At 48.1% G+C, this 46,750-nt stretch carries 44 protein-coding genes and 1 tRNA gene (1 of these 45 running past the window's edge); 35 read left to right on the top strand and 10 right to left on the bottom strand.

Going from position 1 to position 46,750, the window contains the following annotated elements; all coding sequences use genetic code 11:
* Nucleotides 1–220: 220 nt before the first annotated feature.
* From rpmH to GWK77_04570, 4 genes are read left to right on the top strand one after another with little or no spacing between them, the layout of a single operon-like run.
* On the top strand, nt 221–358 hold the full coding sequence (gene rpmH, locus GWK77_04585; protein QHU93405.1) for a 50S ribosomal protein L34: 138 nt from the start codon (nt 221–223) through the stop codon (nt 356–358).
* A 51-nt stretch (nt 359–409) separates the two neighbouring features.
* The gene (gene rnpA / locus GWK77_04580) at nt 410–757 is read left to right on the top strand and encodes a ribonuclease P protein component (GenBank protein ID QHU93404.1); all 348 of its coding nucleotides are present in this window, start codon (nt 410–412) and stop codon (nt 755–757) included.
* Between the two features lie 24 nt (nt 758–781).
* Nucleotides 782–1,732 (top strand): membrane protein insertase YidC, encoded by a 951-nt coding sequence (gene yidC, locus GWK77_04575; GenBank protein QHU93403.1) that lies wholly within the window; start codon nt 782–784, stop codon nt 1,730–1,732.
* A 9-nt stretch (nt 1,733–1,741) separates the two neighbouring features.
* Nucleotides 1,742–2,203, top strand: coding sequence for a KH domain-containing protein (locus GWK77_04570; GenBank protein QHU93402.1), 462 nt, complete (start codon nt 1,742–1,744; stop codon nt 2,201–2,203).
* On the opposite strand, the gene GWK77_04565 is transcribed toward GWK77_04570, so the two are convergent.
* The 3 genes from GWK77_04565 to GWK77_04555 all read right to left on the bottom strand — a co-directional run bounded on the left by GWK77_04565 (nt 2,200) and on the right by GWK77_04555 (nt 4,960).
* Nucleotides 2,200–2,568: a GtrA family protein gene (locus GWK77_04565; GenBank protein QHU93438.1), complete on the bottom strand. Its 369-nt coding sequence runs from the start codon at nt 2,566–2,568 to the stop codon at nt 2,200–2,202. The genes GWK77_04570 and GWK77_04565 overlap by 4 nt on opposite strands.
* Before the next feature lie 81 nt (nt 2,569–2,649).
* The gene (locus tag GWK77_04560) at nt 2,650–3,807 is read right to left on the bottom strand and encodes a glycosyltransferase (GenBank protein QHU93401.1); all 1,158 of its coding nucleotides are present in this window, start codon (nt 3,805–3,807) and stop codon (nt 2,650–2,652) included.
* 7 nt (nt 3,808–3,814) lie between these two features.
* Entirely contained in the window at nt 3,815–4,960 is a 1,146-nt protein-coding gene (locus GWK77_04555; protein ID QHU93400.1) for a glycosyltransferase, read from the bottom strand.
* Between the two features lie 45 nt (nt 4,961–5,005).
* Here GWK77_04555 and GWK77_04550 point away from each other — a divergent pair, with 45 nt between their 5' ends.
* A complete protein-coding gene (locus GWK77_04550; GenBank protein QHU93399.1) occupies nt 5,006–5,815 on the top strand; it encodes an ABC transporter permease in 810 nt (269 codons plus the stop codon).
* Nucleotides 5,816–6,997, top strand: coding sequence for an ATP-binding cassette domain-containing protein (locus tag GWK77_04545; protein ID QHU93398.1), 1,182 nt, complete (start codon nt 5,816–5,818; stop codon nt 6,995–6,997).
* Nucleotides 6,998–7,055: 58 nt separating this feature from the next.
* Here the strand turns inward: GWK77_04545 and GWK77_04540 are convergent, their stop codons facing one another.
* Nucleotides 7,056–8,060 carry a glycosyltransferase gene (locus GWK77_04540; GenBank protein QHU93397.1) on the bottom strand — a complete coding sequence of 335 codons (1,005 nt, stop codon included), beginning with the start codon at nt 8,058–8,060 and terminating at the stop codon, nt 7,056–7,058.
* 96 nt (nt 8,061–8,156) lie between these two features.
* On the opposite strand from GWK77_04540, the gene GWK77_04535 reads away from it, so the two are divergent.
* Entirely contained in the window at nt 8,157–8,750 is a 594-nt protein-coding gene (locus tag GWK77_04535; protein QHU93396.1) for a hypothetical protein, read from the top strand.
* Complete coding sequence (locus GWK77_04530; GenBank protein ID QHU93395.1) at nt 8,747–11,410, top strand: hypothetical protein; 2,664 nt, start codon at nt 8,747–8,749, stop codon at nt 11,408–11,410. The genes GWK77_04535 and GWK77_04530 overlap by 4 nt, the downstream gene beginning before the upstream one ends.
* A gap of 9 nt (nt 11,411–11,419) precedes the next feature.
* Here the strand turns inward: GWK77_04530 and GWK77_04525 are convergent, their stop codons facing one another.
* On the bottom strand, nt 11,420–13,558 hold the full coding sequence (locus GWK77_04525; GenBank protein ID QHU93394.1) for a glycosyltransferase: 2,139 nt from the start codon (nt 13,556–13,558) through the stop codon (nt 11,420–11,422).
* 67 nt (nt 13,559–13,625) lie between these two features.
* On the opposite strand from GWK77_04525, the gene GWK77_04520 reads away from it, so the two are divergent.
* The 5 genes from GWK77_04520 (at nt 13,626) to GWK77_04500 (ending at nt 19,234) form a co-directional block, all read left to right on the top strand.
* A complete protein-coding gene (locus GWK77_04520; GenBank protein QHU93393.1) occupies nt 13,626–14,978 on the top strand; it encodes a hypothetical protein in 1,353 nt (450 codons plus the stop codon).
* On the top strand, nt 14,971–16,086 hold the full coding sequence (locus GWK77_04515) for an FAD-dependent oxidoreductase (GenBank protein ID QHU93392.1): 1,116 nt from the start codon (nt 14,971–14,973) through the stop codon (nt 16,084–16,086). Before GWK77_04520 ends, GWK77_04515 begins: the two co-directional genes overlap by 8 nt.
* Nucleotides 16,073–17,077, top strand: coding sequence for a hypothetical protein (locus GWK77_04510; GenBank protein ID QHU93391.1), 1,005 nt, complete (start codon nt 16,073–16,075; stop codon nt 17,075–17,077). The genes GWK77_04515 and GWK77_04510 overlap by 14 nt, the downstream gene beginning before the upstream one ends.
* Nucleotides 17,074–17,907, top strand: a complete 834-nt coding sequence (locus tag GWK77_04505) for a glycosyltransferase (protein ID QHU93390.1) — start codon at nt 17,074–17,076, stop codon at nt 17,905–17,907. Before GWK77_04510 ends, GWK77_04505 begins: the two co-directional genes overlap by 4 nt.
* Nucleotides 17,908–17,989: 82 nt before the next feature.
* A complete protein-coding gene (locus tag GWK77_04500) occupies nt 17,990–19,234 on the top strand; it encodes a hypothetical protein (protein QHU93389.1) in 1,245 nt (414 codons plus the stop codon).
* A gap of 632 nt (nt 19,235–19,866) precedes the next feature.
* Here GWK77_04500 and GWK77_04495 read toward each other — a convergent pair.
* Nucleotides 19,867–21,351, bottom strand: a complete 1,485-nt coding sequence (locus GWK77_04495; protein ID QHU93388.1) for a hypothetical protein — start codon at nt 21,349–21,351, stop codon at nt 19,867–19,869.
* A gap of 103 nt (nt 21,352–21,454) precedes the next feature.
* Between GWK77_04495 and GWK77_04490 the strand changes: the two genes are divergently transcribed.
* From GWK77_04490 to GWK77_04470, 5 genes are all read left to right on the top strand, one after another.
* Entirely contained in the window at nt 21,455–22,216 is a 762-nt protein-coding gene (locus GWK77_04490) for an NAD-dependent epimerase/dehydratase family protein (GenBank protein ID QHU93387.1), read from the top strand.
* An 18-nt stretch (nt 22,217–22,234) separates the two neighbouring features.
* The gene (locus tag GWK77_04485; GenBank protein QHU93386.1) at nt 22,235–23,134 is read left to right on the top strand and encodes a TIM barrel protein; all 900 of its coding nucleotides are present in this window, start codon (nt 22,235–22,237) and stop codon (nt 23,132–23,134) included.
* Nucleotides 23,135–23,165: 31 nt separating this feature from the next.
* Nucleotides 23,166–23,984, top strand: a complete 819-nt coding sequence (locus tag GWK77_04480) for a TIM barrel protein (GenBank protein QHU93385.1) — start codon at nt 23,166–23,168, stop codon at nt 23,982–23,984.
* Between the two features lie 50 nt (nt 23,985–24,034).
* A complete protein-coding gene (locus tag GWK77_04475; protein ID QHU93384.1) occupies nt 24,035–25,003 on the top strand; it encodes a hypothetical protein in 969 nt (322 codons plus the stop codon).
* Nucleotides 25,004–25,080: 77 nt separating this feature from the next.
* Nucleotides 25,081–26,124 carry an NTP transferase domain-containing protein gene (locus GWK77_04470; GenBank protein QHU93383.1) on the top strand — a complete coding sequence of 348 codons (1,044 nt, stop codon included), beginning with the start codon at nt 25,081–25,083 and terminating at the stop codon, nt 26,122–26,124.
* A gap of 76 nt (nt 26,125–26,200) precedes the next feature.
* Here the strand turns inward: GWK77_04470 and GWK77_04465 are convergent, their stop codons facing one another.
* From GWK77_04465 to GWK77_04450, 4 genes are read right to left on the bottom strand one after another with little or no spacing between them, the layout of a single operon-like run.
* On the bottom strand, nt 26,201–27,307 hold the full coding sequence (locus GWK77_04465; protein ID QHU93382.1) for a glycosyltransferase: 1,107 nt from the start codon (nt 27,305–27,307) through the stop codon (nt 26,201–26,203).
* Nucleotides 27,291–28,436: a glycosyltransferase gene (locus GWK77_04460; GenBank protein QHU93381.1), complete on the bottom strand. Its 1,146-nt coding sequence runs from the start codon at nt 28,434–28,436 to the stop codon at nt 27,291–27,293. Before GWK77_04460 ends, GWK77_04465 begins: the two co-directional genes overlap by 17 nt.
* On the bottom strand, nt 28,436–29,860 hold the full coding sequence (locus tag GWK77_04455; protein ID QHU93380.1) for an exopolysaccharide biosynthesis polyprenyl glycosylphosphotransferase: 1,425 nt from the start codon (nt 29,858–29,860) through the stop codon (nt 28,436–28,438). Before GWK77_04455 ends, GWK77_04460 begins: the two co-directional genes overlap by 1 nt.
* Entirely contained in the window at nt 29,844–31,343 is a 1,500-nt protein-coding gene (locus GWK77_04450) for a hypothetical protein (protein ID QHU93379.1), read from the bottom strand. The genes GWK77_04455 and GWK77_04450 overlap by 17 nt, the downstream gene beginning before the upstream one ends.
* 45 nt (nt 31,344–31,388) lie before the next feature.
* Between GWK77_04450 and GWK77_04445 the strand changes: the two genes are divergently transcribed.
* The 17 genes from GWK77_04445 to GWK77_04365 form a co-directional block, all read left to right on the top strand.
* Nucleotides 31,389–31,721, top strand: a complete 333-nt coding sequence (locus GWK77_04445; protein ID QHU93378.1) for a hypothetical protein — start codon at nt 31,389–31,391, stop codon at nt 31,719–31,721.
* Between the two features lie 41 nt (nt 31,722–31,762).
* Nucleotides 31,763–31,837, top strand: a tRNA-Asn gene (locus GWK77_04440).
* Between the two features lie 139 nt (nt 31,838–31,976).
* Nucleotides 31,977–32,249 (top strand): hypothetical protein, encoded by a 273-nt coding sequence (locus GWK77_04435; GenBank protein QHU93377.1) that lies wholly within the window; start codon nt 31,977–31,979, stop codon nt 32,247–32,249.
* A 146-nt stretch (nt 32,250–32,395) separates the two neighbouring features.
* Nucleotides 32,396–32,770 carry an ASCH domain-containing protein gene (locus tag GWK77_04430; protein QHU93376.1) on the top strand — a complete coding sequence of 125 codons (375 nt, stop codon included), beginning with the start codon at nt 32,396–32,398 and terminating at the stop codon, nt 32,768–32,770.
* A 63-nt stretch (nt 32,771–32,833) separates the two neighbouring features.
* Nucleotides 32,834–33,739, top strand: a complete 906-nt coding sequence (locus tag GWK77_04425) for an ATP-binding cassette domain-containing protein (protein QHU93375.1) — start codon at nt 32,834–32,836, stop codon at nt 33,737–33,739.
* Nucleotides 33,736–34,515, top strand: a complete 780-nt coding sequence (locus GWK77_04420) for an ABC transporter permease subunit (protein ID QHU93374.1) — start codon at nt 33,736–33,738, stop codon at nt 34,513–34,515. Before GWK77_04425 ends, GWK77_04420 begins: the two co-directional genes overlap by 4 nt.
* 91 nt (nt 34,516–34,606) lie before the next feature.
* Nucleotides 34,607–35,617 carry a hypothetical protein gene (locus tag GWK77_04415; GenBank protein ID QHU93373.1) on the top strand — a complete coding sequence of 337 codons (1,011 nt, stop codon included), beginning with the start codon at nt 34,607–34,609 and terminating at the stop codon, nt 35,615–35,617.
* On the top strand, nt 35,617–36,153 hold the full coding sequence (locus GWK77_04410; protein QHU93437.1) for an AAA family ATPase: 537 nt from the start codon (nt 35,617–35,619) through the stop codon (nt 36,151–36,153). Before GWK77_04415 ends, GWK77_04410 begins: the two co-directional genes overlap by 1 nt.
* 158 nt (nt 36,154–36,311) lie before the next feature.
* Nucleotides 36,312–38,447, top strand: coding sequence for a ribonucleoside triphosphate reductase (locus tag GWK77_04405; protein QHU93372.1), 2,136 nt, complete (start codon nt 36,312–36,314; stop codon nt 38,445–38,447).
* Nucleotides 38,395–39,138 (top strand): anaerobic ribonucleoside-triphosphate reductase activating protein, encoded by a 744-nt coding sequence (locus GWK77_04400; protein QHU93371.1) that lies wholly within the window; start codon nt 38,395–38,397, stop codon nt 39,136–39,138. The genes GWK77_04405 and GWK77_04400 overlap by 53 nt, the downstream gene beginning before the upstream one ends.
* Complete coding sequence (locus GWK77_04395) at nt 39,123–39,785, top strand: hypothetical protein (GenBank protein ID QHU93370.1); 663 nt, start codon at nt 39,123–39,125, stop codon at nt 39,783–39,785. The genes GWK77_04400 and GWK77_04395 overlap by 16 nt, the downstream gene beginning before the upstream one ends.
* Nucleotides 39,782–42,436, top strand: a complete 2,655-nt coding sequence (locus GWK77_04390; protein QHU93369.1) for a hypothetical protein — start codon at nt 39,782–39,784, stop codon at nt 42,434–42,436. Before GWK77_04395 ends, GWK77_04390 begins: the two co-directional genes overlap by 4 nt.
* 98 nt (nt 42,437–42,534) lie before the next feature.
* A complete protein-coding gene (gene radC / locus GWK77_04385) occupies nt 42,535–43,188 on the top strand; it encodes a DNA repair protein RadC (GenBank protein ID QHU93368.1) in 654 nt (217 codons plus the stop codon).
* 30 nt (nt 43,189–43,218) lie between these two features.
* Nucleotides 43,219–44,706, top strand: a complete 1,488-nt coding sequence (locus GWK77_04380) for an N-6 DNA methylase (GenBank protein QHU93367.1) — start codon at nt 43,219–43,221, stop codon at nt 44,704–44,706.
* Nucleotides 44,706–45,725 (top strand): cell filamentation protein Fic, encoded by a 1,020-nt coding sequence (locus GWK77_04375; protein QHU93436.1) that lies wholly within the window; start codon nt 44,706–44,708, stop codon nt 45,723–45,725. Before GWK77_04380 ends, GWK77_04375 begins: the two co-directional genes overlap by 1 nt.
* Nucleotides 45,722–46,447: a hypothetical protein gene (locus GWK77_04370; GenBank protein ID QHU93366.1), complete on the top strand. Its 726-nt coding sequence runs from the start codon at nt 45,722–45,724 to the stop codon at nt 46,445–46,447. Before GWK77_04375 ends, GWK77_04370 begins: the two co-directional genes overlap by 4 nt.
* Nucleotides 46,444–46,750, top strand: partial view of a hypothetical protein gene (locus GWK77_04365; GenBank protein QHU93365.1) — the beginning only. The gene runs 905 nt beyond the window's last position; only the first 307 of its 1,212 coding nucleotides appear in the window; its start codon is at nt 46,444–46,446; the stop codon falls past the right edge of the window. Before GWK77_04370 ends, GWK77_04365 begins: the two co-directional genes overlap by 4 nt.

The raw sequence follows: 46,750 nt of genomic DNA, 5'->3' as shown, positions 1-46,750 counted from the left end.
AATACCTTCCCCCTCGGAACTAGCTTAATGACTTTACTATAGCAAAAAATCAGACTTTTCCACAAGCACAGGCGCCATCATAAAATCCAGGGCCTCTCGAGGTGACTTTTCCACAGCGATGAGCCACCTCTGATAAATATGTGGAAAAAGCAGCAGAAACGGTGGAAAATTTATCCATGGCTTGCAAAAAATGTCAAAAAAGGCTACACTAAATGACGATATGCCAAAGCGAACATTTCAACCACACAAGCGACATCGCGCCAAGACGCACGGTTTTCGAGCTCGTGTTTCGACCAAGGCTGGTCGCGCTGTTCTGAAGCGCCGTCGCCTCAAGGGTCGCGCCAAAATCGCTATCTAAATGTAAACTCCCGCCTCGCCTAACAGGGCGGGATTTTGCTATACTGGACCTATGTTACGTCACGTCAACCGATTTCATGGTCATGGTAGCCTGCGCTACGTCTATGCGCGCGGGCAGGCAATTCGCTCGTCGCAGCTCACCATGAAATATATTGCCAATCCACGCCGCCGCCATGGTCGGTTTTCGGTAGTGATTAGTAAAAAGGTGCTTAAATCCGCCGTCAAACGCAATCGTGTCCGCCGCCGAATTTACGAAATTATCCGACTAGAATTGCCACATATTCGGGGCGGGTTTGATGTTGTCATTATGGTGTTTTCGCCGGAGGTGCTACTGATGCCGCATGACGATTTAAGAACGGCAGTAAAACAACTCTTTTCGCAAGCCGGGCTGTATAAATAGCGCCACCTCTGGTATAATGAGGACATGAATATGTTTGATGTGGTTATTGTGCAGCCAATTTTTAACTTGCTGATGGCGATTTACGCGCTGATCCCGGGCGGCGATTTTGGAGTTAGCGTTGTACTATTTACAATAATTGTGCGGTTACTCTTGTGGCCACTAGTTAAGAAGCAACTCCACCAGGCTAAAGCGATGCGCAAGATACAGCCCGAGCTTGCCAAGCTGAACAAAAAATATAAGAGCAATCCACATATGCGGGCGATGGCGATGATGGATGTGTATAAAAAGCATAACATCAAGCCGATGAGCTCTATCCTAGTACTCCTTATCCAGCTGCCAGTACTGATCGCGATCTACCGCGTGGTGCAGATATTCGTACTGCAGCGCTCAGAGCTCGCTAAGTACACATACGATGTAATGGAGCAGTGGGAGCCGGTCAAGCACTTGATCGCTCATCCGGATCATTTCAACCAGAATTTCCTGGGATTGATGGACCTGACAAAGCAGGCGCTGTCATCAAATGGTGCATCAATTGGACTGCTCGTCCTCGCCTTAGTGGCGGCTGTCTTGCAATATTTATTATCAAAGCAGATGTCGCCAAGCTCTGACAGCAAGAAGCGACTACGTGATGTGCTGATGGAGGCCGGTGAAGGCAAAAATGCTGACCAAACTGAGGTTAATGCCATTGTCACGCGCAAAATGATGAAGGTTATGCCAGTGTTTATGTTCCTTATTATGATCAGTTTGCCAGGGGCGCTGGCGCTCTATATGGCAACCTCAAACATTGCCGCCTACATTCAAAACGCTATTATTCTCAAGCAAGATGGGACAGAAATGCAGCAAATTGCCGGCGAAAAGCGTTCGCCAAAATCTACGAGCAAGTCTGCCGCATCAGCAAAAAAGTCAAAAGCCGCTTCGCAACGAGCGGCCACAGCGACTGAGGCGAACATTACGCGGATAAAGGCGAAGGATTAAGGAGGATATATGGATCAAATCGCGACCATTGAATTTGTCAAGAAATACCTAGAGGACTTTTTGGCGTTCTTTGATCTCAATCTGGATGTCGATGTTAGTGTTGAAGACGATGTTATCAAGGCTGTTGTGCCGTCGAGTGAACGTAATAGTTTGCTGATTGGGCGGAATGCTGAGACGTTACGGAGTCTACAGACGGTGGTGTCAGCGATTTTGCGCAACCGTCAGGCGGCGCTGGTGCGAGTGAATGTTGATATCGCTGATTATAAGAAGCAGCATGCCGAAAAGATTGCTGACAAGGCGCGCGGCTGGATCGAAGAAGTGCGGCGGACGGGCGAGACGAAAATTATTGAACTAAATTCGGCCGATCGCTGGGTGGTGCATCACGTGGCGAGCGACTATAGCGATATTGAGACCCACTCTGAGGGCGAGGGCCGTGCACGGCACTTAGTAATCTCGCAGAAGAGCTCTTAATCTTTGAAGACAACGTTGGTATAGAGCAGGTAGTTCCAGATGAGGCTGGCGACGGTGGCGATGAGCTTGCTAATAAACAGTGCTACTGGCTGACTGAAATTAAAGCTAATGAAAATTGGCGCGAGTAGCGCAATAATGATAGTCTGAATTACCCAGAGACCAAACAGGGTGACGAGGGTAAAGAGGAGTAGCTGGCGACGAACATTGCCGGTGCGTGAGCGAAAGGTGAATGATCGATTGGCGACAAAGCTGAAACTAAAGGCGATGGTTGTCGAGATAATATTGGCTAATTCTTTCGGCGTGCTGATAAACCAAGTCAGCATAAACAACACACCAAAATCAATGGCGGTGTTGATGGTACCGATGAGGACGAAGCGAAGTTTGGTGGCATGGTTGGTGATGTAGTGTTTGAAACGAGCCATAATGATAAGTATAACCCATAAACCCTAGTTGGTGCGATGTTTTTTAGCGGCAATGGCCTCCTTGAAAGCAGCGATGAGGCGATCGGTATTATTCTGCCAGGAAATAGTATTGAGATGAGCTTGAACCGCAGTTTTCATATCAAGGCGTGCTTTTTGCGGGTCAGCGATGATAGAGAGCATTTTTTTCATGAAGTCGTCGGGATTTTTAGGCTGAGCGTAAAGAACCGCATTTCCACCAGCCTCGCGGAGTACAGGAATATCGGAGGCAACAACCGGCGTACCGCTAGTCAGCGCCTCAACAATCGGCATGCCGAATCCTTCGTAAATGGAGCTCATGCAAAAAAGGTCTGCTTGCTGATAAAATGCAGGTACGTCTTCTTGGGGGATGTAGCCTGGACGAATGACGTGTTCACCCGCGGCCTGGGCTTTAGCAATGGCACGCTCAGTAGCTTCAGTCTTCCAGCCCTTACCGCCAGCTAAAACTAATGAATACTGCTTGCGGACCTTTTCCGGCAGGGCACGAAAGGCGGCGATCATCGTCGGCAAATCTTTACGCGGTTCGAGATTGCCGATTGAAAAGATATACCGCTTGGTTGGTAAGTTATATTTGGCGGCAACGTCGATTGTACCCGGTTGAGAATAAATTGGGTCAGCTGGTATTGGCGTGACGATAATTTTCGAAGCTGGCACGTCGTATTCAGTTATAATTTCCGCCTTGACTGACTCTGAGACGGTAATGATAAGGTCTGCTGTTCGGGCTGCATGAGCAACGCGGCGGCGTAAATGGGCTAGGTTACGCTGTTCGATCGTCTCAGGAAAATAGAGATAGCCGAGGTCATGAATAACGACGGCAGTGATAGTTGCTTTACTGGTTGTCCAGCGATCAAAATTTGGAAAAATAGCAACGTCGACAGGCGATGACAAGAGGTCGTATGGTAGCGGTAGACCGTAACTCTGGAGCTTGGCGAATAGTCGCTGAGGTATGAGCGTGTGTTTTTCATGCTTGATTGAGTTGTTTAGAATAGGATCCCGATGCTTGCTCAAAAAATTAAAATAAAACGCTGAAACTTCAGTTCCTGGCGGTGAATAAAGGGCTAAACTATTGGTTAACATACGGGTGTAATGACCAACCCCGGATATATTGGGAGCGGTGAGGGCAGCGGTTTCAATACGAATCTTCATAGGTATATTATAACCCGTTTTCATACAAAGGAATAAACTGTGTTTTAACGATGATGTGAAAAACAAATGAGGCAAGATATTGACGGCGAGCGGCGGCGGCTAGACGTACGCGAAGCTTGGGGTTAGAATATAGCTGCTCCATGGCGCGATGCAGTGCTGTCGAATCTTTTGCGGGGACGAGGAGGCCAGTCTTGTTATGATGAATAATTTCTGGATTGCCGCCAACGTCAGTGGCGATAATTGGTAGCTGGAGCATACTGGCCTCAACGAGTGAAACACTAAACCCCTCGTGGTATGTTGGATGAAGATATACGTCAGCGGTGACAACTTCAGGGAGGGGGTCTGTTTGGTGGCCACGAAAGGTGACCGGTAACCCTTTGGCTTGTTTCTCAAACCGTGAACGATCTGGTCCGTCACCGATCAGAATGAGGCGCGTGTCGTGATGTGTAGCGTGAAGTCGTTTGAATGCAGCGATCGCTTCGCTAACTCCCTTATCAACAACCAGGCGGCCGGCGATACAGAACGTGAACGGGCGGCTTTTGATGGGTGTGTGTGTTGGTTTCTGGTCGTTGACACCATTATAGATAACGGTTAATTTACGATGAATTGGTGAGGTTGACGGCAGATTATCAGAAACGAGACGGCATTCACTCTGGCTAACGAGGGTAATTGCGTCGGCAGAGCGTGCCGCCCAAGCAACCAGCTTACCAGTCGGGTTTTTATACCATACGCCGAGCTGCTTCCAGACATGTTTGAGGTCGGCGTGATCAGTCCAGATAACATGGGCACCGATAAGCTTACCAGCAATTGACCCAGCAATAAAATCATCCTTACTCTGCAGGTGAACAACGTCAGCTTTGTAGCGATGAAATTGGATAATATAATACAAAGTGAGTAGCAGCTGCCAGAGTATATATAGTGGTGTTAATACAACTCGCCAGCCGCTCCAGTTTTGTTGAGACCACCACCAAGAGCGGTGATAAGTCAACCGTTCGTGCTTAGCGTAGTCACAGAGTGTCATGTGGTGACTAAAAATAACCGGCAAATGGCCCAGCTCTCGTAGCTCCTGAGCTAAGAACACTGGAAATCGCTCGCCACCACCAAAATCATGAGGTGCGGCATTTCGTACGATAACAACTCGTAACCGATTCATTTTACAAGTATATATCTTTTTGGTGTAATTTGGTATAATCAGGGAGTGAAACATCTCTTTGGTAATGAAAAAAATCGGGCAATTTTGCGCGCAATGGTTAGCACAGACTTTAAGGTTCGCTACCAAAATTCTGCCCTCGGATACGTATGGTCGCTTCTGAAGCCGCTGTTCATATTCGGCATCTTGTATGTATTGTTTACCTATGCATTCCCACAGGGTAGTAAAGGGATTGAATATTTTGGCGTCTGGTTATTAATTGGCGTCGTGCTATGGAACTTTTTCTCTGAGGCAACGATGGTAGGTACTCGTTCGGTAGTGGAAAATGGGCAACTAATTCGTAAAGTAGCAATTCCAAGACACCTCTTAGTAGTTGCCAGCTCTGTATCGGCGCTGATTAACCTTGGCTTGGGGATGATTGTGGTGATAATTTTTGCGCTACTAAGTGGTCTAATGCCAACTTTGTTGTGGTTGCTACTAATTCCGATAATTGCCCAGTTATTTTTGCTATCAATTGGCCTATCTCTCCTGCTCTCAGCGCTTTATGTGACATTTCGTGACATCGCATATATTTGGGAAATTTTATTGCAGGCTGGGTTTTATGCCAGCGGTATTATTTTTGCTATTATTTATATGCCTGCGGTCATCCAGAAAGTCGCGTTTTTGAACCCTGTTACGCAAATTATTCAAGACGCCAGGCATACACTGATGCCTAGTAACCCCGCCTCTCAGACAATTTGGCAAACATTTCACAATCCGTTATTATGGTTTGTTCCAATTATAATAACTGTTGGGTTGTTTGGATTGGGCTGGTGGCACTTCCAGCGTAAGCAATGTTCATTTGCGGAGGATATTTAGATGACGAAGCCGGCTATTATAGTTAAAGACGTGCGTAAGGAGTTTATTCTCCCGCAGTCAAAAAATTCTAGCATCAAGCATGCCTTTGTTAATATTATTAAACGAAATAAAAAGACCGTCCAAAAGGTGTTGGATGGGGTTAGTTTTACTATTGATCAGGGTGACTTTTTCGGGATTGTTGGTCGGAACGGCTCAGGAAAAAGTACCATGCTTAAAATTCTCGCCGGTGTATATCAACCGACGAGCGGTAGTATTCAGCTACATGGTAAACTGACACCATTTATTGAACTGGGTGTTGGCTTCAACCCGGAGCTGTCTGGCCGAGATAATGTTTTTTTGAACGGAGCACTACTTGGGTTCACCCGCAAAGAGATGGAGGCGATGTATGATGAGATCGTTGCCTTTGCTGAACTTGAACCGTTTATGGACCAGAAGTTAAAAAATTATTCGTCGGGTATGCAGGTACGATTGGCGTTTTCAGTAGCAATTAAGGCGCGTAACGATATTATGATTTTCGATGAAGTGTTGGCTGTCGGTGATGAGGCATTCCAGCGCAAGTGTATCGACATATTTGAGCAGTATAAAGCCAGCGGGCAGACAGTTGTCCTGGTGACACACGATATGGAAACGGTCAAGAAGTTTTGTAATCGTGCTGTACTAATCCAAGACGGCACAATTATCAAAGAGGGAGACCCGGTACAGGTGGCTGACGAGTATAGTCGGCTCAATCAAGCAGTGATTGATGCAAGTATTGACAGGAATCGGCAATACACCGGTGAAAATGTTGATATTACGATCCGCGATGCGACGGGTAAAAAGCAGCGTAGCTTTAAGGTTGGTGAGACTATCTCGTTTGATATCGCTTGGCATCACGATAAGACGCGAGCAATCATGGTTGATTTGTATCGCAAGGATAGTGATTTGGTATCAAATTTTATTACTAATCGTGAGGGTTTCGCTGAGCTACCGAAAGACAAAAAACTGACACTTGATATCGAGGCAAACTTGGGCCCGGGGTCGTATTATGTTGATGTTAACCTCCTCAATCACGATGGGTCAGTAAAGTATGACGTTGCTTATCGTGCCGAGGAATTTACTATCACGAAAGACTTTTCAGTGGTTGGGCAGTCGTTTGGGGGATTAACATTGATTCCGCGGCAGTGGCGCCACAATCACAGATAGAAAAGGATAGCCGTCCAATAGTTTGGTGATAAATCGGCTGTCTTCTGTCTTCGTACTACTAAGCTGCTGTTTTTGTTTTTCGACGTGATGGTCGAAGCTTAATCTTAATGATATCAAGTCCCCACTTAACAACGATCTTGGCGGCAGTGCGCCCGGTTGATGCCACGTTCCAAAGCTGACGGAGCCCCTTACCAACCTGTCCCTTTTGAAGCATATGATAACCAATGCGCATTAGTACAAACGTGTAGGCGTGCTTGTGGCTAATTCCAAAATCATGGTTAATTGGATTTTTGAGATAATAAGCGAAGGCGCGTTTAATGTCGGCACGGCTAGTAACCGTCGGTTGAACAACATCCCAGTTGCGAAGTGAAAACTTTTTAGCGAGACGATTTTGCTCATCGCGGCGTTTAGCCGAGATACTGCCGTCACTAATGCGATAGCGAAAAACGGGGTAAGGTACGTTAGCAAGTTCACCGTGTTCGGCAAATTTACTAAACAGGTCATAATCCTCAGCCGGACAGGTGTCAGGGTAAAGGCCAGCGTCAAGTGCTACTTGGCGGCGATAAACCACTGACGAATGACAAAATTGATTAAAAATGCAAAGACCGAGTCGAATATCCTCATTACGGGCAACGTTAAAAATAAAACCAGTTGGTACGCTGTCTTGGTTCATAATCTCTGCGCCACCACCAACCAGAACCAGGTTTTTGTTTTTCTCTAACATAGTGACTTGAGTCCTGAGCTTGTGTGGTAGCCACTCATCGTCGCCATCAATGCGAGCAATGTAGGTGCCACGCGCTTCGGTAATGCCGCGGTTGAGTGAAGCCACGAGGCCACTGTTTTTTTGATTAATGAGGCGAATGCGGCTATCTTCCTTTTGGAGGCGCTGAACAATTTTTTTTGTATTATCGGTTGAGCCATCATTAATAATGAGGTACTCAAAATCGGTAAAATCTTGCGATAATACGGAGCGAATTGACGATTCAATATATGTTTCATCGTTATAGGTAGCGGTAATAATTGACACCAACGGCGTTTTGATTTGGGATTTCTGTGCACTCATACGGGATATTATAGCATCTTTATTGGCAAAATATTGAAAACCCAACGATTAACTGTTATGCTTAAGCTGATAGGATAAAACAGGGGAAACAACACTATGCGAGTTAAACAAACATCGCCAAAGAGGACCAAGATTGTAATAATTAGTTTAGTAAGTGCGGTCATCGTGATTGCCATTGCGGCGGTTGTTTATGCGATAACGCGGCCACAACAAACAGAGCGGGCCAAGGATGATGCTAATTCGTCCCGAGCAAAGGAAAATAACAGCAACAAAGACGGTAATAAGAAAGTTGACGACAGTAAGACGAAGCCAGAAGAACGTGATGGCCGCAGCTCCGATAAGCCAGCTGGTCCTGGTGAGCAACGCGGCTCAAAACGAGCAGTGACGCCAATCGTAAGTGGTTACGGTCTGAGTGGTGATCGCCAGCATCTACAGATTGATGGCGGCGTTAACGCTATTGTCGAAAATGGTGGCAGCTGTACCTTCACGGTCTACTGGTCTGGTGGTCAAGTTTCGCGCCAAACTGGCGCATACGCTGGTCCGAGCTCGACGAATTGTCGGATGGCCGAGATTCCACTGTCAGAATTACCATCGGGCACTGACATGTCAATTAAAGTTACTTACTCATCGAGTGCATATGTTGGAGAATCTACAAATGGGCCGTCGTTCCGCAAGGAGGGGTTACGATGATTCAGTTACAGAATATGAAACCGTCCTGGCTAAAGCGTGTCGGGTATACACTGATCGTCGTTGGTGTTGTTGGTCTAGGGGTTGTCTTCTGGCCAAAAACAGGAGCATTGTCACCATGGAGTCCCGGGCGAATTATTGATGACAATGTTTTTTATGACACCAATACATTTTCAAGTGTTCAAGATATCCAAAACTTTATTAACAGTCATACTCCAGCTTGCGATACGTGGGGAACTGGGCCCTCCGAGTATGGCGGAGGTACGCGAGCGCAATATGCAGCTAAACGCGGTTGGCACGGCCCACCGTATGCCTGCCTGCGTGATTATCATGAAAATCCAAGTACGAAAGAGACCTCGTTTGAAAGGGGTGGCGGCTGGTTTGCTGGCGGTCTGTCGGTGGCCAATATTATCTGGAATGTATCAAAAGAATTTGGTATTAATCCGCAAGTAATGCTGGTGACGCTAAAGAAAGAACAGGGGTCGTTGTTTACTGATGTCTGGCCACTCAAGAGTCAGTACAAGTATGCTATGGGGTTTGCTTGTCCGGACAGCGGCCCGGGTAATACAGCAAACTGCTCAAGTGAATATGCCGGCATGTACAACCAGTTGCGGATGGCGGCGCGGCAATTCCGGCTTTATACTAATCGGCCGGGCGAATATCGCTATAAGGCTGGCCGATCAAACTACATCCAGTATAACACAAACGCAGCCTGCGGCGGCTCATGGGTGTATATCGAGAATCAAGCAACAGCTAATTTGTATAACTACACCCCATATCAACCAAATCAAGGTGCGCTCAACGCCTATCCAGGAACAGCTCACTGCGGCGCGTATGGCAATCGTAATTTTTGGCGCTTCTTTAATGAATGGTTTGGTTCGCCGCTGAAATCTGTGCGAATTGAATCGCCGCTGTCGGTGAGGACGGAGGGGACCGGGTCAAAACTATTTACGGACATGACAATAACCGCATCGTTTACTATCCGTAACGCCACAAATCAGCGTCGCGATCTAGGTACTATGGCGATAGCCGCCCGGGATAGCAAGTGGAATAACTATGACTTTGGTAGCCAACGGGTTATTCTTGAGCCATGGCAGACATATACCTACCGAGTGACAACTAAGTTAACGAAAGAGGAGAATTATAAGTTCTGGATCACAAATTACCGTGAGGGCAACGGTTGGAGTAATAACTATCCAGAATCAGCTCCGGGCCATAGCCGCGAAGTGTCGACGTTTGTGCAAACGGCGCCAACAGTAACTTCCCCAGTAACTATTCAGAACCAACGAACTCACGTTGGGCAATCAACACGGATTCGCTTCACAGTTAAAAACAATAGTCCGAAGCCAGTTGACCTTGGTTACTTTGGTGCGGCAATTACTAGTCCGAGTGGACGAAATGCTGATGCCAGTTTTGATACAGTCAACAGCCTTGCGCCGGGTGCAACCTACACCTACGATCGGGAGTTTATTCCGCGGGAAAGTGGTATATACAAGGTGCGAATTAGCGGCACTCTCGACAAGGGGACAACCTGGACCGAGGCGCAGTATCCGGTGCCAACGCCGGCTAGTGCTGGTAACCGGGCGCAATTCACCATCCTCCCCAACCCCACACTCACCCAGGGCATCACTTTCTCTAACCCCTCTCCACGTGCCGGCGAGCCAGTCACTACCACCTTTAAGATCAAGAACTTTGCGAGCCAACCAATCACCACCACTAATCGCACTTGTCTCATTATGCGTAACCAACATGGAGCAAACTACGACCTCGGCTGTCTCCAGCCAGCCACCATCCAACCTGGGCAAGAACAAGAGTTCAAGACCACTCGCTCCTTCCCAGTTGGTGTCTACCGCGCCTACTTCTCCACCTTTGACGGCCGTACGTGGCACGAATATGCCGCTCCACCGCTTGAGACTGGTAACGAGGCGGTGAAGGGGGAGATGAGAGTGCTGCAGGATGTCGTCATGTCACAGGGATTATCAATCGCGCCGGCGCGAGCACGTGCTGGTGACAAGCTGACCGGCTCATTCACTCTGCGCAATCTTAGTTCGGCGGTGTCGCAAACTGATCAGCACCTGTGCTACATTATTCGGGGTCCACGTGGCGAGAACCATGACCTCGGCTGTCAATCAACAAAGGGAATTGCTCCAAATGGTAGTGTGCAGTTTTCGCTAAGTCGTCCTTTTGACAAACCAGGCACGTATAGAGCCTTCTTTGCGCTATACGATGGTAATCGCTGGCACGAAGGGGTGGCGCTACCGGGGTTGACTGGTAAGGAGGTAACCAGCTTATCATTCACCATCCTCCCCAACCCCACACTCACCCAGGGCATCACTTTCTCTAACCCCTCTCCACGTGCCGGCGAGCCAGTCACTACCACCTTTAAGATCAAGAACTTTGCGAGCCAACCAATCACCACCACTAATCGCACTTGTCTCATTATGCGTAACCAACATGGAGCAAACTACGACCTCGGCTGTCTCCAGCCAGCCACCATCCAACCTGGGCAAGAACAAGAGTTCAAGACCACTCGCTCCTTCCCAGTTGGTGTCTACCGCGCCTACTTCTCCACCTTTGACGGCCGTACGTGGCACGAATATGCCGCTCCACCGCTTGAGACTGGTAACGAGGCGGTGAAGGGGGAGATGAGAGTGCGCGAGTAGGACGGACAATTATCGCTTAAGCATACGCCTAACTTCTGTCAAAAACCTTTTTTGTGAAAAATCACGTAGCGCCTGCTTTCGTAGAGATTGGGCGTTGGCAAACGCTGTCTTGGGATTGTCCAGAACAACAGTTAACGCATCAGCGTAGGCTTTTGGATTGGTGATATCATCAACAATCTGTCCATATGTACCAACAAAGTCTGCTACTCCACCAACTCGCGCTGCTACCAGGGGCAAGCCGCACAGGGCTATCTCAATTGGCGTATTTGGCATGCCGTCAAAGAGCGATGTGTAGAGAAAGGCGTCATAGTTGTCAACAGGCAGTGACGGTACACCATTAAAGCCGCCGCGGTAATGAACCCGTGGATGTGACGGTAGTTTATGGGTGGGAAACTCGCTCGATGCGTCACCGTACATATCAATGTGGACATCATCAGGTAATAGATCAGCGATAGCTGCAACTAGTTGAGGTAATTTCTCTGGTGATAGGCGGGACGCCCAAAGAACCCGCCTTTGACCGGCCAACTCTGTTATCGGTGTGTACGCACCGCTATCAAGTGGCTGATGGTGAACGGTAATTGCATCCGCGTCATAAGCATATTCGTTAACCCACATTGACTTGACGGCTTCATTGTCGGTGGTTATCTCGGCTAGCAAGTGATAGACCTGCGGTAGGTGACTGTGCGAAAAACCAAACACTCGTCCAGTTTCATCGATGCTTTGGCTATAGGACGTAGCAATAACTTTTTTACCGGTGGCCTTGATATACACTGCGTGATCTCGCACAAAATCATAGGCTAGCTCTGAGTTGAGAATATGGAGCACAGGCGCATGAATATTCTCGATCAATTGTTCTAGCAGTCTATATTTTTGTTCTATCGGGAAGAATCGGGTAATTGTCCCAAACGGCACGAAATCTACGTCGATGTTAAGTCGTGGTCGCCACTCTGAGTAATTAGCGTCAACTTCATTTGTGGCAATAACCAAAACTTTCTTGCCGAGTGACGCAGCGGTGTTGGCGTAGTTAAGGGCAAATAGATCAGCACCACCACGCTTGAGCCACGGTACGAACAACACATAATCATACCTATCGTTTCGTAAATCACGACACATTTGCCAGTACGCCAAGCCAACACGATAATGATCATCGGTAATTGTGTGGTATACTGTCGGCAATGGATGTGGTGGAAAAATTAGTTTCTCAATATGATGTAATGCTCGCCATTCAGCATCAAGCCACGCTGGCAGCACCTCGGTCGCCGGTGTCGACTTCTTTTTTTTGAGCACATTGCGTCCGCGTCGGATGATTGCGAGCGGCCGCTTGACTAACCCTAGTGGAATGCGAGAACGAATCAGCAGTTCTTTGATGGTATTTTTTGTTTGGCGCCGCTGCTCTGAGGCAGGCGTGGCAACCGAGTCAAGCTTGATGGTACGAAAGTGCGATGGACTAAAGAGGGGGTGGGCGTGGAGCACTGAGCGGCTAGTTTTTTGGCGTGCCCATTCCGAGCCAGCGGCCTTACGGCGAACAAAGATAGCGGTTTCCGGAATGAGGACATTTTTGACACCATGCTGGATGAACTGACAGCTCATAAACCAATCTTCATAGCCATATCCTGGGCTGTTTGGTGTGTATGGAAACTGGCGGAGTAAAGTACTTGGTGCAATAATGACCGAGTTCCATCGTCCCGAGAGTACGCTCAATAGAGTGTCGCGGTCTTTATTGGTGTAGCCAACTTTTTCAACGATGGCGTTTGCCCCCTCAAACTCAATAGTGTATGCACTATGAGCAACGTACTTACCATAGGAATGGGCTGTTAAAAATTGTACACCATCGCGCAACCAGTTAGCGCTCATTAAATCATCCGCGTCAATAAATGCGATAAAACGACCATGTGCCCTAGTGATTGCACTATTGCGAGACTGTGCGAGGTCGCCATGATCCCATTGGTGTATAGCGATCGGCAGAGCGGTATAATTACTGAAGTAGCGAATTGTTTCTTCATCGCCACGGTCAATTGATATAATTATTTCGTAAGAAATATCGCTATCACGAAGCAGACTAACAGCGCGCTCAATAGAGCGCATAGTCTTATGGGCAATAAGGCCTTCGTGATGGGCGGTAACGATGATGGATAAAAGTGGTTTCATGACGCTATTATAATTTAGGTAGTCACTTTAGTCTATCGTTAAGTTATGATACTATATGGTAAGTATTATGGAGCGAAAAAAGAGCATACTGTTTTTTGGAGTTGTCTGGGGAGTTTTGTTTTTATCTTTCTTTGGTAATATTTTTGGAGTCGGTTTGTGGCGCGAATGGTTTGATGGCTTTCAGCGCGACTCATCGGCTATAGTAGAAAAGACGGCTCGTTGCAAGGAAAAATCTGGTTATAGCGGGCCGCTAATCGTTGCTAAAAATGAAGATTATAATTCAGTCATGACGACTGGGGGTTGTGATGCCAGCCTGCTCAAACCGTATGCTTCGCAATATGGTCTACAGGCGAGAATAATTACCGCACTAGCACCAAACGATAGTGCGAAATTGCCGGTATATTTTAAGAAAGTTAATGTGGTTCTGTCTGCGGCCATGGCAGCTCTTATGGCGCTTGTAGCTCTTAGGGTTAGGAAATTATTTGGTTTTGTTGTTGCAGCAGTATTCGCGACACTGGTTGCATTTAGCCCGTGGATTGTCGGCTACGCCCAAAACATGTACTGGATAGAGCCGCTCATGTTTGCTCCGTTTGCCTTTGCCTTTCTGAGTTACTCATACTGTAAATCATCGAAGAAAATGTGGCTATTCTACCTCGGTGAAACCATATTGCTATTCTTAAAACTTCTGGGCGGCTATGAGTATATATCAACAATTGCTATATCTGTATTTGTACCAATCATATTCTTTGAACTCGTCAATAATAAACAAAAAGTTATCAGCCCCTGGAAGCACGCCGTCATGACATGTATCGTGGTTGTTGTGGCCTTTGTTGGTGCGTACGCAACCAACTTTATGGCACTCTCTGATTACTACCACTCCTCAGACACCGCTCTCAAGATAATTAATGAGCGGGCATCGGAGAGAGGGCTTTCGGGAATTAGAAAGATGCGAGCTCATGCTATTGGTAACTTAAAGACGCTGCTACCTGAGTCATATACATTTGCCGATCGATTTATTAATATGGAGGAGCTGGCAAAAGATAAAGGATCAACATATCAGTATCTGGCGATAAACGCCGGTAACTATGTACTATTGCCGGCACTGAGCTTGCCGCTGTCGATCAAGGGGGTGTTTGGTGAGATTGTTCAGTCGATACTCGTTTGGGTACTTGTGGGGTATTTAGTGTTATTCTATCTTAAGAGGCGACATTCATCTTTCAAGTATTATCGTTCATTCCTATGGTCGTTACACATTTCATTAGCTGGGGCACTGAGTTGGTTAATTCTTATGCCTGGACACGCTTTGCCTCACGCCCACATTAACGGTATCGTATTCTATATGCCGCTGCTTCTGTTTGTCTATATGATAGTTGGTTTGTATGTTGGCAATATGGTTAAAAAATGGAGAAAACATGCATAACAAAACGGTAATAATTGGCGGCGGTTTTTATGGATTGAGTGTAGCGCTGTACCTGTACGACACCCTGGGCGTCAAGAATATTGATATTTTAGAAAAAGAAAAACAGACAATGACTCGGGCGTCATATGTTAACCAAGCTAGGGTACACAATGGCTATCACTACCCGAGAAGTATTCTAACGGGATATCGTTCAGCGGTTAATTTTCCACGCTTTACGAAACAGTTTGGAGCGGCAATTCATTCAGATTTTAATAAATACTATGCTGTTGCCAAGCATCTATCCAAGGTTAATGCACATCAATTCAAGAATTTTGCGGATAAGATTGAGGCAGATATAGCGGTAGCTCCGCCAAACATTCAAAAAATGTTTAATAAAAATCTCATTGAAGAAGTCTTTAAGGTTAAAGAATATGCCTTTAATGCCCACGCCCTGAGAGACGACTTACTGCGGCAAATCAACGATCGTCCGGGAATAACGCTTCACACAGGTTGTCGCGTTACTATGATTGATGAAACGCCAGATGGGCTGTGCGTTGTCACTGATAGTGGCAAATTCAGGGGCGACTTCGTATTAAATTGTACGTATGCCAATATTAACACGCTTCATCGTGCATCAAATATACCGCTTGTTGGCTTGAAGCATGAAGTTACAGAGATGTGTTTGGTGAGCTTGCCGGAGCATCTAAAGGACTTTAGTATTACGGTGATGGACGGTCCGTTTTTCTCTATTATGCCGTTTCCCTCCAGGGGATTATATACACTCTCTCATGTCAGGTATACGCCGCACGAGTCATGGGTTGACAACGAGGATACGCCGGCTGAGAAAATTGACACTCACGCCTATCTCGACAAAAGTTCTTTCCAGAGTAATTACAAACAAATGTATAACGATGTGGTGCGTTTTATCCCAGCCCTCAAGGACATGAAATACGAGGAGTCGATCGTTGAAGTAAAAACAGTGCTTGTTAAGAGTGAAGATGATGATAGCCGTCCTATTTTGTTTAAGGCCAATTTGGGCTATGATGGGTATGTTTGTATAATGGGCGGTAAGCTAGATAATATTTACGATGTGTACGAGGAGTTAGACAAGCTATATGGCAAAAAATAGTTCGACTAAGACAAATAAAAAATCGAGTAAACAAGATATCTTTGTGTCGGTTATTGTCGTAACGCGCGACTTTGATGGTTTTCCCGACTATTGTCGTAGGCTCTCACAGAGATTAATGGGTAGCTACACAAATTATGAGATTATAATTGTCGATAATGATTTGAGTCAAAATAGTGTGATTGCTGTCAGTGGGCTTCTCGATGAACTGCCATGTATGCGGCTTATCCGCCTCTCTCGACAATACACATATGATATCGCCATTATCGCTGGTCTCGAAGGCGCAATTGGCGACTATGCGGTAGTAACTAATCCCACTATTGACGGCATAGAGGATGTAATGAACATTGTTGAGGCGAATAAAAAACACGATATCGTGCAAGGTGTTGCCGACATAACTACAAAGCGCCTTCTGTCAAAATCTGGTATCGGTCGCAGGTTGTTTTATTGGTATAATCGCAAATACATCAATATAGATATTCCACTACAAGCAACATATCTTATATCTCTCAATCGCCGTGCCATACGAGCGATAACTCTATCAACTCGACATGATAGCCACATTCGGCACATGATCAGGACTATCGGCTATTCATATACCGAGTATACCTATTCACCTCTGGTTGATCCTGTAAAAAAACATGGCTTCGGGCGAGGGACACTAGAGGCGCTCGATATCATTACCAGCCACTCGACACATCCGCTCCGCTTTATGTCGTGGGTTGGGTTCTTTGCCAGTGTTGTAAATATGATGTATGCGCTTTATGTTGTGGTCATAGCTCTCACCAAAAAGAATGTTGCAGAGGGCTGGGTATCGACTTCGCTTGAGCTGTCAGGAATGTTTTTTATCCTATTTTTATTTATGGTAATTCTGTCTGAATACATTGGTAAAATACTAGTAGAATCGAGACGAGATGCTAGGTATTATGTGCTTGACGAGCTAAGTAGTACAACGTCACTAGCGAACGCAGAAAGGAAGAATATTACATCATGACAAAAGCTCCGACCAACAAGCAAGATCGTATCCGCCGAGATCATCCAGAGTGGGAGTTTCCAGACTTTGAGGTAAATGAAATAAACAAGAAAAAACACAAATATTGTGTATGTATTTTTGTCATTAATGAGGGAGAGCGTGTTCAAAAGCAACTACAAAAAATGAAGCCATTAGCAAAACAGATTGATATTGTAGTGGCTGATGGTGGTAGCACTGATGGTTCACTTGAGGCTGATTTCTTGAAATCTCAAGACGTACGTGCTTTATTGACAAAAAGGGGCAAGGGTAAGTTAAGTGCACAGATGAGAATGGCGTTCGCCTGGGCTCTTTCTGAGGGTTATGAAGGAGTAGTCGTTGTTGACGGTAATGGCAAGGATAGTATAGAGAGAATTCCTGACTTTATTAAGCTGCTTGATCAGGGGTATGACCATATTCAGGGTTCACGGTTTATACCGGGCGGCAAGGCGGTAAATACGCCGCTTTCGAGAGAGATAGGCCTTCACCTGATCCATGCGCCGCTGATAAGTCTGGCGGCTGGTCAGAGGCATACCGATACCACAAATGGCTTTCGTGCTTATAGCGCAAAGCTACTCAAAGACCCGGACATTGCTGTATTTCGTGATATATTTCAAACCTATGAACTTCATTATTACCTCGCTATCGAGAGTAGTCGCCGCAAACAATATAAAACGGCCGAAACGCCAGTGGTGCGAACGTATCCGAAGAAAGGCAAAACACCAACAAAAATTAGCCCCATTAAGGGAAATATGCACGTTCTGAAGGTGTTGTTCTATGCGGTGGCCGGAAAATATCGCAAACGTAAAAAATAGCCTCTCAAGATTTCACATTCAGTCTGCGTTGGTAGCAGCAGGTATGCTAATGCTGCTCGTCATCGTTTTCTATCCTGGATATATGTCGCCCGACTCCATTAGCCACCTTGAGCAAGCCACGGGCGTAGCTCGCCTCACTGATTGGCATCCGCCAGTGATGACGCGGCTGTGGGGATTTCTGATTAGAGTAACTGGTCACATCTCATCTATGCTGATTTTTCAGCTGGTACTGCTTGTCGCGGCTATGTTTATGCTGTCGATTCTCGTGTATCGGCACACTCGTAACCGCGCATGGGCTCTTTCCGTCTACATAATTATACTACTGCCTAATATAGTGAATATTGCTGGCGTAATATGGAAAGATGTTCAGATGGCATTCAGTTTAACATTGGCGGTGCTGCTCATATGGTTCATCATAAGTAGTAAAAAATCACTAGGGCGCGTTGCTGTGTATGGTATCGTCGGACTGGCGCTGCTATTGATTCTCTATGCTGGTATCTTACGATATAATGCACTGTTTGCGGTGCTGCCCATTCTGTTTGTATTGCCGAGCTTGTTAACCAAGCGACCTCCTGTGTGGAGCGGTCTTGCTAGTGTAATAATTGGTTTAGTGGTAACGATTGGTGTTACCATTGTCATTAATCAGCCTAGCGAAAAAACTCATCCAATTACCGCTGTGCAGCTTGACGATATAGTTCACGTTGCTAATTTTGATAGAGAACATCACGGTCGGTGGTCTATGTACAAAAAAATTCATGACACCTGTCGCGATAAAACAAAAGATATCATGAATTCTTACATTATATGCACGACAGCGGCCCAGCGAGAAGTGCTCAAAAATGAACACCAAGGTGTATTTAACGATTGGATATCGACAATTATGAAACATCCAGTAAGATATGTATCGTATCGGTTGGCAACTTTTTCGATATTTCTCTTTCCGCAACCAGAGCGTATGTATATTTTTCAGCCTGGTATTGAGCAAAACCAGGTCGGTGCCGCGGTAAAGAATGAATATGCCATCAGTGGTCTAGCGGCATATGTTAAAGGCGGTGCCCAGGCGAATGTCCCGCTGATTTTTCAGCCATGGCTATATCTTGCTGTCCTTGTCTTCATTTACTATAAGAGCGGGAGAATACGAGAACAGGTACAGCGACGCTTTACACGCGCAGTGGCTTTGTCGGGTCTCATATATATCGTGGCATACTTTCCTATGGCTGTGGCGGTTGATTATCGGTATATGTATTGGTCGGTTTTTGCGGCGATACTGTCCGGACTATTCACGATAATATTAAGCCGACCAAAGAAAGAAGGCCGCCACTCGTAGCTAGCGTTTATTAATCCCTTCGCATTTATTAGCGTTATGTAGGCAGAAGTTACTTTGATAGATGTACAGGTTGTTTTGGGCGGTAACCTCGCGGTAAGATACGTCTTGTATTTCCAGTGAAACCCCTGGTATCAAACTATAAACTTTTGGCGAAATTCGTATGGATGAATCATTTGGTGCCAGTGCCACAGGGAAGCTCCAGCCCGTGTCGTATTGTGGTAGCGACACAGGATGTTTTTGTAGTGATGATCCAGATAACTCTAGGAGGTATCTCGGTAATTTAGCGGTCATGGGTAGAATGCTTCTAGCATTGTAGCGAACCGACACTTCAAACACGCATATATTGTTTGCGGCACCAGCAGTAATGACATAATCTCCGTTTGCGTCTTTTTGTATGTGGTGTTTCGGATGGCTCGTCTTTTTCTGTGCCGCAGTACCCGCCCGGCGTTTCCACAAAACATGAGAATCATTTGTTGCAATGATAGTGTAGTTATCCTGAAGCTCCTTATAAAATGCCCAGTGACGAGTCCACAGCCACTCCTCATACTTAAAATATGAGGGGTTTAGGGTTATGACGTAATCAGGCTTTTGGGTTATAAAATCTTGAGTGTAGTGATTTCTTCTGGCGGGGCCTAGGGCGTGTATAATATAGTCTTCACCCCCCGAAGATCCATTCTTCTGTTGGCGAATCGAATCATAAACACTGGTATAGGTAGACCAGACACGTGCCCCCTTTCAATATGTGGAGCAAAGGCCTCGAGGCGCTTCCTCCAGGCGGTGCTGACATATTCAGCATCATCAGTAGAATGCCTGGCCTTTCTTGACTCAGTAATAATGTGTCTTAGCGGCATCCAATCAATTTTTTGTAGAAATACCGCAGTGTTATATCCTAGGGCGATGATGCTACCAAGCAACAACCCGAATGCTAAGACCGAGAAGCCTTTACCTTTAGTGTTAGGAGTCGATTTTTTTGCTTGGATCAGGTTATATATCACATGAGTTACTATCGCCACGAGAATAACTCCTGCCGCCCGCTCCAGTGGTATGAGCTGCGCACTGGGCGCCCAGTAACCAGTGGCAGAAACAGCAAACACCACCAGGCCATATAGTAGCAAGATAGAGAAAACGAACGTTTCTTTTTTGGACAGTAGAGCTTTCTTTACACCAATTATATAGGCAACAATACCGCCGATAATGATGGGCAGCATGTAGAATAGCATTCTGTTGGTGAATAACTGATCAAGATTGCTTAATTGCAAAAAACTGTTCGGCGGAGCGCCAAAGTACCATCCTTGGTCGCCTGAAACTTCAACGAGTGCATAGTAAAGTGCCTCGTGTGCGTGGCCAAGCGTCATAATTGAAAGCACGACATATGTGGCCAGTGCTACACCACATAACTCGCCAACAAACGCCAGCACCCGCTTTTTTATCGTTTCCTTGGAACGAATATACTGAATTACCCTGATGAGCACATAAGCAAGCATAAATGCTAGACCCTGTTCGGTTCCGCAGGCGACGGAAATCCCCATGAGGGTATAGAGAATAGGATAATAAAAGTCGACTCTCGTCTTATGTTTACCGATATTAACATGCCAGTTTGGGTGCCATAACATAAACGCTGCTGCAATGAATGGAAAGGCCGTCCTGAGACCCAGAAGGGAATTACCCGCCCAAATTGCATCGATGCACAGTAGGGAAATGACGGTAAATATACTTGTTGTAAAGACCGCTTTCTTTACATTTTTGAAGTAAGCCCAAAATAGCAAGAAAGACGAGATGAGGAATATGAGTGGTGATACTAGTAACTTTGCAACCTCTACAGCAAATAAGTTGTGCCCCATGATGTAAAACAAGGGGAAATGAAGCAGGGGAACTCCTACCCCGTGAAAGAATGGAAAGTCTCGTGCTAAAACTTCACCATCAAGTAATCGACGGAGGGGGTTGTATAGCTGGAACGTTCCATTGGCCGCATAGGAATCCATCACCAGGCCATTCCCGAGAGCTGCGAACACAGCGTAGCCTACGAAAACCAACAAGTGGGCAATACTTACAAATACCGCGGTAAAAAGCAGCGCTTGTTTAAGAGTTATCTGGCCTAAAATTTTAGGTTTCTTCATAGTACCTAAACCATTCTATAATTGATATTGTCGCATGTCCATACTGGGCTATCGTTGAGTTTTATATAAAATCTGACATAATTGTAGCCAGGAGGAATATACTATGAAGACTGCCTTAATTGGGTACACCGGATTCGTCGGTGGAAATATAAAGAGTCAACACGAGTTTGACGATTATTATAACAGCAAAAATATAGCTGACATTGAAGGTCAAGAGTACGACCTGGTGGTGAGTGCCGCAAACCGTGCTGAAATGTGGCGGATTAATCAGGAGCCAGAGGTCGACCGCGCGGAGATTGAGGATTTTATTTCACATATCAAAAAGGTAAAGATCAAGAAACTCGTCCTGATTTCAACAGTCGGTGTTTATAAAAACCCGAATGGCGCTAACGAAGATACGCCCATTGAAACCGAAGGGCTTTTGCCATACGGAGTTAATAGGTATTATCTTGAGCAATTCTGTCGTGAGAACTTTGACACAACAATTGTTCGCCTGCCGGGGTTATTTGGTGACGGGCTGAAGAAGAACGTTATTTATGATCTGATGAACAATAACATGGTTGAGAAAATCCATGCTGATGGTATGTACCAGTACTATAATCTCGCCAATATTTGGCGCGATATCACCATTGCTTTAGAGAATAATCTGCCACTGGTTAATTTTGCGACGCCACCAGTCAGCACGCGGGAAGTCGCCAAGGTTGCCTTTGGTATAGAGTTTACCAACACACCAGAAGGAGTAACACCGGCCTACTGGGATATGCACAGTAAATATGCTGAGGCGTATGGCGGTGAAGGTGACTATCTATACACAAAGGAGCAAGAGCTGGCAGGCATCAAGGAGTTTGTTGCAAAAAATAAGTAATCATGGTATAATGCGAGCATGAGTTCAAAGGAGTCAATGAAGCTTGCCATCTCGAATATTGCCTTTGGTAAAGATCAACAAGCAGCACTGAAGTGCGTGTCGCAGAGTGGTGTTGAGGGGCTGGTGATTGCACCGCCGACAATCTGGTCGGACCTACCGGAAATCACTAATTTCTCTGAGCGGGAGCGCAAAGACCGCCTCAAAACTATGGAGCGGGAGGCCAGAGAATACCGCAAGCGTCTCGGGGGTCTCGGTCTAACGGTTGTTGGGTTGCAGTCTTTGACGTATGCCACCAAGGATATGGCACTTTTTGGCAGTGACCATGAACGCGAACGTCTAGCGAAACATCTAGAAGTTCAAGCTATACTCGCCGGTGAGCTCGGTGCAGATTCGATGTCATTTGGCTCGCCAGCGCTGCGTAAACTGGGGGGTCGTAGCTATAAACAGGCCATGGAGGAGGCGATCAGGTTATTTGCTAGGGTTGCTCGTACGGCCGCTCGTAATAGTACACAGCTAGCAATTGAGCCGTTGTGTGGCTATGGCAATGAGTTTGGTATCACACTAGGGCAGGCTGAGGATCTGACTTGTCGCATTGCTGATGGGCTCGAGACGGAGAACCGTTTGGGGTTCGGAATTCATCCTGATGCAGCGGCGATGTATGGCGCTGGGGACGCGCCGGGGGATTTGGCTTCACTGATCCATAACCATAGAGATAGTGTACGCGGTATTGATGCCAGCGCTCCGGAGCTGAAGCGGCTTTCACTTGCGCCGGAGGTTCCCCAGGGAGGCTATATGGATGCTCTCAGAGGGGCTAATTATGATGGTTGGGTATCAATCGAAATGAGAGGTCCTTTGAACCCGAAGGTTCTTAAGGAGGAGATCGAAATCTTTAAAAAGCAATGTGGTCTCGCGGCATAGCCCATAGGATAAATAGTGGTATAATTACCATATGAAACTAGCTATATCAAACATCGCATGGACAAATGAAGAAGAAGCGGACGTCGCCGCGAGACTGCGGGAGCTTGGCGTGCGCTATGTCGAGATCGCGCCGACGAAGCGTTGGGATGATCCGACCAAGGCAACTCCCGAGCAAATTAACGAATATGTCGAGTGGTGGCGGGGGTATGGTATTGAGATTGTAGCCTTTCAGTCGATGCTGTTTGCGCGCCCTGACCTAAAGCTGTTTGAATCAAGCGAACTTCGCAACGAGATGCAGCAATATATGGCTGACTTTTTGCGGTTAGCTGGGGATATGGGTGCTGGTCGGCTGGTATTTGGTTCACCAAAGAATCGACAGCGCGGTGCGATGTCAGTAGAAGAAGCGGACAGCATCGCAAGCCGTTTCTTCGCCGAGCTCGGTGATGTCGCCAAGCGGCATAATACCATGCTCTGTATCGAACCAAATGCACCTCAATATAATTGTGACTACGTGACAACAGCAGACGAAGGCGCGCGGCTTGTCCGTATGGTTAACTCAGAGGGAATCGGTCTGCATCTTGATACGGCGTGCATGGCGCTGGCTGGTGATGATATTGGCGAATCGATACGAAATAATGGCGATATCTTGAAGCATTTTCATGTTAGTGCTCCGATGCTTGATCGAGTTTATAATCGAGACGATGTTGATTATCGTGCCGCAGCTGATGCGCTAAAACACATTGGCTATGAGGGTGTTGTGTCAATCGAAATGCGTCCGGGTGAACAGGGAGAGAACGTGAAGCGTGTAGAGGACGCAGTATCGTTCGTGCAAAGCGTTTTTGAAGTGTAAGAGGACTGATCTGTCATTGACAAATTAAACTTATATGTTAAAATGATAGTATGACTGAAGTTAAGAGGCCTTCTATAGAGGGAGCACCGGTTGTTATAGTGACGGGAACAAAGTATAAGCGTAACGATCTCCGTTACGACCTCGCGCGCACGACCGTAAAGAGATGTGTCAAAGACCATGAGCTGCCATGCGTTGTGGTTGATGCGTCGCCTGATCCGCTTATTGCAAAGGACCTCGGTCAGCTCGGGGCTGCCGTAGTATGTGTTAAACCAGAAGAAGGAGGAATTCCCAAGCAGCGACAGATTGGTGCGAGGTGTGTACTAGATCAAGGTGGAAATAAAATTATCACCTCCGAGCCAGAGAAAACGGGTATGCCAGATTTTGCAGAAGAGATTAGTAGGACGCTGGATGAGTTTTCAGTCGTCGTTATTGGGCGGACAGAGCGTTCAAAAGAATCAATGCCGCCATTCCAGCGGCGTACCGAGGAATTGATCGGCTGGTTATTCGAGTATATACTAGGAATGCTGGCGGATGCGCTCGCTGGTCCACGGGGCTATAATCGTCAAGGGATGCAGCACCTATTAGATTATCCTTCAGATGCACCGGGAATGAACAACTGGTTATATATGTACTATACTGTTCTGGCGGCAATGGCTAATGGAGAGCGTGTCGGTGGAACTGAGGTCGACCTGATGTATCCAGAATCGCAGGTTAAGCAGGAAACAGATAATCTTGATTTTGACAGAAAGCGCGACGAACAAGCTAGAATGCAGGCCCACGTATTACTAGGAAAGAAGTCTGAGGCTCCTCAGCACTATAAAGCCGAGATACAGCGCATCAAATTGCTGAGCGAGCTTGATACTGATAAGGACACGCTACGCAATGAGATACTAAAAGAGCTTACATTAATGCCTAAAAAACCAACGATCGAGCGGATACAGGAGTTCTTTGGTAGGGTAGAAGCTATAGCGATGTTATTTGGCTACGAGGGCGGTGTTGACGCCATTGGGTCCCGTTAGTAGTTCGTTGTGATATGGGTGCGGGATCCTCTAAAGAATAGGTGGTGTTTATACCCCTAACTCGGTATACTAATAGTATGATAGCTGTAATTATTGCCGGTGGTTCAGGCACGCGTCTCTGGCCACTCTCAACCTCCACTCAACCAAAACAACTTTTGGCGTTAACTAGTGAGCGCACCATGGTCCAGCAAGCCTATGACCGGGCCAGAAAGCTCGGTGACACCGTTTATGTGGTGACCGAGGCCAGCCACGCCGGGGCGCTGCGGGCCCAGCTACCCGAGCTGCCGGACGAGGCCTTCTTGATCGAGCCGGGACGGCGGGGGACGGCGCACTGTATCGTATTGGCCCTGGATTATATTAATCGCCACCGTGACCGGACTGAGCCGATTGCCTTTATTCACTCTGATCATAATGTGCGTGACACCCAAGGGTTTGCTCGTTCGTTTGCTACGGCGGGCCGGGTATCGACCGAGCAGCAGTGTATTACGCTGATCGGCATTGAGCCGACCTTCCCGTCGACTGGCTTTGGTTATATTCAGCGCGATGGGGTGATTGATGTTCAAGCGGGCGTCTATAATGTTGAGTCGTTCAAGGAAAAGCCTGATTACGAGACGGCGAAGCAGTATGTTGAGTCGGGAAATTATTTGTGGAATTGTGGCTACTTTGTTGGCTCAGTTGACGTGTTTAGGAATGAAATGCAGCGGAGTGCTCCAGATCTGTGGTCAAATTACCAGACGTTAGCGTCAATTGCTGACTTTGGTAGCGAGGCTTACAATCACGCGTACCTGGCGCTAGATAATCAAGTTATCGACATCGCCCTGATCGAAAAAGCTCATCAGCTGGCTATGGTATCGGCCAGCTTTGACTGGATGGATATCGGTAATTTCAAGGATCTACACGACGCGGTTACCAAGGATGAGGCAGGTAATTACGCATATGGTGACAACGTTCATACCATTGATGTCGCTAATACCTATATTCGCAACGAGCAGCCGGACAAGCCGGTGGCGGTGATCGGCCTTGATAATGTAGTGGTGGTTAACACACCAGACGGTGTGCTGGTGGCACGGCGGGATGTGGCCGCCAAGTGTGGTGACATCGCAAAGCAGTTGCAAAGATAGCCCAGCAGCCGAGCCACGACCTAACGACTATGATTACAAATGTAAGTATCTAGTGTGGATAAGCCAGGATCATCCGCTATGAGTTGGGTTCTTTGCGGCCATACTGCTCATATACTGCCAGCGTCTGCTCGGCCATTCGCTGCCACGAGAAGGTTTTGACGTGCTGTTTACCCTTCTTGATGAGCTCACGACGTCGCTTCTCGTCAGTCAGAAGTTCGTCAATTGCCCGCGCCATGTCCTCGACGCTATACGGATCAAAGTAGTGAGCTGCCTCGCCATGGGTTTCTGGTAGGCAAGTGGCGGTGCTCGAGGCGACCGGTGCGCCGTGCAGCATGGCTTCGAGGCCGGGTAGGCCAAAGCCCTCGCTTAGTGACGGGAAGCAATACACAGCTGTATGCTCGTACATCCAGCGCAGTTGCTCGTCCGACACAAAACCGGTGAAGACGACATTTGTAATACCGCGTTCGGTAACGTATGCTTCATGGCGAGCGTAGTTACCGTCCTTTTTGCCAGCTAACGCCAGTATCAGCTCGGGGTGTTTTTGTTGCAATAATTCAAATGCGTCAATTAGCCGCCGCAAATTTTTATGCGGTGTCGGTCGGCCAATATACATGATGAACTTTTTTCCAACCAGCTCCTTGACCGGATCATTGCCCTTTGGTAGCTCGTCGGCGGACTCAAGCGTTACGGTAATCTTATCTGGACTGACTCCGGTAAAATCCACCAAGTCACGCTTGACAAAATCAGAGATGGTGATGATATGAGCCGACTTTCTGGCGACTTTTTTGTTGACCCATTTATAAATTTGCTGCTTCACCCAAAAGACCACCGGGTTCTTGTCGGGGTTGTTGAACCGAACGGTGGTGAGGTCTTGCATGGTGGTGACGACTGGGCTGGCGTGATACCACACGGGCTGCTGAACCATTGCAAAATGCACGAGATCTGGGCGCAGCTCCTCCAGCTGCTTCTTAAAGCCACGTTGCTCGGCGAATGAAAATTCAGCAAATGGACAGGTGACTTTTTGAAAGCGCGGGTTGTTGGCCTGCCAGCTATCCATGTCCTTTGGCTTGAGCAAAATAATGTAGTCATTTCGGTTGTCGATTTTTTGTAGATAATGAATCAGCCGTTCGACGTAACGGCCGGTGCTCGTTCGCAGGGTGCGAGCATCAATGGCGATGCGCATGAGTGTTCCTCCATTCGTTGGTTACAAGTTTCTTTATGGCGAGCGTAAAGGCATGTTCAGCAAATGGTTTAGCGGAAGCGGCGATGGCCCGCGGCGAGATCTGTTGACCAGGCAGTGTCTGGAGCGTTGCTACCAAGCTCTCAACTGTTTGTTCAGCGAAAAACCAACCGTTCTTACCGGGGCTGATATAATCCAGTGCGCCACCGGCCTGGTATGCTACCACCGGCAGTCCAGCGGCCAAGGCTTCAACTGGTGCTACACCAAAATCTTCGTGGGCGGTAAATAGGAATAGGTCGGCCTGCTGAATGGCGGCAGCCCGGGCCTCGTCACTGACGTAGCCAAGGAAGCGCGTCGATTCGCCCGCCAGTTTCTCCAGCTGCTCACGGTCAGGCCCATCGCCCATGATGTCGAGCGGCCAACCAAGCTGCTGACAGGCCTGAATTACCAAGTCCAGCCGCTTCATCGGCACCAGTCGCCCCCACACCAGGCAGCGCGGCCGGTCGGGTAGCGTCACAGAGCGCGGCCTGGTTTTTGCGAGTGCCATAAAGCTGGTTGTTTGCACCGGCGGAAAGACAACGATGCTGTCTCGGTCATAGAATTGCTTGATATCAGCTTGAATGGCGGTGGAATTAGCCAAGAAAACATCAACGTGCTGCGCTGCCTGGTAGTCACGCCGTCTGAGGGGTCGGACCAGCAGCCGCAGGCCCAGTCGTGCCAGCCACCGCGGCCGGAAGCTCGGTCGACGCAGGTATTCCTGATAGTGCCGCCAATAAAAATGCGTTGGCGTATGACAATAACAGATATGTCGTTGATCGGGACGGGTGGTTCGGATAAACTTGGCCTCGCCGTTACCAGAGCTGGAAATGATAATATCAAATTGCCCTAAATCCAGCCGCGCGAACCACCGCTGCCTGAGCACCGGTAGTAGTCGCCTGAGCTGGGCAAATGGCCAATGCTGCAAATAACCAGTTACCACCTTGTGATCAAGTTTTTTTCGCCACGTTTGGGAGCAATACGAGGTATAAATTGGGGCGTCAGGATAGAGCCGGTGTAGCGCCAGGACAACCTGCTCGGCGCCACCGCCATACAACCAGTCGTGAACGATCGCGATGGTCGGCTGGGTGCGCATCAAGACTCCTTCTTAAAGATGACCAGGCAGGTCTTGAGAAGAATGGTGATATCCAGCCACAAACTCCAGTTTTGTACATAATAGAGATCCAGCCGCCGCCGCTCTTCAAAGCCGATGCTGCGCCGCCCCGATACAACCGCTAGGCCAGTCAGGCCAGATTTGACCGTCAGCAGCGTGTGCTTTTTCTCGTAATTACTCAGCTCGTGCGGCACCAGCGCTCGCGGCCCAACGAGGCTAATATCGCCCTTGATAACGTTAAATAACTGCGGCAGTTCGTCGAGGCTAAACCGGCGAATGAAACGACCGACTGGCGTGACGCGAAAGTCGTGGTTGAGCCTATCACCGTTCTGACGATATTCGTCGATCAGCTCCGGCCGGCCGATCATCGCGAACACCTCCTCGTCAGTTTTGCCGTCAAACTTGGCGTAGTGCGAGCGAAATTTATACACCTTGAATGGGCGATTAAACTGGGTCAAGCGTCGCCGCTGCTGCCCATGCATCAGTACGGGGCCGCGCGGGTCGCCGAGCTTAACGGCGATTGCCACCAGTAGCATAATCGGCGAGGTAATGATAATGCCGATGGTCGCACCGATGAGATCCATCAACCGTTTGACCACGCGTCCGTAGCCGGTGGCCAGCGGCGTTGGGTGAATGTACGCTAGCGGCACGGAATTGATAATCTCGACCGTATGGCGCGCCGTCATCAGGCCGTCGAGGGCTGGCGCTTGATAAAAATCGAGATAGTGCTGCTCCGCCAAGTTATAGTGCGCTTCGCTGCGAGCAGTGTCGGTCTGAATAATGGCGTCAATTTTATCGCGAGTCAAGGCCGATGCCAATGTCGAGCGCCGCAAACCCTTGAGCCGTGGCGGGATGAGTCCGTCTTTAGAAATAATAGCACTGAGGTGAAAGCCGGTTGAGGGATGGGCGCTGATAAACTCGGCCAGCGTCCGCGTCGATTCGGCGTTGCCGACTAGCGCCACGCGCTTGATACCGATGTTTTTGCGCAGCAGATGCAGCCGCACGATATTGGCAGCGCTACGCAGGATGAGCAAGATGACAAAGCTGATGATCAGCGCATAAATTACCACCATCTTGGCCGGAAAGAGCGGTGTGTTGCTAAAGAAGCTAAAGGAAATCATCATCATGATGCCGCAAACCGCCGCCATACCCAGTCGCCAAAATTCACGCAGCGGATGAATATAGTGCTCACGGTCGTATAGCCCAAAAAACGAGAACAAGACAACCCACAGCGGCAGCATCAGCACAATCGACGTGATAAACTCCAGCGCCCCGATTTGTACATGGAAAGGCCGCGTGTCGAGTGATACGCGCATGATGTATGCCGCCGTGAACGCACCAACTAGCGCCAGTACGTCCAGCCCGATCAACACCAATTTGAAGTAAAAATCAGAGTTCTTCTTCATGGCCTTTGGGGTGATTATACAAGAAAATACCAATCCATGCAAGGCAATGCACCGAGTTGATCAAGCTGCCAAAAAACCAAAAGTGGATAGCGATAGCCGTTGTTAGCAGTAAGGCGAATCGCCCCCACGGTTTTAGTAGCCATCGGCCACTGCGCCATAGTGTGACGGCGAGCAGTATTAGTAACGGCAGTATACCGACAACACCGATGTTACTTAGCAGCAAAACGTAGAAAATATACACCGTATGATCGGTCGACACCGGTTGATGCAGCTGATGTTGGATAAAACTGCCGAGATTGCCAAGGCCGGTCCCAAAGAGTATGATACGCGGATTTGACGCCCAGGCTCGGAGTGCCAGCCGAGCGGCGTTGAGTCGGTCATTAGCTGAGGCGGCGACGAAACCCGATGGTTGGAAATTGGCTGATGGTGCGAGCGGGTTTGGCTGGGTGACGGGTGGTGACGGTGATGATTTCGGTGCCGTGGTCTCGTTGGTTGGTGGTGCTTGCGGTGAGGGTGTGCTGCCTGGCGTCGGGATGGTATTTTTCTGCGGTAATTTGATGCGGCCGAGCGACAACTGGTCAAGCATGCTCACAGCGGTATTATAGGCAATGTGCGGCGTGTCGTGATAGCGAATCACCGCTGAGACCAGTAGTAGGGTACATCCAACCACGAATCCGGCCGTGATGATGCCGAGTTGACGCCACGCATCGTGATGAGATGCCCGCGCCGCGTCAGTAGTATTGTCCCTATTTCTCCCGCACCGCTGCCAGCAGCGGACAACGCCGTACACGATACCCGCGCCAATTATCGCGATAAACGCGCCGCGCGAAAAGGTGAGGCTGATCGCCACGCTGCTACCAAAAACGCTCCAGCCTGCTAGTCGCCGCCTCTCTCGCCAGCACAGTCCGACGAACAGGGCTGGTAGCAAGCTACTTGCTAAAAATTGCGGCTCAGCGGCAAATAGATTGATCCTGACAAAGCCAAACACGCCGGCGTGACAACCCGAACAGAGCGTACCGAACGCCGTTGGTTCAATATGGGCGATGATGAGCTGTAGCACCGCTAACACACCAAACACGATGCCGCTCCACAGACCAATTGTCATGAGGCGTCGCCGATCGCCCGCCGATAGTGACCGGTACATCAGGGCAGCACATACCGCGGTTATTAGTAGCAATAAAAGCGATGCCGTATATAATGCGGTACGCGCTCGGACATAGGATAATAGCAGCCCAACGATACTAGTGATAGCCAGCATGCCAATGCCGAGCCACCACCATCGCCCTCGAGGCCGCAGTCGCTGGCGCACCATTATACCGAGACCGCAGCCAACCACGCCAATTACCGCCACTTGATATAGTCCGATGCGAAACGACGGAAAATCGAGCATCGCCAGGCTGATGCTCGGCTGTAGTGACAGTGCGCCGCCAAACAGCACGGCGGCCAGCAGCCACACATATGTCGTCGATGATATTCGCTTCACCTCTTTAGTATAGCGCAAATAACTCGGGCAGGTTATACTAAAAATATGCAGCCAACAAAAAAGCAAAAAATACTGCTGGATTTCATTGATGGATTTATCAAGGGTAATGGCTATAGTCCGACGCTGCGGGAAATTATGCGGGCATTGGGGTATAAGTCGGTCTCAACGGTGGCGAAGCATGTTGATAATTTGGTGGCGGCTGGGATGTTAGATAAGCGCGACGGCGAGGTGCGTTCATTGGTGTTATGCCAGGCGGAAAAAGAGGCTTGGTGGCAAAACTTGGTGAAGGAGATTAAGCAGCGGGAAGCAGCGGATGATGAGAAATCGCACTCGGAGGCAGAAATCTTGAAAAAAGCCCTGGAAATTATCCACCGGTAACTTTACAACTGATTGAAAACTCGCTATAATACGACACATATTCCGGGGTAGCTCAGCGGTAGAGCGGTTGGCTGTTAACCAATAGGCCGCGGGTTCGAACCCCGCCCCCGGAGCCAAGAAAAGACACTTCTACGGAGGTGTTTTTTTCTTTGCTAGGTAAACGGTCACGAAGGGACGTCAAAGAGTCGAGCGGCTTACAGCGAAATTACAGATTGCTTAGCTATCATATACTCATCACTAACAGAAAGGATAATCATGAACAAGGTGCAAGCAAACGAAATCAACTTAACCACCAACGAGGCGCTGGTGTTGCAGCAAGTCTATGAAGACGGCGGTGACGATGCAGCCACGCTGGCAGCACAAATGGGCATGCCACGTCGAACAGCGATGAATGTACTGGCGGACTTGCGGCATAAGGGACTGATGGCAATCAACCGGGTGTACGGCGACGCTTGGGTGCGACTAACAGCGTGCGGCAAACGGCTGGTGCAGCGAATTTGGCCGGAGGCGCAGGCGATGGCCGTTTAAGGTTTGCCTAATCTAAAGATTTTATTGTAGTTTGGTAGGTATGCCTAGCAGAAACACCTTTATAGGCTGTGCTATAATTTTACTACGACACCGCTGCTGTCTAGAAGTTAAGAAAAACTATAAAAAGATACAACACTGTAGGAATTATGAAAATCTGGCACTCAGGACGAGAATCAAAATTACTCGACGATATTATCGCCGGGCGGAAGACGATTGAAGGTCGATTGAATCGCGGAAAGTTTGCCGAGTACCGAGTCGGCGATAAGATTCACCTGCGCCGCGATGTTCGCGATGCCGAAGGAATACTACACGACGGCGAACCAGATCAAGCACGCGTGGAGATTATCGCTATCCGCCACTACAATTCCTTTTTAGAAATGGTGCAGGCCGAGGGTTACCACCGTGTTATTCCGCACGCCACCAGTGCCGAAGCTGCCGCTGCCGAATACAACAAATATTATTCCGCTGCTGACCAAAAACATTATGGCGTGTTAGCAGTGGAAGTTCGCTCATTGCTTTAATCTTTTAGTATGGCTATAATATACTGAAACCATAGCAAATAATGACTATGAAAAGGAGTCGTTATGAGTGATACTTCACCGCTGATGTTACACGGGCTGACTAAGCGCTTTGGTCATAAATTGGCAGTCAACAATGTGTCGTTGGAGCTACATGAAGGCGAGGTATTTGGTTTTCTTGGGCCGAATGGTGCGGGTAAAAGCACGACGATTCGGTCGGTGATGGATTTCTTGAGGCCGACGGATGGCTGGGTAGAGTTGCTGGGTGGGCGGAATTCCAAGGAACGAACGGCGCTTCATGATCAGGTTGGGTATCTGGCGGGTGACATCGCGCTATATGAGAGTATGACTGGTCGGAAATTGCTGAAGTTTTTGGCGCGAATGGGTCGGAAGGTTGATTGGCGCTATGTTGATGAATTGGCTGGGCGTTTTGAGGCGGTGCTAGATCGACCAATTCGTCAACTTTCCAAGGGTAATCGTCAGAAAATTGGCCTGATTCAAGCTTTTATGCACCGCCCGAAATTGCTGATTTTGGACGAGCCGACCAGCGGGCTAGATCCGCTGATGAAGCAAGTATTTTACGATTTGGTGCGCGAAGTTTCTGGTCAAGGCTCGACGGTATTTGTCAGCAGTCACGACCTGGCTGAAGTGCAAAAAATTTGCCACCGCGCTGGCTTTATCCGCGATGGAAAATTGATTGCCATTGAACCTATCGCGACCATGAAACACCTGGCGACTCACCGCTACATTGTGACCTTTGCTAAAAAACCGTCCCTGGCGGCAGCCAAAAAACTACCGTCTATCACCGACGTTCAACACCGTGGCGACGAATATGAATTTACCGTCAAAGGCGATGCAACGGAGTTTGTCTCGTTCATTGCCGAATACAAACCAAAACTATTGCGTGAGTCAGAATTGGAGTTAGAAGAATTATTCATGCGGTATTATGAAGGCGAGGAGGCAAAGCGATGATGTGGCAGACGGTGCGGCAAAATTACAAACTGCCGCTGTTTTTGGGTATTGGTATTAGCGTTGTGGCGGTGTTGTTTTCAGCGCTGTTCAATAAATTTAGCGATCAATTGAGTCCGTTCATTAACATGATGCCGGCTGGTATGAAAGCGGTGGTTGGCGATTTGGCGATTGGTGCCACGCCAGAAGGCTGGCTGAGTATTGAGCTGTTTCCGCTGGTGGCGATGGTCGGGGTGGTGATTACGGCGATTATTTTGGGCGCTGGGGTAATTGGTCGGGAAGAGGATTCAGGAACGCTGGAGTTGTTGCTTGCTAGTCGGCGGACTCGCGTGATGATTGTATTGCAGAAATATGTGGCGATGGCAGGATTGTTGGTGATTCCTCCAGTGCTATTGTGTATGACGATTGCACTCATCGGTCCGCTGTTTGACTTTCACCCAAACCTCACGCACGTTGCCGGGGCTTGTGTGAGTTTGTGGTTTTTGGGGCTTAGTTTTGGTAGTCTCACCTTTGTCACTCAGGCAGTGACGGGCAAGCGCGGGTTGGCTGTCGGTGCTGGTAGTCTAATTTTTCTAGCAATGTACGCCCTGTCGATCACCGCCAAACTGATCGAAAGTTGGAAAGATTACGACGTTTGGTCGCTGATTCATTATTACAATATTCCGGGGACCTTGATGGACGGATTGAACTTAGGAAAATTGGTCGTTTTAGTTTGTGTGAGTTTGGTGGCACTCGGCGTGGCGCTGATCGGATTTTGTCGGCGAGACACGGGGGTTTAATAGGGCGACTGTCGTTGTGTGACCTGGCATAGGTCTGCCTGATTATATCGCGCAATAGAGTAGGTATATTTTAAATGTTATAATTCCCCATATGGAAACACTACCCAGCCATAACAAACTATTAACCGACAACGCCCTGTATAGTGTGGCAGCGGAACTCGGTATCGACTCTTCTGATCTGCGAGTTACACCAGTCAGTGGCGGCTTTTCACGTAATCGCCGCGCTTTGGTGTCGGCGGGCGATAAGACAATTTTTGTCAAAGAGGTTGATGTCGATTTACTGCCGGACGATGGCGAGCGGGAATTGGCTTGGCTGAAAAAAGACTATGGGGTGACGCAGTTGTTGCAGAAACTTCACCCGCAATATGTGGCTGACTGGACTACGCTGGCTGATGGTGGGCACGTGCTGATGACAACCAGTTATGAAGCGGCCTACGGCTGGTTGTGGCGGCCGCCAGCGGAAAAATCTGTGGCGAAACGATATATTTCAGCGGTGGTGACGGCGGCTCGTGAGCTGGAAAACACGCAGTTGGCAGATGAGGTGATTGAGGAATTGCAATTACAGCCGTTTACGACGGCGGAGCTTGGCTTAGATGACGGTATTGATAGAATTATTGCTGATGCCAACATCCGTCGTCAGCTAATTGATAACTACCGAACATTATTACCGGAGCAATCAGAAGCCAACCAGCAGCGTTGCCAGAAGATGATGGAGTTACTGAACAGGAGTGATGGATTAGCAGATATTTCGGTATGTGCTAAACAGTTCACCAAACAACCAGAAGATTGTTTTAATCATTCTGATGTTCGCAGTGATAACTTGGCGTTTCATCCGCAAACTGGTGAGTTGAAATTGGTTGATTGGAACTGGGCCTCCTATGCGCCTCGGGGGTCTGGTGCGACGGAGTTTTTGATCGATATGACGCGCCATGGTCATGATGTAACACTGTGGCTCGGCGAAGTAAATACAGAAATGTTATCAGCGTTTATCGGTTTTTATCTTATTCGCAGCCTCAAACCGCCGCTTAAGCCGGGCGATAATCTTCGCCAAATGCAGGCGCTATCGGCAGCTACCGCTTATGATTTACTGGAGCGTACGTGATGGCCTCTCATCCGCTGATCATTCTCCGTGGTAATTCTGGTTGCGGTAAAACCAGCACGGCGCGCCTGCTCCAGCGTCAGCTGGGTTACGGCACGATGTTAGTGTCGCAGGATGTGGTGCGGCGGGAAATGCTGCGCGTGAAAGACAGCGAAAGCAATCCGGCGATTCAACTGATGTATGATCTATGCATGTACGGCAATAACGTTGGTTATACGGTGATTTTGGAGGGTATTTTGAGCAATAAAAAATACGGCACGATGCTGCGCCGGCTGCTGGATGATTTTCAGGGCGAACAACTGATTTATTATTTTGACATATCGTTTGAGGAAACGGTGCGCCGCCACGCTACCAAGCCAAACGCCCATGAATTTGGCGAATCGGAGATGCGCCAGTGGTGGAAAGATCAAGACGTTTTGGGTGTGCCCGGCGAGCAGCGAATTGGCGAGAAGCTGGCTCAGGCAGAGGTTATTGATATGATTCACCGCGATGTTTTGGCGTTATCAGAGGGGGCGAATACTCCCTCGTCTCGCATGTAAATAATACAATGTATTTTCGTTGACAAACGCTATATATCGCGTGTATATTCTATATTAAGCACTAGATATGGTGTTTTAGAAAATAAATAACGTTTTTTGCAACACAAGTCCCTCGGGGAGGTTGGGGCTGGTTTGCTATTGCCATAATAAGGAGGGGTATGTACAAATCAATCAAAAAACGCGATGGTCGGACTGTTAAATTTGACCGTAAAAAAATTGAGAAAGCCATCGAGAAGGCGGGTTTGGAGACTGGCGAATTTGATGCCAAGCAGGCTGTTAAATTGACTGACAAGGTACTGGCGGTGCTGGAAACCCGCAACCAAAAACGCCTGCCGGGCGTCGAAGATATCCAGGATGTCGTCGAGGATATTTTGATTGATTCCAAGTTTAAGAAAACTGCCAAAGCCTACATCATCTACCGCGACCAGCATAAAAAACTGCGTGAAATTACATCCAACGCGCACGTCGATTTGATTGATAAATACGTCAATAATCTAGACTGGAAAGTCAAAGAAAATTCCAACATGGGCTATAGTTTGCAGGGTTTGAATAATTACGTTTCGGCGGAAATTACCAAGACCTACTGGCTGGATAAGATTTATTCGCCGAAAATCGGCCGGGCGCATAAGGAAGGCGATTTACATATTCACGATCTGAACCTACTGAGCGTCTACTGTGTTGGTTGGGATCTGATGGATTTACTGCGCCAAGGCTTCACTGGCGTTAAAAACAAAGTTGCTTCCAAGCCGGCTAAGCATTTCCGTTCAGCTCTTGGGCAGGTGGTCAATTTCTTTTACACTTTGCAGGGCGAAGCGGCTGGCGCTCAGGCGTTCTCTGACTTTGATACTCTCTTGGCGCCGTTCATTCGCGCTGATAAGCTGAGCTATGATGAGGTCAAGCAAGCGCTGCAGGAGTTCGTCTTTAACGTCAATGTGCCAACTAGGGTTGGTTTCCAGACGCCGTTTACCAACATTACGCTTGATCTGGAATGTCCGAAGCATATGGCTGGCAATCCGGTGATCATCGGCGGCGAGATGCAGGACACCAACTACGGCGATTATCAAGAAGAGATGAACATGCTTAATAAGGCGCTGCTGGAGGTGTTGTCTGAGGGCGACGCCAATGGCCGAGTCTTTACCTTCCCGATTCCGACGGTTAATATCACCAAAGATTTCAACTGGGATAATCCGGTTATTGAAAATCTTTGGGAAGCCAGCGCTAAATACGGCATTCCGTACTTCTCGAACTTCATCAATTCTGACATGGACCCAGAGGATGCGCGCTCGATGTGCTGTCGCTTGCGGATCGATAATCGCCAGCTGGAGTATCGCGGCGGCGGTTTGTTTGGCTCCAACCCGATGACCGGCTCAATTGGCGTAGTGACGATTAACTTACCGCGCTTGGCACTGAAATCAAAGAACGAGAAAGAATTTTTCAAGGGTCTGGGCGAATTGATGGATATGGCGCGCGACAGCCTGGAGACCAAACGCAAGGTGCTGGAACAGCTGACCGATTCGGATATCAGCCTGTATCCGTACACCAAGTTTTACCTGCGCGATATCAAAAAGCGCTTTAATGAATACTGGAAGAACCACTTTTCGACTATCGGTTTGATTGGCACCAACGAGGCAGCGTTGAATTTGCTGGGCGTTGACATTGGTACTGAAAAGGGTAAGGCATTTGCCGAGAAAACGCTTGACTTCATGCGCGACCGCTTGGTGGAATACCAGAAAGAAACGGGTAATAATTACAACCTGGAGGCGACGCCAGCTGAGGGTACGACCTACCGTTTGGCTCAAATTGACAAAGCCAGCTTCCCTGATCGAGCACACTTTGCCAATGGTTTGGGCGCGGCGGTCAAGCATCCGTTCTACACCAACTCCAGCCACTTGCCGGTCAACTACACTGACGATTTGTTTGAGCTGATGGATTTGCAAGATAATTTGCAGACTAAATACACGGGCGGTACAGTGATTCACTTCTTCCTGGGTGAGCGCATGGATGATCCACAGACGCTGAAGAAACTGGTTAAAACGATTTGCGAAAACTACAAATTGCCGTACTTTACCTTTACGCCAAGCTTTTCAATTTGTGCTAACCACGGCTATATCGTCGGCGAACATCCGGCTTGCCCGAATTGCGGCGAGAGTACTGAGGTCTACTCGCGGGTGGTTGGTTTCTTGCGCCCAGTTTCCCAGTGGAATAACGGTAAGCAAGCTGAATTTGACATGAGGGAGCATTATGACGATGCCGCCGAACACCAGCGAGCTTGCGCCGTCGCTGTCCCAGCTTAAGGTGGCGATTGGCGGGATTCAGAAGCTGTCGCTGGTGGACTATCCAGGACACGTGGCGGCAGCACTGTTTCTCTCGGGCTGTAATATGCGCTGCGGCTACTGCCATAACCCCGAACTGGTACTACCCGAGCGTTTGGCGCCAAGCATCCCGGTCGAGGAGGCGATGATATTCCTAAAATCGCGTGTTGGTCGGCTAGATGGCGTGGTGATTTCTGGTGGTGAGCCGACGGTCAACGAAGATTTGCCGGTGCTGTGCCGGATGATCAAGTGTCTCGGCTTTGATGTCAAACTGGATACTAATGGCACGCATCCTGATATGGTGCGCGGTATGATCGAGGAGGGGACGATTGACTTCATCGCCATGGATGTCAAGGGTCCGCTGGAAAAATACGTGGAGATTGCCGCCCGGCCGATTGATCTAGCGGCCATCAAAGACAATGTGCGGCTGATGATTGATTCAGGGATCGGTCATGAGTTCCGGACGACGATCGTTCGCGAGCAGCTGGAGGTGGCGGATTTTGAAAAGATTGGCGAGCTCGTCAAAGGCGCTAAGCGATTTGCTTTGCAGCATTTTCGCACCGGTACCACCATTAGCCCGAAGTTTGCCAATTACCATACTTTTACTGACGAAGAATTTAGAGCCGCCCAAAAAATAATGGAAAGGTATGTCGAGGAATGCGTGATTCACTAACCGTCGAAATTGTGCGGGTACGCCAGGAGAATCCTGAGGTGACAACGCTGTATTTCGCGCGACCGTTTGATTTTATGGCGGGGCAATACATCACGGTGTTCATTGAGGGTAGTCAGGTGCGCGAAGGCAAGGCCTATAGTATTTCTTCGCGCCCACACGAGGACTTAATGTCGATTACCGTGAAAAATATTGGCGGCGAATTCTCGAGTTATTTGTGTTCGCGTCAAGTTGGCGATAGGCTGCAGATTAGCCGGGCGTACGGCGATTTCAACCCGCAGACTGAGCGGCCGCTAGTTGGTATTGCGGCGGGGTGCGGACTCAGCCCGATTTGGAGTATTTTGGCGGACGCTAAGCAGCCGACTTTCCTCTATTTGAGTCAAAAATCACCGGAATATATGGTGTTCTCAGGGGAGCTAGCGGCCTCGTCCATCAAGGTCAACAAGTTTAGTACCCGCCAGCAGGTTGAGGAAACGGATGGTTGGTGGAATGGGCGGTTTGAGGTGGCGAAGATCGTCGCTGAAACGCCGGACGAGGCGCACTTTCTGGTTTGCGGTAGTCTACCATTTGTGCGCTATGTTTGGCAAAAACTAACCGCCGCTGGTGTTGATGAATCACATATCTCAACGGAGACATTTTTTGAGCAATGATTGGGGCGACGAGTACAGCAGAAGTATCATCGACAGGAATTGACGGTGATGGTTTTGATGTGTTTTCGTCGCTGAGAGACAGTGTCAGTGGTGAAGATCTTTCGTTTGGTATTGGCGAAACGGCGGCTGATAGTGTTGAGCAGTTTGATTTGGTGGCGGTGGCCAGCGGTGAGGCAGAACTCAATACTGTTACAAACAGCAAACCCGAATCAAAAGAAACATCAGCACCAGTCAATCCCGAGCAGTGTCAAAAGTATGGGACGATTGCTTGTATTGGCTGCGGTCTCAGACAATTTTGTGAAGAGCGTCAAGCCGCAATGATGGCAGGCAATACTGAACTTCAGCCCGGGGAACAGCTAAGCACCCTAGAGCAATTACTCCGAGAAGACGACGCGCCGGGCGAGATTGTCTGGGCACGGCCCCTACCTGACGACTTTGATGGTGAGGAACTGCCAGTTGCTGATGGTCCAAGAGTGGTTGAAACTAGCGCCGACAAGCCAGATGGGCCAACTGAGAAGATCACGCCGCAGGAACAAGAAAGTAAAGCTTCGACTAGCAAGCCGGTTGAAGCTTCGGGCGAGGATGTGGATACTGAAGCAGCAGAAGCGCCATTCTTTGGATTAAAAATGGCTCCAGAAACTATCGCTGACGATATTAAAGATGTCGGGGAAGCTCTGTCAGAAAGTACTAGGAACGTGCTCAGCGATATATCTGGCGAGGAACATTTTACCGAGCCAACAGAGGAAAGTCGTCCGTCAATAGAAATAAAGCAGCAGACTTCTGTTATTGTCTCTGATACGGTAGACAAAGAAAATGAGCAGCTGGCATCTGAATCTTCAGATATACTGATGCAAACGAAAACGAGAACTGTGCCGTCATCGCCAGCGGTAAGCGAGGATACTCAAACTGGTGATGAGAATCGCAATTCGCTGAAAAATGAAACAGCTTATCATACGGCTAGCGACGATAAGGACACTGCTAGTGTTGTGGAAAATACATATGATGGCGATAAAACTACTGCGCCGTCAAGCGTAAAAACACCATCAATTGAACACCAAAAAGAAGAAGATTTGGTTATAGCAGGGTCAAAATCAGCCAATTCTGAGCCGAGCCGAGCAGCAGAAAATGATGAAAGTGCTACGCCAATTCCCGAGCAGCAACACTTGGCAGCGCAGTTTGACACAGTAAAGGCGGATGAGTCTGTGACTACGGGGCCAATTGACAATTCTGGCACGAAAGCATCAACAGACATCCAACCTAGCGAGCTTAATATAGATGCGGTGCTGGATTATAATGATTTTGTTGAATCAATTGATAGTGTTGAACAGCCTAAGCACGTAATTCCGACCGCAGCTAATGTGCCGCCGTCTCAGGAGCAAGAGGACGCCGGTAACGTGTCAGTGGAATACGAAACAAACGAGACATCTACTGAAGAGGTGGTTAATACTGCCGCATCAATTTCAGTGAAAGAGCAGCCTGATCAGTCGGCGATTGTGTCATTATCAACTCAAGATATTGTTGAACATGGAGAAAGCTCGCTTTCTGTGAGGGAGGAGTCTCCAGCTGATCACGGCCCGACACGGCCCGATATTGTTAACGAGCCTACGACACATGGGGTTATAGAGGTGACGCATGAGACTGATGAGACGATAGGGCTAGAAGCGATGAATGTAACCTTGCCAGCTGCTGCCGTTACGGTTAGCGAGGGTAAAAATCAAATTGATCTGCCACCAAAATTGAACGAGGAATTGGTAGTGGACAAAAGGGTTTATGAGACGCAGACCTCCCTGGTCGAACAGCTTTATCATGATGATGCAACGGTAGAATGCAGTCATGGTAAGGATAATGAATTTTGGGCCGAGGAGGATACGGTGTTCTTTGTCGAACAACAGTCGCCAGCAGTAGAGCCGGAAGTATCTTCGGCTGAAGTGGTGACGATTGCGCTGCCAATGGAGGCGACTACGGCGCGTGAAGAAGTCGATGATTTGAAACTCTCCGTAGACGACGAGATTGGTGTTGATATGGACTTCGTGGGGCAATTGGACAATTCTAAGGCGGCATCAGTGCCTGAAATCACCAATGATTATGAGCCAGAGGAGCAGATAGCTATTACTGCCTCGCTGGCTACTGAACTAATACCTGATGTCGAGCTGGATGAGCCAGCAGTGGAAATTTTAGAGGAGCGCATCATGCCTCGCGAGGAGTGTGACAATATAGTTATGGAAGCATCGGAAAAAAGCGATTTACCGCGCACGGATGATGAAGTTGAAACTATAATTGCGGATACCAGCGATGTAGAGCCAACTATTGATTTACTTGAAGCGCAAGAAGAACTTGCTGCTACTGAAGTGTCTGAGGCGGTAGAATCTGAACTGGACGAGCAGAATGATTTGGCGGTTACCAGCGCGGTTGACAGTTACGGTTATAATAGCGGAACGAGTGCTGTGAGTGATAATGTTTTGGTCGTAAAAAGCCGTCTATCCTCTGGCCTATGGCCAGACGACAGCCGGCTCAATCCAGAAGAAGAGTCTGCGTCAACGACTCAATCAAGTGCAGACGACACCTCATTAGTATCGCGGCTGGTCGGTATGTTTGTAGTGGCGATGTGCGTGGTGCGCGGTCGGCAAGCCAGAGCGATTCCGAATAGCTGATAATCTTGGCGTGGTGTAAGCGATTAATAGGGCTGCACGAAATGGTAGCGCGAAGATTAGTGGCTGATGCACGGCGAGAAGCTTGATATAATAAGACTATGAGAGTGCTCGACAAGCCGAAAATCGACCGTCCGCGCGAGAAATTGGCGCGTTACGGTACGGCGCGGCTGGGCGACTTGGAATTGTTGATGGCGATTATTGGCAGCGGCAATAAGCAGGCCGATGTCGGTAAAATTGCGCGCGAGGTGCTGAAAATTTTGCGTCAAAAAGGCGGTGATGTTTCGTATGATGATCTGCGCGGCGTGGTTGGTTTGGGTGAAGCGAAAATCCCGGTGATTTTGGCGAGTTTGGAACTGGCGCGGCGGTATTTGCTGGATAGTGACCAGCCAATTATTGATAGTTCAGAAAAAGCCGTTGAGCTGCTGGCCGACATTCGCGACAAAAAGCAGGAATATTTTGTCTGTCTGACGCTGGATGGTGCGAATCGTTTGATCGCCAAGCGGGTGGTGACCATCGGTACGCTGACTGCCAGCCTGGTACATCCGCGCGAGGTCTTCGCCGATGCTATCGCTGACCGCGCGGCCTCAATCATCGTGGCGCATAATCATCCGAGCGGGAGCTTGGAGGCCAGTCAGGCTGATAAAGAAGTAACGAATAGGTTGGCAGAAGCGGGGAAGCTGCTTGGTATTACGCTTAATGATCATATTATTGTCACGAAAACTAGCTACAAGAGCCTGATCCACTCAGAGTAAACGACCCTCGAATCTGATATAATTACACGTATGAACATGAGGGATCTTGAAAGGCAGTTATGGGCTGCGGCGGATAAACTACGGGGCAATATCAGTTCGTCGGACTATAAATATGTAGTGCTGGGGCTGATTTTTCTAAAATACGTTTCGGATGCGTTTTCGGTGCGATATCAGGCAGCGATTGATGAGAATTATGATCCCGAAGATCGGGATTGGTACTTGGCGGAGAATGTTTTCTGGATTCCCAAGGAGGCTCGCTGGGAACACCTGGTGGCGAGCGCCAAGCAGCCAGAAATTGGCGTACTAGTTGACAGCGCCATGGAGGCAGTTGAGCGCGACAACCCTAGTTTGAAAGGTGTTTTGCCGAAAAATTATGCTCGTGAAGCTCTAGATAAGCGTCGCTTGGGTGAACTCATCGATTTATTTACAAATATCAAATTTGACACTGCGAGTTCCAAAGATCTACTTGGTCAAGTCTACGAATATTTTATGGGTATGTTTGCCGACAGTGAGGGCAAACACGGCGGCGAATTCTACACGCCGCGCTCCATCGTCAGGTTGCTGGTAGAAATGCTTGAGCCATACAGCGGGCGTGTGTATGACCCGTGTTGCGGTAGCGGTGGCATGTTCGTCTGGAGTGAGAAGTTTGTCGAGAAGCATGCAGGCCGCGTTAGCGATATCGCGGTGTATGGTCAGGAACTGAACGAAACCACTTGGCGACTCGCTAAAATGAATATGGCAATTCGGGGGATTGACGCGAATATCAAACGCGGCGACACCTTGATGGACGACCAGCTTCCCGACCTAAAAGCCGATTACATCTTGGCCAATCCGCCGTTTAATATTAGCGATTGGGGTCAAGAACACTTGCAGGCGGACCCGCGCTGGAAATATGGCCTGCCGCCAAAGGGTAATGCTAACTTTGCTTGGATTCAACATATGATTCACCACCTAAGCCCGTGCGGTACGGCAGGTTTCGTACTGGCAAACGGCAGCATGGGCAGTCAAACTGGTGGTGAAGGTGATATTCGTAAGAAGTTAGTAACCAAGAATATGGTTGACGCCATTGTTACGCTACCATCTCAGTTGTTTTTTAACGTTGCTATACCATGCTGTCTGTGGTTTGTGTCGCGTGATCGTGCCAATCGTCACGGCAAAGTGCTGTTCATTGATGGGCGTAATTTGGGTAAAATGATAACCCGTCGTAACCGCGAGCTGACCGAAGAAGATATTGCCCGGGTGGCGAAGACATATCATGATTACAAAACTGCCAGCGCGGATTACACTGACCAGCCAGGTTTCTGTAAGGTTGCTAAATTGGATGAAATCAAGCAGCATGACTATGTGCTGACACCTGGCCGCTACGTGGGCGTTGAAGAAACAGAAGAGGACGATGAGCCGTTCGTCGAGAAATTTGCTCGGTTAACGGCTGAGCTTGAGGGGCAATTTGTGAAAAGTTGCAAGCTGGAAGCGAAGATAAAAGAGAATCTTGCCAAAATAGAGAAAGAAATCAAATGATGAATGGCGATAACCCGAACGGCGAAATGGTGGTGTATGTTGGAAACGACGGTAAGCCTCAGGTTCAAGCTAGACTGCAAGATGAAAACATATGGCTCACTCAAATGCAGTTGGCTCAGGTATTTCAAACTACGAGGCAAAACATAGGTCAGCATATTAAGAATATCTACGAAGAGAAAGAGCTTGACCCTTCGGCAACTATAAAGAAATTCTTTATAGTTCAAACCGAAGGCGCTCGTAAGGTCTCAAGGAATATAGAACACTATAATCTAGATATGGTAATAGCGCTTGGTTACCGCGTGAAGTCAAATGTTGCGACTAACTTTCGCATCTGGGCTACCGAAAGACTGCGTGAATATATCACTAAAGGCTTTGTCATGGACGATGAGCGCCTTAAAGAAAATAGCGGCGGAAATTATTGGAAAGAGCTGCTTGAGCGGATTCGAGATATTCGTAGTAGCGAAAAAATATTGTATCGGCAAGTGCTAGACTTATTCGCCACCAGTCAAGATTACAATCCGAGCTCCAAAGAGCAAATAGAATTTTTCCAGATAGTTCAGAATAAATTGCACTACGCTGTTAATATGTTGACTGCCGCCGAGGTTATTTACTCTAGGGTTGATTCTGACAAGCCATTCTTAGGACTCACGACGTTTCGTGGTCAGCAACCGACTAAAAGCGAAGCGCAAATTGCTAAAAACTATTTGACAGCCGACGAACTTAGCGTGCTCAACCGTCTCGTTAGCGCCTTTTTTGACCTTGCTGAGCTCAAGGCTATCAATCACGAACCAATGCGCATGGCTGATTGGGTACGTGAAGTTGATAAATTTGCGGCTACCTACGGCAAGGGTGTCCTTGATAATCCAGGCAAAATATCACACAAAGCAATGCTCACTAAGGTTACCAAAGAGTATGAATCATACAAAGAGCGTATGCGTAATCAAGAGCTGAGTAGTATAGAGCAGCAATATCTTAAGGAGTTGAAGGCTGTGCAGAAGAGGGTTGAGGGGAAGAAATGACCCAGATAATTGTACCTGTATTAAAGGAGGCATCGCGGTGGGGTCCAGATGATCCATATATACCTAAACCACATCAGCTTGCAAAAGCAATAGCAGAACATTTAGACGTTGATGACATTACAAAAGATGAAGTAGATTTTTTTGCCGATAGACTAATGGATAAAATTGAATCAGCTCTTATGTACTATCAGCTAATAATGGCAGATGATTTTGAGGATCGTAATATTAGTCAAAAAAGAACTATATATGAGGGTCTTTATGCTAACCTCTGGAGTTTTTATAAGGGTAGGGTGCAGAACTATCTAAATAAAATGGGCTGGGATGTGGGGTTTCTTTTTTGTAAAGAAGAGAATTTTGAAAAGCAATCTAGCAAGTTTATTCAAAAAAACCCTGACCACGAGCCTATTATGGATTACGCAAAAAAACAAAGAGATGGTTGGCAGACTAAATTTGCATCAAGTAGGAATATAGCGGAGCATTCAGGTGACTATCGGGATGGTACTGAGTATTATGACAGTCCTGACAAGGCAAAATACTTCTTTACTCAGGTTTGCTGGAGTGCCGAAACACTGATATCGTATTTTGGCAGCTACAAGATGTTGCCTGATTGGAATGTATATGAAATAAAACCGAACGCAACGATATTCGACAGAGACCCGCGATTCATTGTCGAGCATGCCTTAATTACTAATCTACGAGAAGGTAGAGTCAAATGTCTATGAATCAAGAAAATCGCATTTGCAAGGATTTTGCAATAGAGTTTGCTGTAGAGGCTAAAACTGAGATTGAGGCGATGGATAGACTCAAGGAGTTGGGTATAAAACATGCTGACACGGCAAAGCTGGAGGACCTAGATCATCAAGCCGATCTTTACATGATCAATATTCTATCTTCAGAAGCTGATTTGTCTGATAGTATCTATAATAATCTACTAAGTGCACGGGATGTCTTTATACTTTCTGATGAGCTGTCATCTGCTCGTGGCGAGAAAATACTGAGACTTACTTCTGTTGTCGAACGGCAAT

The sequence above is a fragment of the Candidatus Saccharibacteria bacterium oral taxon 488 genome, from assembly GCA_010202645.1.
Taxonomy (GTDB): Bacteria; Patescibacteriota; Saccharimonadia; order Saccharimonadales; family Saccharimonadaceae; genus Nanosynbacter.
Note: the sequence above shows the minus strand (reverse complement) of the source record. Positions and strands in the feature narration are given on the sequence as shown.

Excerpts from the sequence above, each read along its gene's own strand:
- rpmH (QHU93405.1), top strand. The coding sequence starts at position 221 with ATGCCAAAGCGAACATTTCAACCACACAAGCGACATCGCGCCAAGACG.
- rnpA (QHU93404.1), top strand. The coding sequence starts at position 410 with ATGTTACGTCACGTCAACCGATTTCATGGTCATGGTAGCCTGCGCTAC.
- yidC (QHU93403.1), top strand. The coding sequence starts at position 782 with ATGAATATGTTTGATGTGGTTATTGTGCAGCCAATTTTTAACTTGCTG.
- GWK77_04570 (QHU93402.1), top strand. The coding sequence starts at position 1,742 with ATGGATCAAATCGCGACCATTGAATTTGTCAAGAAATACCTAGAGGAC.
- GWK77_04560 (QHU93401.1), bottom strand. The coding sequence starts at position 3,807 with ATGAAGATTCGTATTGAAACCGCTGCCCTCACCGCTCCCAATATATCC.
- GWK77_04555 (QHU93400.1), bottom strand. The coding sequence starts at position 4,960 with ATGAATCGGTTACGAGTTGTTATCGTACGAAATGCCGCACCTCATGAT.
- GWK77_04545 (QHU93398.1), top strand. The coding sequence starts at position 5,816 with ATGACGAAGCCGGCTATTATAGTTAAAGACGTGCGTAAGGAGTTTATT.
- GWK77_04540 (QHU93397.1), bottom strand. The coding sequence starts at position 8,060 with ATGAGTGCACAGAAATCCCAAATCAAAACGCCGTTGGTGTCAATTATT.
- GWK77_04535 (QHU93396.1), top strand. The coding sequence starts at position 8,157 with ATGCGAGTTAAACAAACATCGCCAAAGAGGACCAAGATTGTAATAATT.
- GWK77_04530 (QHU93395.1), top strand. The coding sequence starts at position 8,747 with ATGATTCAGTTACAGAATATGAAACCGTCCTGGCTAAAGCGTGTCGGG.
- GWK77_04525 (QHU93394.1), bottom strand. The coding sequence starts at position 13,558 with ATGAAACCACTTTTATCCATCATCGTTACCGCCCATCACGAAGGCCTT.
- GWK77_04520 (QHU93393.1), top strand. The coding sequence starts at position 13,626 with ATGGAGCGAAAAAAGAGCATACTGTTTTTTGGAGTTGTCTGGGGAGTT.
- GWK77_04515 (QHU93392.1), top strand. The coding sequence starts at position 14,971 with ATGCATAACAAAACGGTAATAATTGGCGGCGGTTTTTATGGATTGAGT.
- GWK77_04510 (QHU93391.1), top strand. The coding sequence starts at position 16,073 with ATGGCAAAAAATAGTTCGACTAAGACAAATAAAAAATCGAGTAAACAA.
- GWK77_04505 (QHU93390.1), top strand. The coding sequence starts at position 17,074 with ATGACAAAAGCTCCGACCAACAAGCAAGATCGTATCCGCCGAGATCAT.
- GWK77_04500 (QHU93389.1), top strand. The coding sequence starts at position 17,990 with ATGTCGCCCGACTCCATTAGCCACCTTGAGCAAGCCACGGGCGTAGCT.
- GWK77_04495 (QHU93388.1), bottom strand. The coding sequence starts at position 21,351 with ATGAAGAAACCTAAAATTTTAGGCCAGATAACTCTTAAACAAGCGCTG.
- GWK77_04490 (QHU93387.1), top strand. The coding sequence starts at position 21,455 with ATGAAGACTGCCTTAATTGGGTACACCGGATTCGTCGGTGGAAATATA.
- GWK77_04485 (QHU93386.1), top strand. The coding sequence starts at position 22,235 with ATGAGTTCAAAGGAGTCAATGAAGCTTGCCATCTCGAATATTGCCTTT.
- GWK77_04480 (QHU93385.1), top strand. The coding sequence starts at position 23,166 with ATGAAACTAGCTATATCAAACATCGCATGGACAAATGAAGAAGAAGCG.
- GWK77_04475 (QHU93384.1), top strand. The coding sequence starts at position 24,035 with ATGACTGAAGTTAAGAGGCCTTCTATAGAGGGAGCACCGGTTGTTATA.
- GWK77_04470 (QHU93383.1), top strand. The coding sequence starts at position 25,081 with ATGATAGCTGTAATTATTGCCGGTGGTTCAGGCACGCGTCTCTGGCCA.
- GWK77_04465 (QHU93382.1), bottom strand. The coding sequence starts at position 27,307 with ATGCGCATCGCCATTGATGCTCGCACCCTGCGAACGAGCACCGGCCGT.
- GWK77_04460 (QHU93381.1), bottom strand. The coding sequence starts at position 28,436 with ATGCGCACCCAGCCGACCATCGCGATCGTTCACGACTGGTTGTATGGC.
- GWK77_04455 (QHU93380.1), bottom strand. The coding sequence starts at position 29,860 with ATGAAGAAGAACTCTGATTTTTACTTCAAATTGGTGTTGATCGGGCTG.
- GWK77_04445 (QHU93378.1), top strand. The coding sequence starts at position 31,389 with ATGCAGCCAACAAAAAAGCAAAAAATACTGCTGGATTTCATTGATGGA.
- GWK77_04435 (QHU93377.1), top strand. The coding sequence starts at position 31,977 with ATGAACAAGGTGCAAGCAAACGAAATCAACTTAACCACCAACGAGGCG.
- GWK77_04430 (QHU93376.1), top strand. The coding sequence starts at position 32,396 with ATGAAAATCTGGCACTCAGGACGAGAATCAAAATTACTCGACGATATT.
- GWK77_04425 (QHU93375.1), top strand. The coding sequence starts at position 32,834 with ATGAGTGATACTTCACCGCTGATGTTACACGGGCTGACTAAGCGCTTT.
- GWK77_04420 (QHU93374.1), top strand. The coding sequence starts at position 33,736 with ATGATGTGGCAGACGGTGCGGCAAAATTACAAACTGCCGCTGTTTTTG.
- GWK77_04415 (QHU93373.1), top strand. The coding sequence starts at position 34,607 with ATGGAAACACTACCCAGCCATAACAAACTATTAACCGACAACGCCCTG.
- GWK77_04410 (QHU93437.1), top strand. The coding sequence starts at position 35,617 with ATGGCCTCTCATCCGCTGATCATTCTCCGTGGTAATTCTGGTTGCGGT.
- GWK77_04405 (QHU93372.1), top strand. The coding sequence starts at position 36,312 with ATGTACAAATCAATCAAAAAACGCGATGGTCGGACTGTTAAATTTGAC.
- GWK77_04400 (QHU93371.1), top strand. The coding sequence starts at position 38,395 with ATGACGATGCCGCCGAACACCAGCGAGCTTGCGCCGTCGCTGTCCCAG.
- GWK77_04395 (QHU93370.1), top strand. The coding sequence starts at position 39,123 with ATGCGTGATTCACTAACCGTCGAAATTGTGCGGGTACGCCAGGAGAAT.
- GWK77_04390 (QHU93369.1), top strand. The coding sequence starts at position 39,782 with ATGATTGGGGCGACGAGTACAGCAGAAGTATCATCGACAGGAATTGAC.
- radC (QHU93368.1), top strand. The coding sequence starts at position 42,535 with ATGAGAGTGCTCGACAAGCCGAAAATCGACCGTCCGCGCGAGAAATTG.
- GWK77_04380 (QHU93367.1), top strand. The coding sequence starts at position 43,219 with ATGAACATGAGGGATCTTGAAAGGCAGTTATGGGCTGCGGCGGATAAA.
- GWK77_04375 (QHU93436.1), top strand. The coding sequence starts at position 44,706 with ATGAATGGCGATAACCCGAACGGCGAAATGGTGGTGTATGTTGGAAAC.
- GWK77_04370 (QHU93366.1), top strand. The coding sequence starts at position 45,722 with ATGACCCAGATAATTGTACCTGTATTAAAGGAGGCATCGCGGTGGGGT.